Below are 46,737 nucleotides of genomic sequence, written 5' to 3'. Positions count from 1 at the left end.
CGCGTCGTGGCGGGCCTGGCGGGAGCCGCGAGGAACGAGCGGCGGATGGTAGACGCGGCACCACCACCCACCCCGCCACCCAAGGCGACCAGACCGCCGTCGGGCACGACCACGGCTCTACCTCACCCAACCACGGCTCTACCTCGCGCTACCAGGGCTCTACCTCGGGCGACCACGGGTCTACCTCGCGCTGCCGGAGCTCTCGCTCACGGGACCAGGGTCCTCTCTCGGGGTGGTGGCTCGGCGCCAGTGCTGGATCTTGTCGACGTCGCGCACGACGACGTCGAGGCGAGCGAGCTCGCGGCGCAGGTCGGCGGCGTCGGACGTCTTGTCGGCCTGGAGCATCGCCGCGCGGGCGCGCAGGACGGCGTCGGCGCTCGGCGGGAGCTCGGGGTCGCCGGGGACCCAGCGCCGGAACTCCTGTGCCCACGGGTCGCCGTCGTGCCACGGCCAGCCGTGCGCACGGAACGCGGCGGCGAGACGGGCCGTCGCGAGCTCCGTGCGGACGTGAAGCAGCTCGACGACCGGTGTCTCGTGATCCTCCCGGTTGCCGGTGCCGGTGCCGTCGCCGGCACCGCGGGGCGAGAGCCGTACCGCGGTGGACGCGCGACGGTCGGTGGCGCTCGGCGCCCGACGGCCGAGCGCGACGAGGTCCTTGCGGTCGACGAGCACGGCGGTGACGCGGTCCCGGTCGAGCGTGACGCGCTCGTCGCGCAGGGCCACGGTCGCGTGCTCGGCGTCGAGCGTCAGGACCGCGATGTCGCGCACCGCGTGCGCGGCGAACACGAGCCCGGCACCGACCCCGAGGACGAGGCAGATCGCGACGCCGAGGGTCCCCCGCTCGCCGAGGAGCTCGTCGATGACGCGCGCGAGACCCTGGAACGGCGCCCACGGCAGCCCCGCCATCCATCCGGCGAGGTGGAGCGCCCCGTACGCGAGCAGCGCCCCGAGGACCGGCGACCCGCCCCACAGGAGCCGGCGGTCGAGCGCCGTGGGTCCGACGACCGTCGGCACGTCCGGCGACGCCGTCCGGTCCGGGGACGGGATCGGGGCGGGCGTCGGGGTCGGGGGCGGGGACGGCGTCGGGGCGGAGTCGGTGAGCTCTGCGGGGGTGGGGTCGGGCGCGGGGCGGGGGACGGCGTCGGGCACCCGCCGATCCTCACGTGCGCTGGCCGCACGCGACGTCGCCCGGGAGGATGATCGCGAGCCGGGCACGTCGGCCGCGCGGGGTATGCCCCGTAGAATCGAGGACGGTGTGCCGGGAAGTCTGGTCGGCCACGGTGTCGCGTCCGCGGGCCGTGCGACGCGACAGCGACCCCGGGAGCACGATGACCCACGCCACCCCGCCCTCCGGCACCCGCCCCACCGACCGCCCGTCGACCCGCGTGCGCTTCCGCCGGTGGGTGAGCCGGGAGACGACGGGCGGCGCGCTGCTCATCGGCGCGGCGCTGCTCGCGCTGCTGTGGGCGAACTCCCCGTGGCGGGACGCGTACACGACCCTCTCGGAGACGGTCGTCGGGCCGGCCTCGATCGGCTCCCTGCCCCTGCACCTCGACCTGAGCCTCGAGACCTGGGCGGCCGACGGGCTGCTCGCGATCTTCTTCTTCGTCGTGGGCGTCGAGCTCAAGCAGGAGTTCGTGGCGGGCAGCCTGCGGAGCCCGCGCCAGGCCGGGGTCCCGATGCTGGCCGCGGTCGGCGGCATGGCGGTGCCGGCGGTGATCTTCACGGCGGTCGTGCTGCTCGCGGGCGACCGCGGCGCGCTGCACGGCTGGGCGATCCCGACGGCGACGGACATCGCGTTCGCGCTCGGCGTGCTCGCCGTCTTCGGGCGCGGTCTGCCCACGGCGATCCGCACCTTCCTCCTGACGCTCGCGGTCGTGGACGACCTGCTCGCGATCGTCGTCATCGCGGTCTTCTACACGGCCGACCTGCGCATCGAGTTCCTCGGTCTCGCGCTCGTCGCGGTCGCGCTGTTCGCCGTGCTGGTCCGGGCGCGGCGCACGCGCTGGTGGCTCCTCGTTCCCGTCGCGGTGGTCGCGTGGGTGCTGGTCCACGAGTCCGGCGTGCACGCGACGATCGCGGGCGTCCTGCTCGGCTTCACCGTCCCGGCGCTCGTGGTGCACGGCGAGACCGAGTCGCGCACGCACCGGTTCGAGCACGCCCTGCGCCCGTTCTCCCAGGGGATCGCCCTGCCCGTGTTCGCGTTCTTCGCCGCGGGCGTGACGTTCGTCGGCGGCGGGGGCGACGTCCTCGGCCAGCCGGTCGTCCTCGCGATCGTGCTCGGCCTCGTGCTGGGCAAACTCGTGGGCGTGCTCGGGGTGACGGCGCTCGTCACGCGGTTCACCCCGCTGCGCCTGGCGCCCGGCATCGGGGTGCGCGACCTGCTGCCCGTCGGCCTGCTGGGCGGGATCGGGTTCACGGTGTCGCTCCTCATCGCGGAGCTGTCGTTCCCGGACTCGACGCACACCGACGCGGCGAAGATCGCCGTCCTCGCGGCGTCGACGATCGCCGCCGCCCTCGCGGCGGTCGCGCTGCGCTGGGACGCCCGGCGCGCTCGCACGAACGACATGAACCTCGACGACCTCCCGGACGACGTCGTCGACCACATCGGCGACGAGAAGGACCGCCTCGAGCACTGACGCGACCCGCCCGCCGACCGCGGGTCCCGGTTCTCCCGCGGGCCGCCGGAACCCGGGGTCGTGGGCGACGTCTGCGGCCCAGCTCGCCCGTGACCCCGGGTTCGGCACCTGAAGGGTCCCGCTCAGCAGGTCGTCGCGACCTCGCGGCGGCACGGTGCCTCCCCGCGCAGAAGAGTGCGTCTCGTCGTCCATGGTGGGCTCCTTCGTCGGCGCCGTAGCCGGATCGTGACCGGCGCGGGTTGACACCGCGTCGGTCGTGGATCCATGATTCCCGCAACCTGAATCGCCTCTCATGTTTGAGCGGCGCTCCCCCAGGACCACCCAACGAAGGGCGAAGTCATGCGGACGAAGAAGTCCCAGCGGCCGGCACTCGCCGTCGCCGCGCTCGCGGCCGCGAGCCTCGTGCTCGCCGCGTGCGCGCCGACCGACGCGACCGGCGGCGACACGACCGGAAGCGAGAGCAGCGCGAGCGCCGACCCCGTCGACGTCGGCATCATCTACTCCAAGACCGGGCCGCTCGCGGCCTACGGCGAGGCCTACTACGAGGGCTTCCAGGCGGGCCTCGACTACGCGACCGACGGCTCGGGCGAGGTCGACGGCCGGCCCGTCAACGTGACGTTCCACGACGACGGCGGCGACCCGGACAAGGCGGTCGGCCAGGCCAAGGACCTCATCGGCAAGGGCTACCAGATCCTCGGCGGCACGGTCGTGTCCGGCGTGGCGCTCAAGCTCGCCGAGCAGGCCGAGCAGAACAAGGTCCTCTACATCTCCGGCCCCGCCGCGGTCGACGCGCTCACGGGCATCAACGACTACACGTTCCGCTCGGGGCGCCAGTCGCTCCAGGACGTCGCGACGGCGGGGACGTTCGTCGACCCCGGCGGCGCGAAGGTCGTCGTGTTCGCGCAGGACAACGCGTTCGGCCAGGGCAACCTCGCCGCGGTCGAGGCGGTCCTCGGCGCGCAGGGCGCCGAGGTGACGAGCGTGCTCGTGCCCGAGGACGCGACGGAGTTCACGCCGTTCGCGCACCAGATCGTCGACGCCGCGCCCGACCTCGTGTTCGTCGCGTGGGCCGGGGCGACGTCGGGCGCGATGTGGCAGGGCCTCGACCAGCAGGGCGTGCTCGACTCGACGACGGTCGTCACCGGCCTCGGCGACGTCGCCACCTACGGCGCGTACGGCGCCGCGGCGAGCAAGGTCGACTTCCTCAACCACTACTTCCCCGGCGCGGCGGGCACCGAGGTCGAGGCCGCGATGCTCGCGTCGGTCGAGGCGGCCGGCAAGCAGGCGGACCTCTTCACGCCCGACGGCTTCGTCGCGGCCCAGATGATCGTCCACGCGATCGAGGAGGGCGGCGACGACGTCGACGCGATGGTCGACGCGCTCGAGGGCTGGAGCTTCGACGGCCCCAAGGGCACGACGACGGTCCGCGCGACCGACCACGCGCTGATCCAGCCGATGTACCAGGTCAAGCTCGTGGCCGACGGCGACGCCTGGGTCCCCGAGCTCGTCACCGAGGTGCCGGGCGACGACGTCGCGCCGGCCGAGGCGGGCTGACGTGGGCGAGCCGCACGCCCTCCCCGCGCTCGAGGTCCGCGGCCTGGGCCTCCAGATCGGCGGCGCGCGCATCCTCCAGGGCGTGAGCCTCGCCGTCGGGCAGGGCGAGATGCTCGGGGTGATCGGGCCGAACGGCGCGGGCAAGACGACGCTCTTCAACCTGGTGTCGGGGATCCATCGCCCGACGAGCGGGTCGGTGCTCCTCGAGGGCACGGACGTGACCACCACCTCGGTGGCGGCGCGCGCCCGCGCCGGGCTGGGCCGCACGTTCCAGACGTCGAGCCTGTTCCCGCGCCTGAGCGTCCGGGAGAACGTGCGGCTCGCCGCGCAGGGGCGCCTCGGCGGCGCGCTGTCCGTGCTGCGCTTCCCGCGTCGCGGCGACGCCGCGACGCGGGAGGCGGACCGGCACCTGGAGACCGTGGGGCTCGTGCGCCGCGCCGAGGTCGCCGCGGGCGACCTGTCGCACGGCGACAAGCGCAAGCTCGAGATCGCGGTGCTCCTCGCGACCGAGCCGCGCGTCGTGCTGCTCGACGAGCCCATGGCGGGCGTGTCGTCGGCCGACGTGCCGGGACTCGTCGAGGTCATCCGCGACCTGCACGCGACGGGCTGCACGGTGCTCATGGTCGAGCACCACATGGACGTCGTCCTGGGGCTCGTGGACCGCGTCGCCGTCATGCACCACGGCGAGCTGCTCGCGTGCGACACCCCCGACGCCGTCATGGCGGACCCGACGGTGCAGAGCGCCTACCTCGGCGTCACGGCAGGAGAGGCAGCATGAGCGCCGGCAGGAACCTCACGGACCGGACCGGAGCGACGGCCGACGTGCCCGTCCTCGAGGCGCGCGGGCTGTCCGCGCGCATCGCGGGCCAGCAGGTCGTCGAGGACGTGACGTTCTCCGTCCCGGCCACGGGCGTCACCGCCGTGCTGGGCCGCAACGGCGTCGGCAAGACGTCGACCCTCAAGGCCGTGCTCGGCCTCATCGAGCGCCGGGGCGAGGTGCGGCTCGCGGGCGAGCGGGTCGACGGCGAGCGCACGGACCGGATCGTGCGCCGCGGCGTCGGGTACGTGCCCGAGGACCGCGAGGTGTTCGCCGGGCTCACGGTCGCGGAGAACCTGCGGCTCGCGGAGCGCGACGCGCACCCGCGGCGCGAGCTCGTCGCGGAGCTCTTCCCGGACCTCGTCCAGCGCGCCGCCCAGCGCGCGGGCACCCTCTCGGGCGGTCAGCAGCAGATGGTGTCGCTCGCGCGCGCCCTGCTCAACGCCAACCGCCTGCTCCTCGTCGACGAGCCCACCAAGGGCCTCGCGCCCCGGATCGTCGGCGAGGTGTCGGACGCGCTCGCCGAGGCGGCCCGCACGGTCCCGATCCTGCTCGTCGAGCAGAACCTCGAGGTCATCGAGCGGCTCGCCGAGCGCGTCGTCGTGATCGACGCGGGCCGCGTCGTGCACACGGGCCCGGCGCGCGAGCTCCTCGACGACCCCGACCGCGTCCAGCAGCTCCTCGGCGTGCACGCCGAGGTCGACCACCACGAGAACGAAGGGGCTGCGGCCCGATGAGCACGATCGTCCTCCTCCTCGTCACGGGGCTCGGCCTCGGGGCGCTGTACTTCCTCGTCGCGTCGGGCCTGTCGCTCATCTACGGGCTCATGGGCGTCCTCAACTTCGCGCACGGGTCGTTCCTCACGCTCGGCGCGTTCGGCGGCTGGTTCGTCGCGCGCTCGCTCGGCGCGGACTCGTGGGGCGTCTTCGCGCTCTCGCTGCTCGCCGGGGCCGTCGTCGGGGCGGGGGCCGCGGCGCTCACCGAGCTCCTGCTCATCCGCCCGCTCTACGAGCGGCACATCGAGCAGGTGCTCGTCACGGTCGGGCTCTCGCTCGCCTCCGTCGCGCTGTTCGAGGGCATGTGGGGCTCGGACCCCGAATTCATCTCCGGTCCCGCGTGGCTCAAGGGCACGACCGACCTCGCGGGCGCGCCGATCCCCAACGACCGCTTCGTCGCGATCGGCGCCGCGGTTCTCGTGCTCGGCGCGATCGTGCTCTTCCTCCAGCGCACGCGTTACGGCCTCATCATCCGCGCGGGCGTCGAGAACCGGTCCATGGTCACGGCGCTCGGCATCGACGTGCGCAAGGCGTTCACGCTCGTGTTCGCCCTCGGCGGCGCCGCCGCGGGCCTCGGCGGGGTCCTCGCCTCGCAGTACTTCGGCTACGTCTCGCCGCACCTCGGCGGGTCGCTGCTCATCTTCGCGTTCATCGTCACGGTCATCGGCGGGCTCGGCTCGCTGACCGGCGCCGCGGTCGCCTCCGTGCTCGTCGCGGTCCTCCAGCAGTTCGCGAACTACTACCTCGGCTACGGCGACCTCATCGTCGTGCTGCTGCTCGCGCTCGTGCTCCTCGTCCGTCCCACCGGCCTCCTCGGGAGGGCAGCCGCATGACCACCCAGACCGCTCCTGGCAGCCGGCCCGACGGCGGCACGCGCGCGGCCGCCGACCCCACCTCCGCTCCCGCCGGGTCCGTGCCGGGCGCCCCGCACCCTGGCGACGCTGCGCGCCCGGCGCGCCGGACGCCGTCGGGCACCGTGGTCCGCACGCTCGCGGGTGTCGCGCTCGTCGCGCTGCTCGCGTGCCTGCCCCTGCTCGCCATCCACGTGCCCGGCGTGCTGCCTGGTCCGACCTACACGCCCGGCGCGCTGCAGATGATGGCGCTGTGCTGGCTCATCGGTGCGCTCGCCCTGAGCTACCACCTGCTGTTCGGCGTCGCCGGCCTGCTGAGCTTCGGCCACGCGCTGTACTTCGCGGCCGGCGTGTACGGGCTCGCGATCGTGCTCGACACGACCGAGATCCCGCTCCTGCCCGCCGCGGCGCTCGTGCTCGTCGGCGGGATCCTCCTCGCGCACGTCGTCGGCGCGATCTCGCTGCGCGTCACGGGCATCTCGTTCGCCATGGTCACGCTCGCGTTCGCCCAGGCGGGCAACGTGCTCGTGCGTCGCAACCCCGGCGGCGCCACGGGCGGCGAGGAGGGCCTCGCGCTCGCGACCGGCAACGTCCCCGACGCGTTCGTGGGCGTCCTCAACACGCGCAACCTCTACTGGCTCGCGCTCGCCGTGCTCGTCGTGGTCTACCTCGTCGTGCTGTGGGTCGAGCGGTCGCGCGCGGGCCACGTCGCGGCGGCGACGCGCGAGAACGAGATGCGCGTGCGCGTCATCGGCGGGCGCCCCTACCTCGTCAAGCTCCTCGTGTTCGTCCTCGCGGCGACGCTCGCGACCGTCGTCGGCATGGCGTACCTCCTGCTCCAGTCCGGCGCCGTGCCGCGCGCGACGTCGGCCGACTTCACGCTCACGCTGCTCGTCATGGTCGTGCTCGGCGGCGTGGGCTCACGGTGGGGCGCGATCGTCGGCGGCGTGCTCTACACGGTCCTCGACCAGCGGCTCGGGACGCTCGCGAGCTCCGCGGCCGTCGCGGACCTCCCGGCCGTGCTGCGCGTGCCGCTCAGCGAGCCGCTGTTCCTCCTCGGGACCCTCTTCATCCTCGTCGTGATGTTCCTGCCCGGCGGCATCGCCGGCGCCGCGTCGCGCCTCGCCGCGCGCCGCCGCCCGCGGGAGGATCGGGAGGAGGCCCGCGAGCGCCTGGAGGAGGTGGCATGACGACGCAGCACCAGGACGCCCAGGACGGCCTGCACACCCTCGGCCGCTGGACGCGCGACCGCGCGCTCGCGACGCCGGACCGCGTCGCGGTCGACGACCGCGGCGTGACCCTGCGCTACCGCGACCTGCACGAGCGCGCGAGCGCCCTGGCGACGGCGTTCCGCGAGGCGGGCTACGGCGTCGGCGACCGCGTGGCCACGGTGACCGGCAACAGCGCCGACCAGGTCGTGCTGTTCTTCGCGTGCGCGCAGGCCGGGCTGATCCTCGCGCCGCTGTCGTGGCGGCTGTCGCCGGGCGAGCTCGCCGCCCAGATCGAGCAGGCCGACCCGGCGCTCGTGCTCGTGGAGCAGGAGTTCTCCGCGCTCGCCGACGCGGCGTTCGACCGGCTGGACCGGCTCGTCCTCCCCCCGCGGCGCACCGAGCTCGGCCGCAGCGGCGTCGAGGCGCGGGTCCCCGCGCCGTCGCGCCGCCCGTGCCTGGCCGACGGCGCGCGGGACGCGGACGGCGCGGGCCGGGCCGCGGGGGCGCCCGCTCCCGAGCGCCGCGTCGTGCGCGACGACGACCCGCTCCTGCTCGTGTTCACGTCCGGCACGCAGGGCACGCCCAAGGGCGCCCTGCTCACGCACGCGAACTGCTTCTGGACCAACCTCTCGCTCTCGCGCACGGTCGAGCTGACGAGCCACGACGTCGTGCTGAGCGTGCTGCCGCAGTTCCACGCGGGCGGCTGGAACATCCAGCCGCTGCTCGCGTGGTGGACCGGCGCGACGGTCGTCCTGGAGCGCACGTTCGAGCCGGAGCGCGTGCTCCAGCTCGTCGCCGAGCGCCGCGTCACGACGATGATGGGCGTCCCGACGAACTACCTGCTCCTCGCGGAGCACCCCGGCTTCGCGGACGCCGACCTGTCGTCGCTGCGCCACGCCGTCGTGGGCGGCGCGCCCATGCCGGAGCCGCTGCTGCGCACGTGGCACCGGCGCGGCGTCGCGCTCTCGCAGGGGTACGGGCTCACCGAGGCCGGGCCCAACGTGCTGTGCCTGCCCGACGACCAGGCGCGCGAGCGCCTCGGGTCGGCCGGGACGCCGTATCCCCACGTCGAGGTCGCCGTCGCGGACCCGGTGACCGGGCGCCACCTCGACGGGCCCGCGGCGGGCGAGCTGCTGGTCCGCGGGCCCGGGGTGTTCGCCGGGTACTTCCGCGACGAGGCCGCGACGGCCGCCGTCCTGCACAACGGCTGGCTGCGCACCGGGGACCTCGTCGAGCGCGACGCCGACGGGTACTACCGCGTGGTCGACCGGTTCAAGGACGTCTTCATCGTCGGGGGCGAGAACGTCACGCCGTCCGAGGTGGAGGCCGTGCTCCGGCGGCACCCCGGCGTCGCGGACGTCGCGGTCGTGGGCGTGCCCGACGTCCGGTGGGGTGAGGTCGGCGCGGCGTTCGTCGTCCCGCGCCCGGGCCACCCCACCGACGCCGAGGAGCTGGAGGCGTTCTGCCGCCGCGAGCTCGCGCACTTCAAGGTCCCGCGTCGCTTCGACCTCGTCCCGTCCCTGCCCCGCACGTCGTTGCACAAGGTGTCGCGCCGCTCGCTCGCCGAGCGCGTGACCGTCCCGGAGGACTCATGAGCACCCAGCCCCGCACCGCCCGCGGCAACCGCACGCGGGCCAAGATCCTCGCCGCGGCCGAGCAGGTGTTCGCCCAGGTCGGGTACCACGACGCGTCGATCGTCAAGATCACCGAGTCCGCGGGCGTCGGGCAGGGCACGTTCTACCTGTACTTCGAGTCGAAGATCGACGTGTTCGACGAGCTCGTCGACGACCTCAACCGCCGCGTCCGGCACGCGATGATCGAGGCGAGCTCGCAGGCGGACACCCGCCTCGCCGCCGAGCGCGCCGGCTTCGAGGCCTTCTTCCGCTTCACCGCCGAGCACCCGGCGCTCTACCGGATCGTGCGGCAAGCCGAGTTCGTCTCGCCCGGCGCGCTGCGTCGGCACTACTCGCGCATCGTCGAGGGCTACATGACGGGCCTCGACAAGGCGCGCGCGAACGGCGAGGTGGGCCACGACGTCGACCCGGAGGTCGCCGCGTGGGCGCTGATGGGGATCGGGGAGATCGTCGGCATGCGCTGGGTCCTGTGGGGCGGGCGCTGGGACGAGAGCGCGGAGCCGCCGTCGTACGACACCGCGGCCGCCGAGGTCCCGCCGCACGTCTTCGAGCAGACCATGCAGTTCATCGAGCGCGCGCTCGCCGTACCGCGACCCGCCGCCGAGGCCGGAGCCACGGCCCGGTCCGGATCCACGACCGAAGGAGACGCGCAGTGATCGTCCCCGCCACCGTCCCTGCCGCGTCGACCCCCGTGGCCCCCACGCTCGCCGGGCGTCGTGCGCTCGTCACGGGCGGCGCGAGCGGCATCGGCGCGGCGTGCGCGCGCGAGCTCGCCGCGCGCGGCGCGCACGTGACCGTCGCCGACGTCGACCCCGACGGCGCGCAGCGCCTCGCGGACGAGCTCGGCGGCGAGGCGTGGGTCGTCGACCTCGCCGACACGCGCGCGCTCGACGACCTCTCGCTCGACGTCGACGTCCTCGTCAACAACGCGGGCGTCCAGCGCGTGAGCCCCATCGAGGAGTTCCGCCCCGACGACTTCCGCCTGCTGCACGCGATCATGCTCGAGGCGCCGTTCCTGCTGGTCCGGGCCGCGCTCCCGGGGATGTACGCGCGCGGGTTCGGGCGCGTCGTCAACGTGTCGTCGGTGCACGGCCTCGTGGCGTCGCCGTTCAAGTCGGCGTACGTGTCCGCGAAGCACGGTCTGGAGGGCCTGTCCAAGGTGACGGCCCTCGAGGGCGGCCCGCACGGGGTGACGAGCGTGTGCGTCAACCCCGGCTACGTGCGCACGCCGCTCGTGGAGAAGCAGATCGCGGACCAGGCGCGCATGCACGGCGTCCCCGAGTCCGAGGTGCTCGCGACCGTGCTCCTCGCCGAGTCCGCGGTGAAGCGGCTCGTCGAGCCGGAGGAGGTCGCGTCGCTCGTCGGCTGGCTCACCGGACCCGACGCGTCGATGGTCTCGGGCGCGTCGTGGACGATCGACGGCGGCTGGAGCGCCCGGTGACCGCGGGCACGACGGCGACCCCCGCGTCCGCACGGCACGACGTCACCGCCGCGACCCACACCTACGCGACGCTCGACGTCCCCGTCGCGGGCGGGCGGCTGCGCGTCGGCGTGTGGGACCCGGTCGGCCCGCACGCACCCGAGCCCGGCGCCCCGCCCGACGGCGGCGCGCGCCCCGCGCGCGACGCCGTCCCGACCGTCCTCGCCGTGCACGGCATCACGGCGTCGCACCGCGCGTGGCCGGCCGTCGTCGCGGCACTGCCGGGCGTGCGCGTCGTCGCGCCCGACCTGCGGGGGCGCGGGCGCAGCAACGGCCTGCCCGGCCCGTACGGCATGGGCGCGCACGCGGACGACCTCGCGACGGTCCTCGACGCGCTGGAGATCGACCGCGTCGTCGCGCTCGGCCACTCCATGGGCGCGTTCGTGTCCGTCGTGCTCGCGCACCGCCACCCCGGCCGCGTCTCCCGGCTCGTGCTCGTCGACGGCGGGATCCCGCTCCCACCGCCCGCGGGCCTGCCCCCGGACGCCGACCACGACGAGGTCCTGCGCGCGCTGCTCGGGCCGGCCGTCGAGCGGCTCGAGCGGACCTTCGCCGACCGCGAGGAGTACCGCGGCTTCTGGCGCGCGCACCCCGCCTTCGCGAGCGCGTGGGACGAGCCGTGGGCCGACGTCGTCGCGGGGTACGTCGACTACGACCTCGTCGGCGAGGCGCCCGCGCTGCGTCCGGCATCGTCGGGCGCGGCGGTCTCCGCCGACTCGCTCGAGCTCTACGAGGGCGGGCCGCTCGCCGAGGCGCTCGCGGGCGACCACCCGCTCGACGTGCCCCTCGTGCTGCTGCGCGCGCCCCGCGGCCTGCTCGACGAGCCCGAGGCCCTCTACTCCCCCGAGCACCTCGCCGCGTGGCGCGCGCGGCTGCCGGGGCTGCGCACCCGCGACGTAGCGGGTATCAATCACTACACGATCATCATGAGCCCGCCCGGCGTCGAGGCCGTCGCGGGCGAGACCCTGCAGGCCCTGGCCGCCGTCACGAGCGACGGACCCGGACCGGCGAGTGACGAGGAGGTCACGGCATGAGCCCCACGATCGCGTCCCCACGAGGGACCGGGCTGGACAAGGTGGTCGCGTCCGCGGCCGAGGCCGTCGCGGACGTGCCCGACGGCGCGTCGCTCGCGGTCGGCGGGTTCGGCCTGTGCGGCAACCCGATCGCGCTCATCGAGGCGCTGCTCGCGCAGGGCACGCGCGATCTGTGGGTCGTGAGCAACAACTGCGGCGTCGACGACTGGGGCCTGGGCGTCCTGCTCGGCTCGGGCCGCATCCGGAAGATGACGAGCTCGTACGTCGGGGAGAACAAGGAGTTCGAGCGGCAGTTCCTCTCGGGTGAGCTCGAGCTCGAGCTCACCCCGCAGGGCACGCTCGCCGAGAAGCTGCGCGCGGGCGGCGCGGGCATCGCGGGGTTCTGGACGCGTACGGGCGTCGGCACGCAGGTCGCCGAGGGCGGCCTCCCCCAGCGGTACGACGGCGCGGGCGGGGTCGCGCAGGCCAGCGCGCCCAAGGAGGTGCGCGCGTTCGGCGTCGGGCCGCGCGGCCGCGACGGGTCGTTCCCCGACGAGGCCGAGTTCGTCCTGGAAGACGCGATCACCACGGACTTCGCGCTCGTGCACGCCCTGCGCGGCGACCGGCACGGCAACCTCGTGTTCCACCGGTCGGCCCGCAACTTCTCCCCCCTCGCCGCGATGGCGGGCCGCGTGTGCGTCGCGCAGGTCGAGGAGCTCGTCGAGCCCGGTGAGATCGACCCCGACGCCGTCCACCTGCCCGGCGTGTTCGTGCACCGCGTCGTCGAGGTGGGGCCCGACGTGCCCAAGCGGATCGAGCGCCGCACCGTGCGCCCGGCCGCAGAGACCGACCAGCCCGCGCGCACGACGTCGGGCACCGCGACCAGCGTGAAGGAGGGCTGACGCATGGCGCTCACCCGCGACGAGATGGCCGCGCGCGCCGCGCGCGAGCTCCAGGACGGCTGGTACGTCAACCTCGGCATCGGCCTGCCGACGCTCGTGCCCAACTACGTGCCCGAGGACAAGCACCTCGTGCTGCAGTCGGAGAACGGGATCCTCGGCGTCGGGCCATACCCGAGCGAGGACGCCGTCGACCCCGACCTCATCAACGCCGGCAAGGAGACCGTCACCGTCCTGCCGGGCGCCGCGTTCTTCGACTCCGCGCTGAGCTTCGGCATGATCCGCGGCGGCAAGATCGACGCCGCGATCCTCGGCGGCATGCAGGTCTCCGCGACGGGCGACCTCGCCAACTGGATGATCCCCGGCAAGATGGTCAAGGGCCCCGGCGGCGCGATGGACCTCGTGCACGGGGCCGCGCGCGTGATCGTGCTCATGGAGCACGTGGCGCGCGACGGGTCGCCCAAGATCCTGCGCTCGTGCTCGCTGCCCCTCACGGGGCGCGCGGTCGTGCACCGGATCATCACCGACCTCGCGGTGATCGACGTGACGCCCGACGGGCTCGTGCTGCGCGAGACCGCTCCGGGCGTGAGCGTCGACGACGTGCGCGCCGCGACCGAGCCCGACCTCGTCGTCGCGCTCGACGACGCCCCGCTCGACGTCGCCGACGCCGGCCCGGGACCGTCCACGCAGGCCGCGGGGACGCCGTCGTGACGCGCGACGTGCTGCGCCGCGACGTCCCGACCCCGCGCGGGCGCGAGCACGTGCGCGAGGTGCTGGCCGACGGCGACGTGCGGGCCACGGTCCTGCTCGTGCACGGCAACTGCTCGTCGTCGGCGTTCTTCGACCCGCTGCTGCGCGCGCTGCCCGCCGACGTGCGCGGCGTCGCCGTCGACCTGCGCGGGTACGGCGACGCCGAGGTCCGGCCCGTCGACGCGACGCGCGGCGTGCGGGACTTCGCCGACGACGTCGCCGCCGTCGTCGACGCGCTCGACCTCGCGCACCCGCTCGTCGCGGTCGCGCACTCCGCGGGGGCGGGGGTCGTGCTCCAGCTCGCGACGGACCGGCCCGACCTCTTCGACGCGGTCCTCCTCGAGGCGCCCATGTCGCCGTACGGGTTCGGCGGCACGCGCGACGTCGACGGCACGCCGCTCTCCCCCGACTTCGCCGGGTCCGGCGGGGGCACCGCGAACCCCGCGTTCGTCGCGGCGCTCGCGGCGGGCGACCGTAGCGAGGACGCGGGGTCGCCCCGTGACGTGCTGCGCCGGTTCTACGTCGCCGACCCGGCCTCGCTCGGCGAGCCGCTCGGCACGCTGGAGGAGCTCCTGCTCGACTCCGTGCTCTCGACGCGCACGGGCGACGACAACTACCCGGGCGACCGGACGGCGTCGGGCACGTGGCCCGGCGTCGCGCCGGGGACGCGCGGCATGAACAACGCGATCAGCGCGAAGTACTGCGACCTGTCGGGCTTCGCGACGTCCGGCGCGACGGCGCCCGTGCTGTGGGTGCGGGGCGACGCCGACGCGATCGTCTCGGACACGTCGCTGTTCGACCTCGCGCAGCTCGGCGCGATCGGCGCCGTCCCCGGCTGGCCCGGGGCCGAGACGCACCCGCCGCAGCCGATGGTCGCCCAGACGCGGGCCGTCCTCGACGCCTACGCGGCCGCCGGCGGGCGGTACCGTGAAGAGGTGCGGCCCGGCGTCGGGCACAGCCCCCACCTCGAGGAGCCGGACGTGTTCCTCGGGCTCCTGCTCGGGCTGGTCGACACTGCCGTTGCCGACGTCGACGCCGCCGCCGCACGAGCGGGCGCCACACCCCCGGCGCCCGCGCAGACACCGCCGTCCGCACCCCTGGAGGTCCAGCCGTGAGCACCACCACCCCGCACCCCCCCGACGACGTCGTGGTCGTCGCCGCCGCCCGCACCCCGCAGGGGCGGCTCAAGGGCTCGCTCTCCGCGCTGACCGCGGTCGAGCTCGGCGCCGTCGCCGCGCGCGCCGCGATCGAGCGCTCGGGACTCGGCGCGGACGCCGTCGACGCCGTGGTGTTCGGCCAGGTGCTCCAGGCCGGGGCCGGACAGAACCCCGCGCGCCAGACCGCCGCAGGCGCCGGCGTGGGCTGGGACGTGCCCGCCGTGACGGTGAACAAGGTGTGCCTCTCGGGGCTCACCGCCGTCATCGACGGCACGCGGATGATCCGCTCCGGCGAGGCCGAGGTCGTGCTCGTCGGCGGCCAGGAGTCCATGACCAACGCGCCGCACCTGCTCCCCGGGTCGCGCGCCGGGTTCGCGTTCGGCGACGCGACGCTCGTCGACGCCGTCGCGCGCGACGGGCTCACCGACGCGTTCGACCGCGCCTCCATGGGCGTCTCGACCGAGCGCACCAACGTCGGCGACGTGTTCGTCTCGCGCGAGGAGCAGGACGCCGTCGCGGCGGCCTCGCACCAGCGCGCCGCCGCCGCGGCGAAGGACGGCCTGTTCGACGCCGAGCTCGCCCCCGTAAGCGTCCCGCAGCGCCGGGGCGAGCCCGTCGAGGTGCGCGACGACGAGGGCGTGCGCCCCGACACGACCGTCGAGGGCCTCGCGCGCCTGCGCCCCGCGTTCGACCCCGAGGGCACCATCACCGCGGGCAACGCGTCGCAGATCTCCGACGGCGCCGCCGCGCTCGTGCTGACCACCCGCGCCCGGGCCGAGTCCGCTGGCGCGCCCGTGCTCGCGACCGTGCGCGCCTGGGGTCAGGTCGCCGGCCCCGACACGTCGCTGCACTCCCAGCCGGCGCGCGCGATCCGGCAGGCCCTCGACCGGGCCGGGTGGACGGTCGACGACCTCGACCTCGTCGAGATCAACGAGGCGTTCGCGATCGTCGTCGCGGTCTCCACGCGCGTGCTCGGCGTCTCGCCGGACGTCGTCAACGTGCACGGTGGTGGCATCTCGCTCGGCCACCCCATCGGCGCCTCCGGCGCCCGCCTCGCCGTCCACGCGGCGCACGAGCTCGCGCGACGCGGCGGCGGGCGCGTCGCCGTCGGGCTGTGCGGCGGGGGCGGCCAGGGAGAGGCGCTGCTGCTGGAGGCCTGACCACCCGCGTCCCCGACGTCGTCAGCGCCCCACCGTCCAGGACCGGTGGGAGGCCGACGCCCCCGACGGTTCGAGGGGACGAGCGCGGGTGGCTCGCCTACGCTCGCGATGTGCAGCCCACCGTGACGGAGACCCGTACCCCCGAGCCCGTCGACGAGGAGCCCGCCCGGCACGGGGTGTGGGGGCGGTGGCTGCGGCGGTTCTCGGCGACCGGGCTGGTGCTCGCGCTGCTCTGGTTCTGTCTGTCGTTCACGCCGTCGCTCATCCCGCGGGCCTGGTACTACCAGGCCGTGATCTCGGGCGTGAGCGCGGTCGGCGGGTACGGCGTGGGCGCGTTCGTCGAGTGGTTCGCGGTCAAGGTCGGGCTGCGCATCCGGTGGACGGCACGCGCGAGCCGCGTCGCATGGTGGGTGCTCGCCGGGGCGACCGTCGTGCTCGTGCCGCTCTCGCTGGTCCTCGGCGCCCGCCGCCAGATCGAGCTGCGGCACCTGTTCGGCATGTCCGAGGACGTCCCCGGGCGCGAGGTCGTGACGCTCCTCGTCGCGCTCGTCGTCGCGCTGCTCGTGCTCCAGGCCGGGCGCGGGCTGCGCCGCGTCGCGCGGTGGGTGGCCCGGCTCGTCGGCCGGGTCGTGCCCGCCCCGGTCGCGCGGTTCGTGAGCGGCGTGGCGGTCGCGGTCGTCGTGGTGCTCGTCTTCAACGGCGTCGTCTGGTCGGGCGCGATGAGCGCGCTCAACTCGATCTACGCGGCCGCGAACGCCGACGTCGACCCGCGCCTGTCGCCCCCGGCCCAGCCCGAGCGGTCCGGGTCGGCGGCGTCCCCCGAGACCTGGGACTCGCTGGGCGCGGAGGGCCGCAAGTTCGTCGTGTCCGGGCCGACGCTCGACGAGCTGACCGCGTTCGCCCAGGCGGGCGACGTCGTCGACCCCGCGGACGTGCGCGAGCCGATCCACGCGTACGCGGGCCTCGACCTCGACGGCGACCTCGACGCCACGGCGGCGCGCGTCGTCGACGAGCTCGACCGCACCGACGCGTGGGACCGGTCCGTCCTCGTCGTCGCGACGACCACCGGGACGGGCTGGGTGGACCCGGGCATGGTCGAGGCGCTCGAGCTCATGCACGGCGGCGACACCGCGATCGCGAGCATGCAGTACTCGTACCTGCCGAGCTGGATCAGCTTCGTCGGCGACCGCACGACCCCGCCCGCGGCCGGCAAGGCGCTGTTCGAGGCGGTGTACGCGCGGTGGTCGGAGCTCCCCGAGGACGACCGCCCGCGCCTGCTGGCGTTCGGCATCTCGCTCGGGTCGTTCGGCATGCAGGGCGCGTTCAGCGGCGTGCAGGACGTCGAGGCGCGCTCCGACGGCGCGATGTTCACCGGGACGCCCGGCTTCACGCCGATGTGGCGCGAGCTCACCGACGCGCGCGACCCCGGGTCGCTCGAGTACGCACCCGTGCTCGACGACGGCCGCCAGGTCCGGTGGGGCGATCCGGTCGCGACCGGCGTCGCGGACCTCTGGGGCCCCGGCCCGCGCTGGGACGAGCCGCGCGTCGTCTACCTCCAGCACGCGTCCGACGGCGTGACCTGGTGGGGACCGGAGACGCTGTGGTCCGAGCCCGACTGGCTGCGCGAGCCGCGCGGCCCCGACGTGCTGGGCGACGTGCGGTGGTACCCGTTCGTCACGTTCTGGCAGCTCACGGGCGACCTGTTCGTCGCCGCGGCCTCGGACATCCCGCCCGGCCACGGCCACGTCTACCACCTCGAGTACGCCGACGGGTTCGCCGCCCTGCACGCCCCCGAGGGCTGGTCGGCCGCCGACACGGCGCGGCTCAAGGCCGCGATGGACGCGCCGACGCAGGGCGGCTCGATCGGCTGAGGACGGTGAGCGCCACGGCGACCAGGACGCCGGCCCCGCTCACGGCCGCGGCGACCCAGAACGACGCGGCGAACGGTCCGGCGGGGTCGCCGTCCGCTGTCGCGCCCGCGAGCAGCGCCGCGACGACCGGTGCGGCCGCCGCCGAGCCGACCGTGCGGATCACGCTGTTGAGTCCGGTCGCGGCGCCGATCTCCTCCGGCGGCGACCACGTCACGACGAGCTGTGCGCAGATCGCGTAGCCGATCCCGTTGCCGAGCCCCAGGACGGAGAACGCGACCACGACCGCCCACGGCACCGTCGGCCACAGCGCGAGCCCGACAGACCCCACGAGCATGACCACCACCGCGACGCCCGACGTGGCGGCCGCGCCCACGCGCGCCACGAGGAGGGGCGTGCACCGGCCACCGAGGAAGACCAGGACGGCGCTCGGGAGCATCGCGAGCCCCGACGCGGTGACGTCCAGCCCGTGCCCGTAGCCGGTGGCCGTGGGCGCCTGCATGAGCACCGGGAGCGCGACGTAGCAGACGTACGGCACGAACCCGACGGCCACGGTGAGGACGCTGACGAGCGCGAGCGGCCCGTGGCGGAACGTGCGCACGTCCACGAGCGGCGCCTCGGTGCGCCGCTCGACGAGCACGAGCGCGACGAGGAGGATCACCCCGACCGCGCCGACGCCGAGCGTACGGGGTGACGACCATCCCCACGCGCCCCCCTGCGACACCGCGAGCAGGACCCCGACGAGCCCGCCGGCGAGCAGCACGATGCCCGGCCAGTCCGTGCGGCGCCGCTGGGACCGCGCGCTCACCGCCGGGACCCACAGGAGCACCAGCACGGCCGCGCCCACGATCAGGACGGCCGCGAGGACGAACATCCACCGCCACGAGAGCGCCTCGACGATCACGCCGCCGAGCACGAGCGCCGCGCCCGCGCCGAGCCCGATCATCCCCGAGATCCAGCCGAAGGCCGCCGCGACGCGGGGCGGCGGCAGCAGGTTCCGCGCGAGCGCGAGCGCCAGCGGGAACGTCGCCGTGCTCACGCCCTGCACCACCCGTGCGCCGAGGAGCACCCCGAGGCTCGGTGCGGCCGAGGCGACGAGCGTCGCGCCGGCGAAGACGGCGAGCGTCGCGAGGAGCACGCGCCGGTGGCCGAACCGGTCCCCGAGGTTGCCGACCACCGGGGCGAGCACGGCGCCGGCGAGGAGGAAGGCGGTGAGGATCCACCCCGTCCCCTGCGGACCGGCGCCGAGCTCGCGCCCGAGCGTGGGGAGCGCGGGCACCACGAGCGTCTGCATGAGCGAGAACGCGAGCACGACGACGCTGAGCGCGGCGGTCACGAGGGCCGGGTGCGACGCCGCGCCGTCCGTGTCGACGGCCGGCGCGGGAGGGGCGTCGGCGGGCTCGGGAAGGATCGGCGCGTCCTGGGTCGGTGCGTCGGAGATCGGTGCATCGAGGGTCGGCGTGTCGGAGGTCGTGGTGCGGCGGGAGGGCACGGGTTCTCGCTCTCGAGCGGGCTGGCTTAACGGAACGGAGATTCCGTTCCGACTCGCGATGGTACCTCCTCGCGGCTACGGTGACGCCATGCCCGACTCGCCCGTCCCGAACCCGCTCCCCGGCCGCCAGCGCGAGGCCCGGGCCAACGACACGGCGATCCTCGCCGCGGCGCGCGAGGTCTTCGCGCTCCAGGGCCACGGGGCGCCGATCTCGGAGGTCGCGCAGCGCGCGGGCGTGGGCGTGGGCTCGGTCTACCGGCGCTATCCCACCAAGGAGGCGCTCGTCGAGGCACTCCACGTCGCGGCGGTCGAGGAGGTCGCGAACCTCGCCGCGACGGTGGCCGACGCACGGCAGGAGTCCGGCTCGGACGACGCGCGCGACGACGGCGCCGTCGCGACCTTCCTGGCACGGCACATCACGAGCGCCGCCGGGCCCCTGCTCCGCCCCCCAGGCGCCCAGAGCCCCATCCCGCCCGAGCTCGCGGCGGCGTCGGACCGGCTCCGCGCCGGACTGGAGCGCCTCGTCGCCCTCGACCGCGCGGAGCGCCGCGTCCCCGAGGGCTTCACCCCGGCCGACGTCATGCAGCTCGTGGTCCATCTGCGGCCGCCGCTCCCGCTCCCCCGCGCGGAGTCGGACGCGCTGCACCTGCGCTACCTCGGGCTCGTGACGCGCGGCCTGCGCGAGCAGGCCGCGGCGGGCGCCCGGCTCGCGGACGGGCCGGGCTGGGACGAGTGGGTCGGCGCCTGGCACGACTGACGGGCGGCCCCACCCGCTCCCCCTCGGCCCCTACCCGGCCGGAGCGTGGCGATCCAGGAAGGCGTACACCTCCGTGGTGTCGACGCCGGGGAACGCGCCGGTCGGCATCGCGGCGAGCATCGACGCGTGCGGGCGGGCGCTCGGCCACGACTGCCCGGCCCAGCGGTCGGAGAGCGCGTCGGGCGGGCGGCGGCAGCACGCGCCGTCGGGGCACCGGGAGACGAGGCGCTCGGTCGTGTCGCGACCGAGGAACCACTTCACGTGCGCGAACGGGACGCCGACGCTCACCGAGAACTCGCCGTCCGCCGATGCCTGGACCCGCGACGTGCACCAGTACGTGCCGCTCGGGGTGTCCGTGTACTGGCTGAACGGGCTGAGCCGGTCCTCGACCGCGAACACCGTGCGCGCGGTCCAGCTCCGGCAGACGTACTGCCCCTCGACGGCGCCGAGCGGGTCGGCGGGGAAACGCACGCCGTCGTTCTCGTACGCCTTGTGGATGACACCCGACTCGTGGACCTTCATGAAGTGCACCGGGATGCCGAGGTGCTTCGTCGCGAGGTTCGTGAACCGGTGCGCGGCCGTCTCGTACGACACCGCGAACGCGTCCCGCAGGTCCTCGATCGAGATCTCGCGCGCGTCCTTCGCGGCGCGCAGCGCCTTGACCGCGTGCCGCTCCGGCAGCAGGAGCGCCGCCGCGAGGTAGTTGGCCTCGACGCGCTGGCGCAGGAACTCGCGGTAGTCGCGCGGCTCCGCGTGGCCGAGCACGTGCGGCGCGAGCGCCTGGAGGAGCGCCGACGTCGCGTTGGACCGCCCGCGCATCCCGTTGCTCGGCAGGTAGACGCGGCGGTGGCGCAGGTCGAGCACCGAGCGCGTCGAGTGCGGCAGGTCGCCCACGTAGTGCAGCGTGAACCCGAGGTGGGCCGCGATGTCCGCCGCGACCCGCTGGGGCAGCGGGCCGCCCGCGTGCCCGACGCCGTCGAGCAGCTCGGCCGCCGCGTCCTCGAGCTCCGGGAAGTAGTTGTCCTGCGCGCGCATGGTCGCGCGGAGCTCCGCGTTGGCGCGGCGCGCCTCCTCGGGCGTCGCGGCGCGCTCGGTGTGCAGGCGCTGGAGCTCGCGCTCCAGCGCCACGATCGTCTCGAGCGCGTCCGTCGGCAGCGACTTGCCGACCCGGACCGGGCGCAGGCCGAGCGCGTCGAAGAGCGGACCGCGCTGCGCGCGCTCCAGCTCGATCTCCAGGGCGTCCCGGCGCGACGGCGCCTCGGGCGACAGCAGATCGTCGAGGCTCGCGCCGAGCGCCCGCGCGACGGCCTGGAGCAGGGCGAACTTGGGCTCGCGCTTGCCGTTCTCCAGGAGCGACACCTGGGACGGCGCGCGGCCGATCGCCGCGCCGAGCTCGTCGAGCGTCATGCCGCGCGCGGTGCGCAGGTGCCGGATCCGGCGGCCGATCGTCAGGGCGTCGGGCTCGCTCTCGAGCGGGATTTCCGCATGTTCCGCGATTCCGGCCGGTCGCGTCGTCGGGATAGCCATGACTGAGAGTGACACGCGCCACTCCTTCCGCGCAAGAGAAGAAGGGCGATTCTTTCGCTCGATCTGGCTTGAGACGGGGTTGTCAGCGGGAGGAAGGTCGAAGCACGGACCTCGCCGAGGTCCACCGACCGGCCCGTCCGGTCCGCGCAGCGCGGACCGGCGCACCACCAGGAGGCACCCGTGAACAGGCCCACCATCGTCAGCCGCCGCTCCCCGTCCGAGTACGCGGGCGGCGCCCGTCCGCTCGGCGCCGTCGCGACGACGGCGGACGTCGCGGGCCGCACCCCGGACCGTACCGGCTCCCGGCCCGGCGACCAGACCCAGACCGCGGCCGAGATCGCCGAGCAGTGGGCGACCGACCCCCGCTGGGCCGGCCTCCAGCGCGACTACACCGCCGACGACGTGGTCGCGCTCCGCGGCTCGGTGCGCGAGGAGCACACGCTGGCCCGTCGCGGCGCCGAGAAGCTGTGGGACCTCGTCCACACCGAGGAGTGGGTCGCCGCGCTCGGCGCGTTCACCGGCAACCAGGCCGTGCAGCAGGTGCGCGCGGGCCTCCAGGCCATCTACCTGTCCGGGTGGCAGGTCGCCGCCGACGCCAACCTGTCCGGCCAGACGTACCCCGACCAGTCGCTCTACCCCGCCAACTCCGTGCCCGCCGTCGTGCGCCGCATCAACAACGCGCTCCTGCGCGCGGACCAGATCGAGACGGCGGAGTCCGGTGCGCCGAGCCGCGACTGGCTCGCCCCGGTCGTGGCCGACGCCGAGGCCGGGTTCGGCGGCCCGCTCAACGCGTACGAGCTCATGCACTCGATGATCGCCGCGGGCGCCGCGGGCGTGCACTGGGAGGACCAGCTCGCGTCGGAGAAGAAGTGCGGCCACCTCGGCGGCAAGGTGCTGGTCCCCACGAGCCAGCACATCCGCACGCTCAACGCCGCGCGCCTCGCGGCCGACGTCGCGGGCGTGCCGTCGGTCATCATCGCCCGCACCGACTCGCTCGCCGCGGACCTGCTCACGTCCGACGTCGACGAGCGCGACCGCCCGTTCCTCACGGGCGAGCGCACGTCCGAGGGCTTCTACCGGGTGCGCCCGGGGCTCGACGCGGTCGTCGCGCGGGGCCTCGCGTACGCGCCGTACTCCGACCTCATCTGGGTCGAGACCGGCGAGCCCGACCTCGAGCTCGCGCGCACGTTCGCCGAGACGATCCACGCGCAGCACCCGGACAAGAAGCTCGCCTACAACTGCTCGCCGTCGTTCAACTGGAAGAAGCACCTCGACGACGCGCAGATCGCGAGCTTCCAGAAGGAGCTCGCCGCCATGGGCTACGCGTTCCAGTTCATCACGCTGGCCGGCTTCCACGCCGTCTCGCACTCCATGTTCGAGCTCGCGCGCGGCTACAACGAGCGCGCGATGTCCGCCTACGTCGAGCTCCAGGAGGCCGAGTTCGCCTCCGAGGCCGACGGCTACACCGCCACCCGCCACCAGCGGGAGGTCGGCACCGGCTACTTCGACCGGGTCGCCACGGCTCTCAACCCCGACGCCGCCACCCTCGCGCTCGCCGGGTCCACCGAGACCGCCCAGTTCCACTAACCCTTTCTCGCGAGGTAGAGGCCCGGTCCCGCGAGGTAGAGGCCTGGTCATGCCCAGGCCTCTACCTCGCAGGACCAGGGCTCTACCTCGGCCTACCAGAGCTCTACCTCGCGACATCGACCTTCGGAGCACGCCATGAGCACCCTCACCACGACCACCTCTCCCCCGGCCTCCGGTCCGTCCGGGACCGGGCCCGACGGCGGCCCGCACGCCGAGCGCCCGGGCGCGCCGACGCCGTCGGGGGCCTTCCGCGTCACCGGCACGCTGCGCGTCACCGGGACGCTGGGCGAGCGCTACCGCGAGATCCTCACGCCCGAGGCGCTCGACTTCCTCACGCTGCTGCACGACCGGTTCGTGGCCCGCCGCCACGAGCTCCTCATGGACCGCCAGCAGCGCCGTCAGGACGTCGCGGACGGGATCGACCCCGACTTCCGCGCCGCGACGCGGCCCGTGCGCGACGACCCGTCGTGGCGCGTCGCGGGCTCCGACGGCGCGCCGGGGCTCGAGGACCGACGCGTCGAGATCACCGGCCCGACCGACCCCAAGATGACGATCAACGCGCTCAACTCGGGCGCGAAGGTGTGGCTCGCCGACGCCGAGGACGCCTCCAGCCCCACGTGGCGCAACGTCGTCGAGGGCCAGCTCGCGCTGCACGACGCGATCCGCGGGACGCTGACGCACACGACCGGCGCGGGCGACCACCGCAAGGAGTACCGCCTGCGCTCGACGACGCTCACCGACCTCCCGACGATCGTGTTCCGCCCGCGCGGGTGGCACCTCATCGAGAAGCACATGCGGTACGTCGACCGGGCCGGGGTCAGCGTGTCGGCGTCGGCGTCGCTCGTGGACTTCGGGCTCTACGCGTTCCACAACGCCCGCGAGCTCGTCGAGCGCGGCCGCGGACCGTACTTCTACCTGCCCAAGCTCGAGGGCTACCGCGAGGCGCGGCTGTGGAACGACGTGTTCGTGCTCGCCCAGGAGTACCTGGGGCTGCCGCAGGGCACGATCCGCGCCACGGTGCTCATCGAGACCCTGCCCGCGGCGTTCGAGATGGAGGAGATCCTCCACGAGCTGCGCGAGCACTGCGCGGGGCTCAACGCCGGCCGGTGGGACTACCTGTTCTCCGTCATCAAGGCGTTCCGCACGCGCGGCGACTCCTACGTGCTGCCCGACCGCGCGCAGGTCACCATGACCGCCCCGTTCATGCGGGCGTACACCGAGCTGCTCGTCGCGACGTGCCACAAGCGCGGCGCGCACGCGATCGGCGGCATGAGCGCGTTCATCCCCGACCGACGCAGGCCCGACGTCACCGAGCGCGCGTTCGAGCAGGTGCGCGCCGACAAGCGCCGCGAGGCGACGGACGGGTTCGACGGCACGTGGGTCGCGCACCCCGACCTCATCGAGGTCGCGCGCGCCGAGTTCGACGCCGTGCTGGGCGACCGGCCGCACCAGGTGTCCCGCCTGCGGGACGACGTCGAGGTGGGTCAGCACGAGCTGCTCGACATCGGCTCGGCACGACGCGCCGGGGCGACGGTGACCGCCGCGGGCCTGCGGTCCAACGTGTCCGTCGGGGTGCGCTACCTCGAGTCGTGGCTGCGGGGCGTCGGCGCCGCCGCGATCGACCACCTCATGGAGGACGCCGCGACGGCCGAGATCTCGCGGTCGCAGGTGTGGCAGTGGATCGCGTCGGGCACGCGCACGGAGAACGGCGTGCCGATCACGCGCGACCGCGTCGAGGCGCTCCTCGCCGAGATCGTCGACGACCTGCCGCGCACCCCGGGCAACCGCATCGACGACGCGGCGAACGTCTTCCGCGCCGTCGCGCTGGCCGAGGACTTCCCGACGTTCCTCACCATCGGTGCGTACTCGCAGTTCCTGGTGGGCTCGGACTCCGACCAGCCGTAACGGCCCGCCGAACACGACCTTGGTGTCGTTATCCGCGCGATAACGACACCAAGGTCGTTCTCGCGGGCGAGCGACGTCGTGCTCGACACCTGCACCCGGGCGGGCGTGGTGGCGCGGGGACGTCGCCGTGTGGGAACATCCGGCCACGCACGGCGACACCCCGTCGTCCGGGCGCTCGCACGCACGAGCCCGGAGCACCATGAGCAACCCCTTCGCGCCGCCGAGCCAGTCCACTGTCGGCCCGGCCGGCCCGCCCCCCGCGGCTCCCGGATCACCACCGGCCCCGGCCCCGGCCCCGGCCCCGGGGCACGCGACCGCTCCGCCCGCTGCGGCGCCGGCACCTCCGCAGGCCCCGCCCGGGTACGGGCCCGTCCCGATCGGCCACGCCCCCGTCCCGCCGGGGTCCACGCCACCGGCGCCGGTCCCGCCAGGAGCTGCCCCGCCCGGCAGGGGCCCGACGTACCCCGTCGCCGGGCTCCCCGCCCCGCCCCCGGCGGCCGCGCGCCGCGGGCTGTCGCGCACCGCCGTCGGGCTGATCGTCGGCGCGGCGTGCCTCGCCGTGGGCGGAGGGGTCGGCTTCGCGGCGGGTGTGGCGAGCGACGCGGGCGGGCAGATCGCCGCGTGGTACACCGCGCCGACCGACGAGTGGTCGGACGAGGACTGGTCGGACGAGGACTGGCCCGAGGGCGAGTGGGAGGGCTCCGGCACGCCCGACGACCCGTGGTTCTTCGACGGCTACACCATCGGCGGGGAGGAGTGGGAGGTCCTGCTCGACCCACCGTACGAGGCGACCGCCGAGGTCCTCGCGCACAGCGACGTCAACGCCGCGCCGCCGGAGGGCACGGAGTACTGGATCGTGCCGGTCACCGCGACCTACTTCGGCCCGAGCTCCCAGGTCACCGCGTCGGGCGCGGTCGACCTCGGCTTCGTCGGCGACGACGGCGTCGTCGCCGACGGCCAGTGCGGCGCGGTGCCCGACCCGCTCGTCGGCACGGGCATCATCGGCACCGACGACACCGTGTCGGGCAACGTCTGCCTCGCGGTCCCGGCGGGCGCCGCCGGGCTGTGGACGCTCTCGCTCGAGGGCTACGAGCCCTGGTACCTCACGGCGGACGACCCGCTCGCGAGCTGACCGCCACCGGGGCGCGGGCGCCGCGGCGTTGCTGTGGTCGCCCTGACTCTGCCGTGCCAGAGTCTCCCCATGGCGCACCCGTGGGAGACCCGATGAGCCCGCGGCCGGTGCGGGCCGTCCGCGCCTGGTGGGACGGCGTCCGGCCCGCCCCGGGGACGTTCTGGCGCTCGGCCGGGGCCGGCGTGCCGGGCGCCGTCGGCGGCGTCCCCGACGGCATGGCGACCGCGACGCTCGTCGGCGTCAACCCGATCCACGGCTTGTACGCGACGGCGATCGGCCGCATCGCGGGCGGTCTCACCGTCGACTCGCGGCTCATGATCGTCACGACGACGAGCGCCGCCGCCCTCGCCGCCGGCTCGGCGCTCGCGGGGGTCGCCGGCGAGGACCGGCTCGCGGCGCTCATCCTCCTCACGACGCTCGCCGGGGCGGTCATGATCGTCGCGGGGCTCGTGGGCCTCGGTCGTCTCACCGGCTTCGTGTCGCACTCCGTGATGACGGGGTTCCTCACCGGCGTCTCCGTCAACATCCTGCTCGGCCAGCTCGACGACCTCACCGGGGCGGACCCGACCGCGTCGCTCGCGGTCGGCCAGGCGTACCAGGTGCTCCGGTCTCCCGGGACGTGGGACCTGCCGACGCTCGTCGTGGGTCTGGGGTCGGTCGTCCTGCTCCTCGTCCTCGGCCGGACGCGGGTCGCCCCGTACGCCGCGGTCGTGGCGCTGGTGGTCTCCGCCGTCGCGGTGTGGGCCCTCGGGGCGACGTCCGTCCAGCTCGTCGGGGACGCGGGCGAGATCCCTGCCGGCCTGCCGTCCCTCGCGCTGCCCGACCTGGGGCTCGTGTCGGTCGACGTCGCCGTGGGGGCGCTCGCGGTGGCGGCGATCGTGCTCGTCCAGGGCGCGGGGGTCGCGGAGTCCGTCCCGAACCCCGGCGGGCGTCGCGCCGACCCGAACCGCAACTTCGTCGGTCAGGGCGTCGCCAACCTCGCGGTGGGGTTCTTCCGCGGGATCCCGGTCGGCGGGTCGGTCGGCCAGACGGCGATCAGCACCGCCGCGGGCGCGCGCGACCGCTGGGCGGGGATCATGTCGGGCGTCTGGGTGCTCGTCGTCCTCGTCGCGCTGTCCGGGCCGGTCGGGGCCGTCCCGTCGGCGACGCTCGCGGCGCTGCTCGCCGTCGCGTCGGTCGGGTCGATCCGGCTCTCGGCCATGGCCACCGCGTGGCGGACGGGCAGCCAGTCCCAGGTCGCGATGTCGACGACGTTCCTCGCCACCCTCCTCCTGCCGGTCGCGGCCGCGGTGGGGATCGGCGCCGCGCTCTCGATCCTCCTCCAGGCGAACCGGGAGTCGCAGGACCTGCGGATCGTCCGCCTCATCCCCCTGGAGGACGGGCGCTACCGCGAGGAGCCCGCGCCGCGGCGGCTCGACGACGCGACGGTCACCGTGCTCGACGTCTACGGGAGCCTGTTCTACGCCGGTGCCCGCTCGCTCGAGGCCGCGCTCCCGGAGCCCGCGCACGCCCACGACACCGTCGTCGTGCTGCGCCTGCGCGGACGGGCGAGCCTCGGCGCGACCGCGTTCACCGTGCTCGCGCACTACGCCGACCGGCTCGGCGAGCGCGGCGGGCGGCTGTACGTGAGCGGGGTGGACCCGGACCTGGCGGAGAAGTTCGAGCACGTCATCGACGTGCGCCTGCACGAGCGGATCGCGGTGTACCCGGCACGACCCGTGCTCGGCGAGTCGACCGCGGACGCGATGGCGCACGCCGAGGCGTGGCTCGTGCGCGGCGTCGAGACGGCGCAGATCCCGGTGGTGCGGACGGACGGTCCCGTGAAGCGCCTGTGGTCGCGCGTGCGGTCGATGCTGCACCGCGGGTGACCGCGGCGTCGACGACCGGAGGGCGTCCGACGACGGACCGCTCGCGTCAGCCCGCCGCGGCACCCCGCGCGTCGAACCGGTCGCGGTGGTCACGGATCGTGGTCGTGTTCTCCAGCGCCCACTCGACGAGCGCGAGCACGGGCGGCAGGAGGGTCGCGCCGAGGTCGGTCAGCGCGTAGTCGACGCGCGGCGGCACGACGGCGTGCACCGTGCGGCTCACCAGCCCGTCGCGCTCGAGCTGGCGCAGGTTGAGCGTGAGCATGCGCTGCGAGATCCCGTCGATGCCGTGCAGGAGCTCGGTGAACCGCTGCGGCCCGCCCGAGAGCATGCCCAGGATGAGGACGCTCCACTTGTCCCCGACCCGGTCGAGCACCGAACGCACCTCGCTCGTGGCCTCGGCCGCCGCGCACCCGCCGTCCGCCGGGATGCCGTGCCGCTCCGCGAGCTCGCGCACCACGGGCACGTGGGTGCTCGGCGTCGTGGTCATGGGGGGTCTCCGTCTCCAGGGCGTGCGGCTCCGTGTGCCTCTCGCACACGGGTGTGCCTTTTGTAGCGCCACCCATGGTTACCCATCATGTGCCCAGGCACAAAGAGTGACCGGCCGCCCTGGGCCGTCGCCGCCTCCCCTCGAAGGACTCGCGCATGAACGTCGCCCTGTGGATCGCCTCCGGTCTCCTCGCCCTCGCCTTCCTCGGCGCCGGCCTCATGAAGGCCCTGCGCCCGATCCCCGTCCTCCAGGAGCAGATGCGGTGGGTGACGCCGGAGCGCACCGCGGGCGTGCGCACAATCGGCTGGCTCGAGGTCGCGGGCGCCGTCGGCGTGATCCTGCCCTGGGCGCTCGGCGTCGCGCCGGTCCTCACGCCGGTCGCGGCGGTCGGGCTCGCGCTCACGCAGGTCGGCGCGATCCCGCTGCACGTGCGCCTCGGCGAGGCCAAGGCCGTGCCGGCGAACGTCGTGCTGCTCGCCCTGTCGGTGTTCGTCGCCGTGGGACGGTTCGCCGCGCTCTGAGCGCCGTGCCGCCCCTGGGCGGCGCCTGCTCCACGCGGGACTCGCGCACGAGCGTGCCCCCGCCGCGCGAGGGGCACGCTCAACCCAGCGCGTGCACGAAGTCGACCCGCTGGGCCGCGAACCACGCCTCGTCCTCGCGGATGGCGTCCCCGACGCCGTCGTCCCACATGCGCTGCCAGCCGCCGCCCCGCGTCTGCGCCGCCTGCCGCATCGCGTACCAGCTCCGCGCGAAACGCTGCGCCAGCACGTCGAGCAGCGCGAGCCGCTCCGACCGGTCCAGCCCGTACGCCTCGGTGAGGATGCGCGCGCGCCGCGGCGCGTCGAGGCCCCGCAGGGCCTCCGGCCGCCTCTCGGGCGCGCTCACCGGCGCCCAGTAGCGCAGGGTCGTCGCCACGTCGAGCAGGCGCGTGGTCGGCGCGGCGAGGTCGAAGTCGACCACGCCGACGAGCCGGTGCGGACCCTGCGGGTCCTCGCCCGCCGGGACGAACAGCGCGTTCTCCACCGTGAGGTCGTTGTGCCCGACGACGTCCGGCACGTCGAACACGTCCGGCACCTCCGGGAACTGCACCCGCGCGGGCCACGCGACGCCGTCGGGCAGGACGACGTCGCGCGACACCGCGTGCAGGTCGCGCTGCCACTCGCCGAGCTGGACGAGCACGTCCTCGTCGGCCGCCCAGGCGTGCGGCGGGCGACCGCCCATCTCGCCCGGCAGGAACGTCACGACCTCCCGGCCGTCGTCGTCGACACCGAGGAACCGCGGCGCGCGCTCGAAGCCCGCGCGCTCCAGGTGCAGCAGGTACGCCTCGACGGCAGGGCTGTGCGGGCCGCGCGGACGGCGGACCGTGTCGCCGCGCCGGACGATCCCGTCCGACACGTCACCGCCCAGCAGCGGGACCTCGACGTCGTCCGCGTCGTCGCGGTACGGGAGCAGATCGGTCATACCCGACACCCTCGCACGCGCGGCGGGCCCGTGACCAGGCCCGCCGCGCCGTCGCTCTAGGCGACCGCGTCGAACGGGTACCGCCGACGCAGGACGAGCCGCTGCACGAGCGTCCACGTCACCGTCACGAGCAGGTACACCCCCGCGGCGAGCGGGACGAAGCACGCGATCACCGCGGTCATGAACTGCAGAGCACCGAGCGCGTTCTGCAGGGCGGGTCCCGCCGGGGCGCCAGGGGTTCCCGACGCGCCGGGGCCGGTCGGCGTCCGGGGCACGGCGAGGCGCCCGCCGGGCAGGCCGGCCCGACGCGTCAGCTCCCCGACGAGCGCGATCAGGAGCACGACCGTGCCGGCGACAGCGAGGGTCGGGAGTCCCGCCGCACCCGCGCCGAGCGAGCCGACGAGGCTCGAACCGAGGGGTGCGCCCCACAGCGTGTGGCCCAGCAGCGCGTTGCCGTGCCCGGCGATCTGCGCATGGAGGAACAGCGCATAGACCACGCCGACCACCGGTGCTTGGGCGAGCATCGGCAGGCAGCCCGCGAACGGCGTCGTGCCCTCCGCGGCGTAGAGGTCGAGCGTCGCGCGCTGCAGCTTCTGCGGGTCGTGGCGGTGGCGGCGCTGGAGCTCCGCGAGCCGGGGCGCGAGACGCGCACGGTCACGCTCCGCCTTGGCCTGCGACACGCCCACGGGGACGAGCACGGCGCGGACGGCGAGCGTCAGGAGCACGACGGCCCCGGCGGCGGCCGCTCCTCCGGCGACGGGTTCCAGCAGGTGGGACAGGCCCATCAGGGCGCGGTAGGCCGCGTCGAGCACGGTGGAGACGAGCGGGAGGTCGAGCAGGTTCATGGTGGTGTCCTCGGTCGAACGTGCGGGGTACGCGTTCGCCGATCACCCTGCGCCGGCAGGCAGGAGCACGCCCACGGCGTCGTGCGCGCGGGGTACGGGTGCGGGAGGCCTCGGCCGGGTGATCAGCCGAGGAGACGGCCGGGCGCCCGTGGCCGGGCGCGGCCGGGTGCGTCCGGGTCGCTCTGGGTGACGACCGGCCCGACGTCGACCGTGTCGCGGAGCCGGCCCGCCGGGCGCGCTGCCACGCCGAGCGCGAGCGGGGCGCCCCAGCGTGCGGTCACCACGGCCACGGCCGCGACGAGGGCGGTGGCACCGAGGAGGAAGAGCGTGGCCGTGAGGGTCGACGTGCCGAGCAGGAGCGCGAGCGCCGACGCGACGTCGCGCGCGACGACGAGAAGGTCGTTCATCGCGCCCCTCCTCTCCGGTCCTGGGCGGCCGTGGCCCAGCCTAGGACACGTGGAGCGCCGACCACTCGTCGTCGGTGAGGAGACGCGACCGGATGATGAACCGCACGCCCTCCGGCGCCTCCACGCTGAACCCCGCGCCGCGGCCGGGCACGACGTCGATCGTCAGGTGGGTGTGCTTCCAGTACTCGAACTGCGCACGGCTCATCCACACGGGCACCGTGAACGCGCACGCGCCGCCGGGCTCGCCCGGTCCGCCGTCGTCCGGGACGACGGCGAGGTCGCCGAGGTGCACGTCGGCGTCGCCGAGCAGGAAGTCGCCCTGCGGGTAGCACATGGGCGACGACCCGTCGCAGCACCCGCCGGACTGGTGGAACATGAGCTCGCCGTGGACCGGCCGCAGCCGCGCGAGCAGCGCCGCGGCGTCGTCGGTGAGCGCGACCCGCCCCGCGGGCGAGCGGTCCGAGTGAGGCGAGGGGACGTCGTCGGGCACGAGGACCTCCTGGGCACGGGACGAGAACGAGAATGCGCGCCGCCGAGAACGGGGTTGCTGTCTTTCCGGACATCAGAGCGACAGCAACCCCGTGTTCGGCGGGGTAGGGAGCGAGGGCTAGAAGAAGCCGAGCTTCTGGGCCGAGTAGGAGACCAGGAGGTTCTTCGTCTGCTGGTAGTGGTCGAGCATCATCTTGTGGTTCTCGCGCCCGACGCCGGAGCCCTTGTACCCGCCGAACGCGGCGGCCGCCGGGTACGCGTGGTAGCAGTTGGTCCACACGCGCCCGGCCTCGATGGTGCGGCCCGCGCGGTAGGCGGTGTTGCCCGACCGCGACCAGACGCCGGCCCCGAGCCCGTACAGGGTGTCGTTGGCGATCGTCATGGCGTCGTCGAAGTCGGAGAAGTCGGTCACGGCGACGACGGGCCCGAAGATCTCCTCCTGGAAGATCCGCATCGAGTTCTTGCCCTCGAAGATCGTGGGCGTCACGTAGTACCCGCCCGCGAGGTCGCCGCCCAGCTCGGCGCGCGTCCCGCCCGTGAGGACCTTCGCGCCCTCCGCCTTGCCGATCTCGATGTACGACAGGATCTTCTCGAGCTGGTCGTTCGACGCCTGCGCGCCGATCATCGTCTCGGTGTCGAGCGGGTTGCCCTGCCGCACCGCCTGCGTGCGCTCGATCGCGTCGCCGAGGAACGTGTCGTAGATCGACGACTGGATGAGGGCGCGCGACGGGCACGTGCACACCTCGCCCTGGTTGAGGGCGAACATCGTGAACCCCTCGAGGGCCTTGTCGTAGAAGTCGTCCCGCGCGTCGGCGACGTCGGAGAAGAAGATGTTCGGCGACTTGCCGCCGAGCTCGAGCGTGACCGGGATGATGTTCTGGCTCGCGTATTGCATGATCAGGCGGCCGGTCGTCGTCTCGCCCGTGAACGCGATCTTGCGGATGCGCGGGCTGGACGCGAGCGGCTTGCCGGCCTCGACGCCGAACCCGTTGACGACGTTCACCACCCCGGGCGGCAGCAGGTCCCCGACGATGTCCATGAGGAAGAGGATCGACGCGGGCGTCTGCTCGGCGGGCTTGAGCACGACGCAGTTGCCCGCCGCGAGCGCCGGGGCGAGCTTCCACACGGCCATGAGGATCGGGAAGTTCCACGGGATGATCTGGCCGACGACGCCGAGCGGCTCGTGGAAGTGGTACGCGATGGTGTCCTCGTCGATCTCGGAGATCGACCCCTCCTGCGCGCGGATCGCGCCGGCGAAGTAGCGGAAGTGGTCGATCGCGAGCGGGATGTCGGCGGCGAGCGTCTCGCGGACGGGCTTGCCGTTCTCCCACGACTCGGCGACGGCGATCCGCTCGAGGTTCTCCTCCATGCGGTCGGCGATCTTGTTGAGGATGTTGGCGCGCTCGGTCGCGCTCGTGCGGCCCCACGACCGGGCGGCGCCGTGCGCGGCGTCGAGCGCGCGCTCGACGTCGTCGGCGGTGCCGCGCGCGACCTCGGTGAAGGTCCGGCCCGTCACGGGGCTCGGGTTCTCGAAGTACTGCCCGCCGGCCGGCGCGACGTACTCGCCGCCGATCCAGTGGTCGTACCGGGCCTTGTACTCGGCGATCGCCCCGTCCGTGCCGGGGGCTGCGTAGACCGTCATCGTCTGCCTCCTCGCAGTGCTGGCTCGCCGCGCCCCCAGGGAGGCCGGGCGGGAGATGCCCGACGGCGGTGCGCGGCACGGCGCCTCGTCGCGCCGTGGCACGACGCTAGGCGCCCGAGGGTTGCACGACCGTTGCAGCGCTGCGGGCGGTCAGCCCAGGTCGTCGTCGAGGAGGTCGAGGTGGGCGCGCGCGCGGACCCAGCGCGGGCTCCCGGGGTCGGCGAGGCCCTGGAGGAGGGTCCACGCCGCGTGGTCCTCGGCGCCGTCGTCGGTGCGGGTCCAGGCGTCGAGGACGTCGGCGTCGCGCGCGGAGACGGCGGCCGTGCGGAGCTCGGCCGCGAGCTCGGCACGCAGCCGCTCGACGGCGGGCGCGCCGGAGCGCGGGAGGAGCGGCGCGCGATAGGCGGCGATCGCTCCCCGGACGTCGCCGACGGCGAGCAGGTCGCGCACGTCGTCCGCGTCCGTGCGCAGCGGGCGCGCGAGCCGGTACGGGCGGGACCCGGCGAGGAGCGGGCCGGCGACGCGGCGCAGGCGCGAGACCTCGGCGCGCACCGTGACGTCGGAGAGGTGGCCCGGGTGCAGGAGCACGGCGAGCTCGTCCGCGGACAGGCCGCGCGGGTGCACCGCGAGCAGCGCGAGGATCTCGGCGTGCCGCAGGGAGAGGCGGTGCCCGAGGCCGTCCGGGGCGCGGAGGACGGGCGACGACCCGAGCACGAGCAGCTCGGGCGCGCCGTCGTGCGGTGGTGCGGAGACGGCCCCGGCGCCGTCGGTCGTCGGCGCCGCCGCGCGCTGGGCCAGCTCACGCTCGAGGCTCAGCACCGTGGCGCGCACGAGCGAGAGCACGACGCCCGAGGCGGCCGACTGCCGGCCCGTGACGTCGAGGACGCCGAGGACGCGGCCGGTCCCGGGCTCGTGGATGGGGACCGCCGTGCAGCTGAACGCCTGGACGGGGCGCGAGAAGTGCTCGGCGCCGAGGACCTGCACGGCGCGGCGTGCGGCGAGCGCGGTGCCGGGCGCGTTCGTCCCGACGCGCTCCTCGCGCCACACCGACCCCTCGACGAACCCGACGCGCTCGACGGCGTCCCGCAGGGAGCGGCTGCCCTCGACCCACAGGAGCCGGCCCGCGTCGTCGGACACCGCGACGGCCAGGCCGTCGTCGGCCGCGGCGTCGACGACGAGCTCGCGCACCACCGGCATGACGGACGCCAGCGGGTGGGCGTCGCGGTAGGCGACGAGGTCGCCGTGGGCGAGCCCGGAGCCGGTGCGCGGACCCTCGGGGTCGACGCCGCTGTGCACGGACCGGCGCCACGAGTCGGCCACCACGGGGTGGATGCCGGGCGGGAGCACGCCGTCGACGAGGAAGGAGCGGTAGGCGGCACGGACCGAGCGGGCGTCGCGGCGCGCGCCGGGGCGGCGCGGGTGCGCGTCCGAGCGCAGCGGCGGTGCGAGAGTGCGCGGCACGGGACCTCCCACGTCGTCGTGCGGTGCTCGGGCCCAGTGTAGGGCGCGCCCGGCGGCCCGCTACCGCGCGGCCGGGGCGGGCGCCCCGCCGCCCGCGGTCGCGGCGGCCGCGACGCGGCGCAGCCCGGCGAGGACGACGCTCGTCGCCGCGGTGGGCGGGGCACCCCGGCGCACGGCGGCGTAGACCGGTCGCGTCCGGGGCACCCGCAGCGGGCGCGCGACGACGTCGTAGCGCGGGTCGACGGCGAGGCCCGGCAGCAGTGCGACGGACAGGCCCGCCTCGACGTGGGCGAGCAGCAGCTCGTAGCTGGGGAGCAGTGCGGCGACGCGCGGCTCGAACCCGGCGTCGCGGCAGGCGCTCTCGACGAGGGTCGAGAGGTACCGGCCGGGCAGGTCCGCGGCCCAGCGCGCGTCGGCGAGGTCGGCGAGGTCGACCGGGCCCTCCCCCACCACCGTCCCCGCCGGGGCGTCCGCCGACGCGTCGGTCGGCGTGACGAGGACGACCGGGTCCTCGAGCAGCGGGACGGTCGCGACGTCGGGACCCGCGAGCCGCGCGCCGTCGAGCAGGTCGGCGGTCACCGCGACGTCGACGTCCGCGCGGCGCAGGGCCGGACCGCTCTCGCGCGGGTCGAGCTCGACGACCTCGACCTGGACCCGGGGGTGCTCGGCGGCCAGCCGTCGCGCGAGCGGGATCACGAGGGCGCGCACGGCGCTCGAGAACGCCGCGACCCGGACGACCCCGGCGGGCTGCCCGTCGGGGTGGGCGAGCTCCGCCTCCGCGAGCGCCATCTGGTCGAGGATCACGCGTGCGTGCCGGGCGAGGGTGCGGCCGGCGGGCGTGAGGCGCACGCGCCGCCCGGTCCGCTCGACGAGGCGCGCCCCGGTCTCCGCCTCGAGCGCCGCGAGCTGCGCGGAGACCGCGGACGGGCTGAGGTGCAGGGACGCGCCGACCGCGCGCACGGTCCCGAGGCTCTCGAGCCGGGCGAGGATCTGCAGCCGGGCGGCGTTGAGCACGCGGTCCTCCGTCCCGGTCTGCTCCCGTTGTGCGTCTTCTCCGCACAGACTGTACGAGAAGTCGTGCTGTACGTGCACAGGGCGACGTCCCTACGCTCGGGACATGGCTGCCGTCCCGTCCCCCGCCGTCGCCTCGTCGACCCCCTCGGTCCCGTCCCTGACCCCGTCCGCGGCGCTCGACGCCGCGACGTTCTGGGCCGACGCCGACCGGCACCTCGTGCGGTACGGAGGGCCCTTCACGCCGGAGATCGTGGAGAGCGCGTCGGGCAGCTTCGTCACGACGGCCGACGGCCGCCGGGTCCTCGACTTCACGTCGGGCCAGATGAGCGCGATCCTCGGGCACAGCCACCCGGCGATCGTCGAGACGGTGCGGAACCAGGTCGGGACGCTCGACCACCTCTTCTCCGGGATGCTCTCGCGCCCGGTCGTCGACCTCGCCCGCCGGCTGGCGGCCACGCTGCCCGACCCGCTCGAGAAGGTCCTGCTCCTCACGACCGGCGCCGAGTCCAACGAGGCGGCGATCCGCATGGCGAAGCTCGTCACGGGCCGGCACGAGGTCGTCTCGCTCGCCGGGTCGTGGCACGGCATGACGCACGCCGCCGCCGCGGCGACGTACAGCGCGGGGCGCCGCGGGTACGGCCCGACGGCGCCCGGCAACCTCGTCATCCCCGTGCCCAACGCGTACCGCCCCGACCACGTCACCCCCGACGGCGGCCACGACTGGCGCCGCCAGCTCGACCTCGCGTTCGACCTCGTGGACGTGCAGTCCACGGGCAGCCTCGCGGCGTGCATCGTCGAGCCGATCCTCAGCTCGGGCGGGATCGTCGAGCTGCCGCCGGGCTACCTGGCGGCGCTGCGCGAGAAGTGCCACGAGCGCGGGATGCTGCTCGTCCTCGACGAGGCGCAGACCGCGCTGTGCCGGACCGGCTCCTGGTACGCCTTCGAGGGCCGCGACGGCGAGGAGCCGGTGGTGCCGGACATCCTCACGGTCTCGAAGACGCTCGGCGCGGGTCTGCCGCTCGCGGCCGTCGTCACGAGCGCCGAGATCGAGGAGCGCGCGCACGAGCGCGGCTTCCTGTTCTTCACGACGCACGTCTCCGACCCCCTGGTCGCGGCGGTCGGGAACACCGTCCTCGACGTGCTCGAGACGGGGCAGATGGACGCCCGCGTGCGCGTGCTCGGCGACCGCCTGCGCGCCGGGCTGCTCGACCTCCAGGAGCGCCACGCCACGGTCGGCGACGTGCGCGGGCGGGGCCTGCTCCAGGGCATCGAGCTCGTGCTCGACCGCGAGACGAAGGAGGGCGCCGACGCGCTCGGCGCCCTCGTCACCCGGCGGGCGCTGGACCTCGGGCTCCACATGAACGTCGTGCAGCTCCGGGGCATGGGCGGCGTGTTCCGCATCGCGCCGCCGCTCACGGTGAGCGAGGAGGAGCTCGACCTCGGGCTCGACCTCCTCGACCGCGCGCTCGGCGAGGCGGAGCGCGAGCTGCTCGGCTGAGCCGCTCCCGGGTCACCACCCGGCGCGCGAGCGTCGGGCCCCGACGGCCACCACGCCCTCGCGCACGACGACCGGCGCGCCCAGCCCGGGGACGGCGAGCGACGCGCGGACGCCGTCGAGGACGCGGCCGTCGTCTCCGCCCGGCGTCTCGTAGACCAGCCAGAGCGCGCCGCCCGGGACGAGCAGGGCCGCGAGCGCGCTCGCCTCCGTGCACGCCGCGCGGGTCCAGAAGACGTTGACGTTCACCGCGAGGACGACGTCGAACGGGCCACCGACGGTGTCGGCGAGGTCAGGGTCCGTGACGTCCCCCTGCCGCACGACGAGCCGGCCGCGGTCGACCGCGGCGCGGTTGCGGGCCGTCGTGCGAGCGACGGCCGTCGCGGACCGGTCGACCGCGACGTAGCGCACACCGGGGTGGCGCGCGAGGACCAGCTCGGCGGCCGCGCCGGGCCCCGGCCCGATCTCGAGCACGACCTCGTCGCCGCGCAGGTCGAGCAGCGCGACGGCACGCTGGACCCGGTCCGGGACGACGCCGACCACGGGTCCAGTCTGACGGGGTGCGAGCCCGTCGGCAGCCTGCGTTTACACCGTCTCAGCATGCGCGACGGGCCTTCCGTGATGCGGACAGCCGACCTAGCCTGACGATCGGACGGACCACCACCTCGGACACCCCAGCTCCCGCCGCACGGAGGACACCATGCCCGCACCGCTCGACACCACCGAGAAGATCACCCAGTACGCCCACCCCGACCGCCTCGTGAGCACGGACTGGCTCGCCGAGCACCTCGGTCAGCCGGGCATCGTCGTCGTCGAGTCCGACGAGGACGTGCTGCTCTACGAGACCGGTCACATCCCCGGTGCGGTGAAGATCGACTGGCACACCGACCTCAACGACCCCGACACGCGCGACTACATCGACGGCAAGGGCTTCGCCCAGCTCCTCGGCGGCAAGGGCATCGGTCGTGACACGACGATCGTCGTCTACGGCGACAAGAACAACTGGTGGGCCGCGTACGCCGCGTGGGTCTTCACGCTGTTCGGCCACGAGGACGTGCGCCTGCTCGACGGCGGCCGCGGCAAGTGGATCGCGGAGGGCCGCGAGGTCACGACCGACGTCCCCGCGCCGGAGGCCGTCGAGTACCCGGTCGTCGAGCGCGACGACGTGACGATCCGCGCGTTCAAGGAGGACGTCCTCGCGCACATCGGCAACGGCCCGCTCGTCGACATCCGCTCCCCGCAGGAGTACACGGGCGAGCGCCTGCACATCCCGGACTACCCGGAGGAGGGCGTGCTGCGCGGCGGTCACATCCCGACGGCGCGCAACGTCCCGTGGGCGACCGCGGTCGCCGAGGACGGCACGTACAAGTCGCGCGAGCAGCTCGAGGCGATCTACCAGGAGGGTGGCCTCGGCCTCGCGACGGACGACGAGGTCGTCACGTACTGCCGCATCGGCGAGCGCTCGAGCCACACCTGGTTCGCGCTGACCTACCTGCTCGGGTTCGACAAGGTCCGCAACTACGACGGCTCGTGGACCGAGTGGGGCAACGCCGTGCGCGTCCCGATCGTCAAGGGCGAGGAGGCCGGCGAGGCCCCCGCGTCGCTCAACTGACGCACCGCTCGCACCTCACGCCCGGCGTGCCCGACGGCGCGCGGCCGGCCCCTCGTGGGCCCGCCGCGCGCCGTCGGCGTCTGCCGCCGGGCATACGGCGAGCGCGTCGGGCGTTCCGCACGGTGGGACCAGGTCCCGGCCGCACGCCCCCGATGCAAGGATCGACACCATGAGCTCCTCGTCCGACGCCTCGTCCCTGCCCGCGGCCCTCGCGGAGATCCGCGAGGACTTCCTCGCGCTGCCGGAGCGCGAGCGCCTCCAGCTCCTGCTCGAGTTCGCGAACGAGCTGCCCGACCTCCCGGAGCGCTACGCGAGCGCGCCCGGTCTGCTCGAGCGCATCGAGGAGTGCCAGTCCCCCGTGCGCGCGTTCGCGGAGGTCGACGGCGACGGCGTCGTGCACTTCTTCGCGACCGCGCCCGCCGAGGCGCCGACGACGCGCGGGTTCGCGTCGATCCTCGCGCAGGGGCTGTCGGGCCTGACGGTGCAGGAGGTGCTCGACGTGCCGGACGACTTCCCCATGTCGATCGGCCTCACGCGGGCCGTGAGCCCGCTGCGCATCGGCGGCATGAACGGCATGCTCACGCGCGCCAAGCGCCAGGTGCGCGAGCAGGTCGCCGCGCGCCCCTGATCCGGGGTCCCGCCGGCACCGGCGGTCAGTCGCGGAGCGCGAGGCGCCGCGCGAGGACGGCGCAGACGACGAGCTGGAGCTGGTGGAACACGATCACCGGGACGGCGACGACGCCGGCCACGGCGACCGGGAACAGCACGCTGGCCATCGGCAGGCCCGTGGCGAGCGACTTCTTGGACCCGCACATGAGGAGCGCGACCCGGTCCTCGGTCGAGAGCCGCAGGGCCGCCCCACCCCACCAGGTGAGCGCGAGCATCGCCGCGAGGACGAGCGCGCTCACGACGAGCAGCGCGACGATCGACCAGCCGGACACGCTCGACCACACACCCGCCGAGGACGCGGCGGCGACGGCGCCGAACACGACGACGAGGATCGTGCCGCGGTCGACGCCGAGCGTGAGCCAGCGCCGCGCGCGGACCCAGTCCCCGACCCACGGCTGCAGGAGCTGCCCGACGACGAACGGCAGCAGGAGCTGGAGCAGCACCGTGCGCAGGCCGCCGAGCCCGCCCGTGGGACCGTCGGCTCCCCCGGCAGCGCCGCCGGGACCGCTCATGAGCCAGAGCACGAGCAGCGGCGTGACGATCATCCCGGCGACGTTCGAGACGGTCGCCCCGCAGATCGCCCCGGCGACGTTGCCGCGCGCGACCGACGTGAACGCGACGGACGACTGCACGGTCGAGGGCAGCAGGGACAGGTAGAGCACGCCCGCGGCGAGCGGCGCCCCGACGAGCGGCTCGATCGCCCACGCCGTGACGAGCCCGAGCACCGGGAAGACGACGTACGTCGCCGCGAGGATCCCGCCCTGGAGGCGCCAGTTCCGCAGTCCCGCCCACACCTCGCGCGTGGACAGGCGCATGCCGTAGACGAGGAAGAGGACCGTGACCGCGACGTCCGCGACGACGTCGACCACGCGCTGCGCGCCCGGCCCCACCGGCACGACGAGCCCGAGCACGAGCACGACGAGCAGCGTGACGACGAACGGGTCGACCCACCTGCTCAGGACTGCACGCACGGGGACCGAGCCTAGCCCGGGTCAGAACAGGGTGTAGCCGCCGTCGACCGTCACGACCGCGCCGGTCATGAAGCTCGAGGCCGCGCTCGCGAGGAACACGACGGGCGGGCCGATCTCCTCGGGCTCGGCCCAGCGCCGCATGGCGGCGGGCGCGACGCAGTCGTCGTAGTACTCGGGCTGGTCGACGGGCGACGCCTCGGTGCGCACGTACCCGGGCGCGACGGCGTTGACGCGGATGCCGTGCGGCGCCCACTCGGCGGCGAGGCCCTTGGTGAGCTGGTGCACCGCCGCCTTGGACGCGAGGTAGGCGGGCTGCCAGCGCGGCCGGTTGACGATCGACGCCGACATCGAGCCGACGTTGACGATCGTGCCCGGACGCCCGTCGGCGACCAGGGCGCGGGCCACCGCGCGCGAGCAGTACCAGACGCCGTCGAGGTTCGTCGCGACCGTGCGGTGCCACACGTCGTCGTCGATCTCGAGCGCCGGCCCGCCGATCGAGATCCCCGCGTTGTTGACGAGCAGGTCGACCGTCCCGAGGTCCGCGGCCGCGCGCCCGACGACGTCGTCGACCTGCGCGCGCTCCGTCACGTCGAGCGCGTACCCGCGCGCGTCGATCCCGTCCGCCCGCAGCGCGGCGGCCGCGTCCTGCGCGGCCCGCGTCGTGGTCGCGGTGAGCGCGACCCGCGCCCCGGCCTCGCCGAGCGCGCGGGCGACGGCGCGCCCGATCCCCCGGCTCCCGCCGGTGAGCAGGGCCGTGCGGCCGACGAGCGAGAACGAGTCGAGGACGGTCACGCGGGACAGTCGACCACGGGGCGCGTCAGAAGTCGAAGAGGTCCTCGAGCCACGACTCCTTCTTCTTCCGCTTGCGGTAGCGGGGGTCGTAGCCGTCGCGCCCGTCGTAGCGGCGGTCCCGGTCGTCGCGGTAGCGGTCGTCGCGGTAGCGGTCGTCGCCGTACTGGTCGTTCCGGTAGCGGTCGCGGTCGTCATACCGGCGGTCGTCGCGGCGCTCGCCGTAGCCGGGCGTGCCGTAGTCCGCGGCGGGCGCCGGCGGGTACGACGTCGGGGCGGGGGCGGCCGGGGACCCGACCGGGGCCGCAGCGGCCGGGCCCGCGGCCTCGGCGGCGATCTCGCTCTCCAGCGAGCGGTCGATGATCTTGTCGAGCTCCCCGCGGTCGAGCCACACGCCGCGGCACGTCGGGCAGTAGTCGATCTCCACGCCCTTGCGCTCCGTCATGACGAGCACGGTCTGGTCGGTGGGGCACAGCATGAGGTCCTCCGCTCGGGTGGGCGTCGTCCGTCCGACTCGCGGCACGGGTGCTGGCAGTCCAACGCGCCACGTACCCGGAGGGTTCCCGCGGCCGGGGTGCGCGCGGACCGCCCGGGCTGCCGCGGCGGCGCCGCGCCTCAGCCCTCGTCCGCCGCGAGCTGCTCGCGCAGCTCCTCGACGAGGTGCCGCTCGTCGTCGAGGGCCGCGAGCGCGTCCGCGAGCAGGGGCAGCGCCTCGGCGCCCGCGAGGAACCGGGCCGCACCGGCGTCGTCGTGCAGCCGCAGCGCGAGCTCGGCGCGCAGGACGAGCGCGCGGAACCGGAGGGGCTCCGAGACGGTGCGGGCACGGACGCCCTCGGCGTCGAACGCGCGGTCGAGCACCCGGGCGGCCCCGGCGGCGTCCCCCGCGCCCCGCAGGATCCCCGCGTGCTCGACGGCTCGGGCCAGGTCGGGAGCGGGATCGACGCGCCGTCGAGGCAGGTTCGGCGCGAACGACTCGCGTCCCGACACGTCCACCTCCCGAGCTGCCCCCACGACCGCTCGACCACCCTAACCCCGGCCCGCGCGCGCTGCCCGAGATGCCCCGAACGCGGAGAACGGGCGACCTGGCGCCCCACGCCGGAGACCGGGGACGCGGCACGGGGCATCGACCGACCGGCCGACGCCCGTGCCGCGCTCTCGCGACCCCGGTCAGCGCTGGACGCGCGCGCTGCCGCCCGAGGCCAGCTTGCGCACCTCGGCGAGCGACGCCGTCGACGTGTCGCCCGGCGTCGTCATGGCGAGGGCGCCGTGCGCGGCGCCGTACTCGACCGCCTCGTGGATCGAGCCGAGCTCCATGAGCCCGTACGCGAGGCCCGACGCGAACGAGTCGCCGCCGCCCACGCGGTCGAGGATCTCCAGGCCGGGGCGGTGCGTCGCCTCGGCGAAGCCCTGGACGCGCGACCACGCGACGGCGCCCCAGTCGTTGACGGTCGCGGTCCTCACGCCGCGCAGCGTCGTCGCGACGACCTGGAAGTTGGGGTACTCCTCGGCAGCCCGCGCGATCATCGCGCGGAAGGCTCCGGTGTCGAGGTCGGTGAGGTTCTCGTCGAGGCCCTCCACCTCGAAGCCCAGCGAGGCCGTGAAGTCCTCCTCGTTGCCGATCATCACGTCGACGTAGCGGGCCAGGCGGCGGTTGACCTCCTGCGCGCGCTCGACGCCGCCGATGCCCGTCCAGAGCGAGGGGCGGTAGTTCAGGTCGTAGGACACGATCGTGCCGTGCCGACGCGCGGCGGCCATGGCCGCCTCCGCGACGTCCGCGGACGACTCGGACAGCGCGGCGAAGATGCCGCCCGTGTGGAACCAGCGGACCCCGCGACCGAACACGTCGTCCCAGTCGACGTCGTCGGGCCGGAGCTGGGCGATCGCCGTGTTGCCACGGTCGGAGACGCCGACCGCGCCGCGCACGCCGAAACCGCGCTCGGTGAAGTTGAGCCCGTTCCGCACGGTGCGGCCGATGCCGTCGTACTCGCGCCACTGCACCCAGCGCGTGTCGAGCCCGCCGGTGAGCATGAGGTCCTCGACGAGGCGGCCGACCTCGTTGTCCGCGAGCGCGGTGACGACGGCGCCGCGCAGGCCGAAGGCACGGCGCAGCCCGCGCGCGACGTTGTACTCGCCGCCACCCTCCCACGCGTCGAAGCTGCGGGCGGTCTTGATGCGGCGCTCGCCCGGGTCGAGGCGGAGCATGACCTCGCCGAGGGCGACGACGTCGTAGGCGCACTCGTCCGCGGGTCGGAGAGCGAGCGGGGGCTGGTTCCGGGTCGTGTCGGGCACGGGTCAGGCTCCTTCGGCGGGGTGGGGGGCCGTCGCGGCGAGCTCGACGGCCTCGCGCGTGCGGCGGGTGATCTCGGCGGTGTCCCCCGCGCGCACGAGCGCGGCGTCGACCATCCAGGAGCCGCCGGCCGCGAGCACCGACGGCAGCGCGAGGTAGTCGAGCAGGTTGGCGGCGCTCACACCGCCGGTCGGGACGAAGCGCAGGCCCGGGAAGGGCGCGGAGAACGCCTTGACGGCCGCGGGGCCGCCGACCACGTTCGCCGGGAAGAGCTTCACGGCGTCGAGGCCGAGGTCGAGCGCGGCGATGACGTCCGACGGCGTCGCGACCCCGGGCAGGACCGGCACCCCGAGCTCCTGCGCACGACGCACGACGGCGGCCGAGAGCCCGGGCGAGACGAGGAACCGCGCCCCGGCCTCGACGGCCTCGTCGACCTGGGCCGCGTTGACCACGGTCCCCGCGCCGACGAGCACGTCCGGCACCTCGCGCGCGACCGCCTCGATCGCGGCGCGCGCGCCGGCGGTGCGGAAGGTGACCTCCGCGACCGGCAGCCCGCCGTCGCGCAGCGCGGTCGCGACGAGCACGCCCTGCGCCGCGTCGTCGACGACGACGACCGGCACGACGCGGGCACGCGCGATCGTCTCGATGGGTCCGTGGGATGACATCCTCGCTCCGTTTCGCTATGGTGAACGCCTGTTGTTCACTACGGAACGCACTCTAGGCGAAGGAGCCACGACGATGGAAGCCGGGAGCACGGCGTCCCCCCTGCCGGAGGGCAGCGAGCACGCGGCGGGCGGGCACGCCGCGAGCCCGCTCGGGAGCGTCGACAAGGCGCTGACCGCGCTCGAGGCGCTCGCCGCGGCCGGCCCCGGCGGGGTGGCCCTCGGCGACCTCGCACGCTCGCTCGGGCTGCACAAGGCCTCGCTGCACCGCACGCTCGCGGCGCTGCGCCACCGGGGCTACGCCGAGCAGGACGCCACGACGGGCGACTACCGGCTGGGCCCCGCGGCGACCGCGCTCGCGACGGTGTACCTCGGCGAGGAGAACCTGCCCGCGCTCCTGCACCCGGTGCTCGTCGCGGTCTGCCGGGCGACGGACGAGCTCGTGCACCTCGGCGCCCTCGCCGGGACCGAGATCGTCTACCTCGACAAGGTCGAGCCCGCGCGCGCCGTGCGCGTCTGGTCGGCCGTCGGCCGACGTCGCCCCGCGGCCACCACGGCCCTGGGGCGCGCGCTGCTGGCCCACCGCGTCCTGGACGACGCCGCCCTCGCCTGGTACGCGGCGGCCGCCCCCGACGAGCACCCCGTCACCGCGGCCGCGCTCCGCGCGACGTGCGACGCGACCCGTGCGAGCGGGTTCGCGACCGAGACGGAGGAGAACGAGCCGGGCATCAGCTGCGTCGCCCTGCCCGTGCTGCGCGACGGCCAGTCCGTCGCCGCGGTGAGCGTCACCGCGCCCGCCGAGCGGCTCGGGGCGCGCCGGCGCCGGGAGATCGAGGCGGTCCTGCGCGAGGTCGTCCCGCCGCTGCTGCCGCCGACGCTCACCGTGCCGGAGGCCGTGCTCGGTCGGCCCGGTCGACCCGGAGGTCCCGTCGCGGGGGGACCGCGTCGACCGGCGACGCCCGCAGGGCTGTGAGAGAGTTCAACCGCAGCACGACGGAATGACGGAAGGGCCCGCGATGACCGTCCTCGTGGCGTACAACGACTCCCCGCAGGGCGAGACCGCGTTCCGGGCGGCCGTCGCCGAGGCGGTCCACCGCTCGACCGCCCTCGCGGTCCTCGTCCTCACCCCGCAGGACGCCGACGCGGGGGTCCCCGCGACCCTCGCGCACCTGCTCGACACGCTTCCCGCCGAGGTCGCCCGCCCCGAGATCTCCTACCGCTCGGAGCACCTCGACCCCGCCGAGGCGATCATCGACGCGGCCGAGCGCACCGGCCCCGACCTCGTCGTCGTGGGCGCGCGCAAGCGGTCGCCGGTCGGCAAGTTCCTCCTCGGCAGCACCACGCAGCGCGTGCTCCTCGACTCGCCCGTCCCGGTGCTCGTCGTCAAGGCGTCGCACTGACGCCCTCCTGACGGGTGCCGCGACGTGGCCTCCCGGCACCCCGGACGGCCACGTCGCGACCTCTCAGTCCTGCTCGACGGCGGCGCGCAGCCCGTCGACCAGCGGGGTCGTCGAGCGGCCCAGCAGGCGCGCGAGCTCCCCCGACGTCTCGGCGAGCAGCCCGTCGCGGATGTTGCCGTCCAGCGCGACGACGAACCCGGCGGTGCCCTCGTCCAGTCCAGCCCCCAGCAGGAGCGCCCGGTGCTCGTCGGGGCTCACGCGCCGGTAGGTGACGGGGCGCCCGAGCACCTCGGCGGCTGCGGCGGCGAGGTCGTCGAACGTCCACGCGACGTCGCCGCTCAGCTCGTAGACGGCCCCCGCGTGCGCGGAGGCGTCCGCCTGCGCGGCGAGGGCGACGACCGCCGCGGCCTCGGCGTAGTCCGCACGGGTCGCGCTCGCGACCCGACCGTCGCCGACGCTCGACACGATCTCGCCGGACTCGCGGGCGCCCACGACGTCGCCGACGTAGTTCTCCGTGTACCAGTTGTTCCGCAGGATCGTGGTCGCCAGGCCCGAGGCGGCCAGGATCTCCTCCGTGGCCTTGTGCTCGGGCGCGAGGACGAGCGCGGAGGTCGTCGCGTGCGGGGCGCTGGTGTAGATCACGCGGGAGACGCCGGCCGCGACGGCCGCCTCGACGACGTTGCGGTGCTGCGGGACCCGCTGCCCCACCTCGGAACCCGACACCAGCACGAGCACGTCGACGCCCGCGAGCGCCGCGGCGAGCGTCTCCGGGCGCGCGTAGTCGGCCTCGCGTACCTGGACACCACGGTCGGCGAGGTCGGCGACCTTGGTGGTGGTCCGCGCGGCGGCGACCACCTGGGACGGGTCCGCGCCGTGGGCGAGGAGGGACTCGACGACGAGGCGGCCGAGGTGGCCGCTGGCTCCGGTGACGGCGATGGACATGCGAGGGCTCCTTCGGTGCGTGGGCAC

The 46,737-nt window shown here is 75.0% G+C and carries 45 protein-coding genes; 26 read left to right on the top strand and 19 right to left on the bottom strand.

The genetic code is table 11. The features are described from left to right. Nucleotides 1-180 precede the first annotated feature (180 nt). Entirely contained in the window at nt 181-1,149 is a 969-nt protein-coding gene (locus ACTJIY_RS12075; protein WP_440675093.1) for a YqeB family protein, read from the bottom strand. Nucleotides 1,150-1,328: 179 nt separating this feature from the next. Here ACTJIY_RS12075 and nhaA point away from each other — a divergent pair, with 179 nt between their 5' ends. The 15 genes from nhaA (at nt 1,329) to ACTJIY_RS12000 (ending at nt 17,812) form a co-directional block, all read left to right on the top strand. Further along, nucleotides 1,329-2,639: a Na+/H+ antiporter NhaA gene (nhaA, locus tag ACTJIY_RS12070; protein ID WP_440675092.1), complete on the top strand. Its 1,311-nt coding sequence runs from the start codon at nt 1,329-1,331 to the stop codon at nt 2,637-2,639. 339 nt (nt 2,640-2,978) lie between these two features. Further along, nucleotides 2,979-4,193, top strand: coding sequence for a substrate-binding domain-containing protein (locus ACTJIY_RS12065; protein ID WP_440675091.1), 1,215 nt, complete (start codon nt 2,979-2,981; stop codon nt 4,191-4,193). A 1-nt stretch (nt 4,194) separates the two neighbouring features. Continuing rightward, entirely contained in the window at nt 4,195-4,971 is a 777-nt protein-coding gene (locus ACTJIY_RS12060; protein WP_440675090.1) for an ABC transporter ATP-binding protein, read from the top strand. Further along, nucleotides 4,968-5,747, top strand: coding sequence for an ABC transporter ATP-binding protein (locus ACTJIY_RS12055; protein ID WP_440675089.1), 780 nt, complete (start codon nt 4,968-4,970; stop codon nt 5,745-5,747). Before ACTJIY_RS12060 ends, ACTJIY_RS12055 begins: the two co-directional genes overlap by 4 nt. Further along, the gene (locus ACTJIY_RS12050; protein WP_253051023.1) at nt 5,744-6,619 is read left to right on the top strand and encodes a branched-chain amino acid ABC transporter permease; all 876 of its coding nucleotides are present in this window, start codon (nt 5,744-5,746) and stop codon (nt 6,617-6,619) included. The genes ACTJIY_RS12055 and ACTJIY_RS12050 overlap by 4 nt, the downstream gene beginning before the upstream one ends. Then, nucleotides 6,616-7,827 carry a branched-chain amino acid ABC transporter permease gene (locus tag ACTJIY_RS12045; RefSeq protein ID WP_440675088.1) on the top strand — a complete coding sequence of 404 codons (1,212 nt, stop codon included), beginning with the start codon at nt 6,616-6,618 and terminating at the stop codon, nt 7,825-7,827. Before ACTJIY_RS12050 ends, ACTJIY_RS12045 begins: the two co-directional genes overlap by 4 nt. Continuing rightward, nucleotides 7,824-9,443, top strand: a complete 1,620-nt coding sequence (locus ACTJIY_RS12040; protein WP_440675087.1) for a class I adenylate-forming enzyme family protein — start codon at nt 7,824-7,826, stop codon at nt 9,441-9,443. The genes ACTJIY_RS12045 and ACTJIY_RS12040 overlap by 4 nt, the downstream gene beginning before the upstream one ends. Then, nucleotides 9,440-10,138: a TetR/AcrR family transcriptional regulator gene (locus tag ACTJIY_RS12035; protein ID WP_353707952.1), complete on the top strand. Its 699-nt coding sequence runs from the start codon at nt 9,440-9,442 to the stop codon at nt 10,136-10,138. Before ACTJIY_RS12040 ends, ACTJIY_RS12035 begins: the two co-directional genes overlap by 4 nt. A gap of 35 nt (nt 10,139-10,173) precedes the next feature. Next, nucleotides 10,174-10,923: a 3-hydroxybutyrate dehydrogenase gene (locus tag ACTJIY_RS12030; protein WP_353709590.1), complete on the top strand. Its 750-nt coding sequence runs from the start codon at nt 10,174-10,176 to the stop codon at nt 10,921-10,923. Continuing rightward, a complete protein-coding gene (locus ACTJIY_RS12025) occupies nt 10,920-11,996 on the top strand; it encodes an alpha/beta fold hydrolase (RefSeq protein WP_440675086.1) in 1,077 nt (358 codons plus the stop codon). Before ACTJIY_RS12030 ends, ACTJIY_RS12025 begins: the two co-directional genes overlap by 4 nt. Beyond that, a complete protein-coding gene (locus tag ACTJIY_RS12020; protein WP_440675085.1) occupies nt 11,993-12,877 on the top strand; it encodes a CoA transferase subunit A in 885 nt (294 codons plus the stop codon). Before ACTJIY_RS12025 ends, ACTJIY_RS12020 begins: the two co-directional genes overlap by 4 nt. A gap of 3 nt (nt 12,878-12,880) precedes the next feature. Next, nucleotides 12,881-13,585, top strand: coding sequence for a CoA transferase subunit B (locus ACTJIY_RS12015; RefSeq protein WP_440675084.1), 705 nt, complete (start codon nt 12,881-12,883; stop codon nt 13,583-13,585). After that, the gene (locus ACTJIY_RS12010) at nt 13,582-14,739 is read left to right on the top strand and encodes an alpha/beta hydrolase (RefSeq protein ID WP_440675083.1); all 1,158 of its coding nucleotides are present in this window, start codon (nt 13,582-13,584) and stop codon (nt 14,737-14,739) included. The genes ACTJIY_RS12015 and ACTJIY_RS12010 overlap by 4 nt, the downstream gene beginning before the upstream one ends. Then, nucleotides 14,736-15,941 carry an acetyl-CoA C-acetyltransferase gene (locus tag ACTJIY_RS12005; RefSeq protein WP_440675082.1) on the top strand — a complete coding sequence of 402 codons (1,206 nt, stop codon included), beginning with the start codon at nt 14,736-14,738 and terminating at the stop codon, nt 15,939-15,941. Before ACTJIY_RS12010 ends, ACTJIY_RS12005 begins: the two co-directional genes overlap by 4 nt. 110 nt (nt 15,942-16,051) lie before the next feature. Then, complete coding sequence (locus ACTJIY_RS12000) at nt 16,052-17,812, top strand: alpha/beta hydrolase (RefSeq protein ID WP_440675081.1); 1,761 nt, start codon at nt 16,052-16,054, stop codon at nt 17,810-17,812. On the opposite strand, the gene ACTJIY_RS11995 is transcribed toward ACTJIY_RS12000, so the two are convergent. Next, nucleotides 17,766-19,301 (bottom strand): MFS transporter, encoded by a 1,536-nt coding sequence (locus tag ACTJIY_RS11995; RefSeq protein WP_440675080.1) that lies wholly within the window; start codon nt 19,299-19,301, stop codon nt 17,766-17,768. The two genes, ACTJIY_RS12000 and ACTJIY_RS11995, sit on opposite strands and share 47 nt — an antisense overlap. A gap of 88 nt (nt 19,302-19,389) precedes the next feature. On the opposite strand from ACTJIY_RS11995, the gene ACTJIY_RS11990 reads away from it, so the two are divergent. Beyond that, nucleotides 19,390-20,058, top strand: a complete 669-nt coding sequence (locus ACTJIY_RS11990) for a TetR/AcrR family transcriptional regulator (protein ID WP_353707944.1) — start codon at nt 19,390-19,392, stop codon at nt 20,056-20,058. Nucleotides 20,059-20,088: 30 nt separating this feature from the next. Here ACTJIY_RS11990 and ACTJIY_RS11985 read toward each other — a convergent pair whose 3' ends face one another. Continuing rightward, nucleotides 20,089-21,585: a helix-turn-helix domain-containing protein gene (locus tag ACTJIY_RS11985; RefSeq protein WP_439159148.1), complete on the bottom strand. Its 1,497-nt coding sequence runs from the start codon at nt 21,583-21,585 to the stop codon at nt 20,089-20,091. 180 nt (nt 21,586-21,765) lie between these two features. Here ACTJIY_RS11985 and aceA point away from each other — a divergent pair, with 180 nt between their 5' ends. The 4 genes from aceA to ACTJIY_RS11965 all read left to right on the top strand — a co-directional run bounded on the left by aceA (nt 21,766) and on the right by ACTJIY_RS11965 (nt 28,077). Then, nucleotides 21,766-23,172: an isocitrate lyase gene (aceA, locus tag ACTJIY_RS11980; protein WP_440675079.1), complete on the top strand. Its 1,407-nt coding sequence runs from the start codon at nt 21,766-21,768 to the stop codon at nt 23,170-23,172. A 135-nt stretch (nt 23,173-23,307) separates the two neighbouring features. Further along, nucleotides 23,308-25,077: a malate synthase A gene (gene aceB, locus ACTJIY_RS11975; protein WP_440675078.1), complete on the top strand. Its 1,770-nt coding sequence runs from the start codon at nt 23,308-23,310 to the stop codon at nt 25,075-25,077. A gap of 199 nt (nt 25,078-25,276) precedes the next feature. Then, on the top strand, nt 25,277-26,209 hold the full coding sequence (locus ACTJIY_RS11970; RefSeq protein ID WP_440675077.1) for a hypothetical protein: 933 nt from the start codon (nt 25,277-25,279) through the stop codon (nt 26,207-26,209). A 92-nt stretch (nt 26,210-26,301) separates the two neighbouring features. Further along, complete coding sequence (locus tag ACTJIY_RS11965) at nt 26,302-28,077, top strand: SulP family inorganic anion transporter (RefSeq protein WP_440675076.1); 1,776 nt, start codon at nt 26,302-26,304, stop codon at nt 28,075-28,077. 46 nt (nt 28,078-28,123) lie between these two features. Here the strand turns inward: ACTJIY_RS11965 and ACTJIY_RS11960 are convergent, their stop codons facing one another. After that, on the bottom strand, nt 28,124-28,564 hold the full coding sequence (locus ACTJIY_RS11960) for a winged helix-turn-helix transcriptional regulator (protein WP_253051002.1): 441 nt from the start codon (nt 28,562-28,564) through the stop codon (nt 28,124-28,126). A 155-nt stretch (nt 28,565-28,719) separates the two neighbouring features. Between ACTJIY_RS11960 and ACTJIY_RS11955 the strand changes: the two genes are divergently transcribed. Next, nucleotides 28,720-29,085, top strand: a complete 366-nt coding sequence (locus ACTJIY_RS11955; RefSeq protein WP_440675075.1) for a DoxX family protein — start codon at nt 28,720-28,722, stop codon at nt 29,083-29,085. Nucleotides 29,086-29,164: 79 nt separating this feature from the next. Here the strand turns inward: ACTJIY_RS11955 and ACTJIY_RS11950 are convergent, their stop codons facing one another. From ACTJIY_RS11950 to ACTJIY_RS11920, 7 genes are all read right to left on the bottom strand, one after another. Then, nucleotides 29,165-30,025, bottom strand: coding sequence for a phosphotransferase (locus tag ACTJIY_RS11950; RefSeq protein WP_440675074.1), 861 nt, complete (start codon nt 30,023-30,025; stop codon nt 29,165-29,167). 56 nt (nt 30,026-30,081) lie between these two features. Beyond that, nucleotides 30,082-30,870: a YidC/Oxa1 family membrane protein insertase gene (locus ACTJIY_RS11945; RefSeq protein WP_440675073.1), complete on the bottom strand. Its 789-nt coding sequence runs from the start codon at nt 30,868-30,870 to the stop codon at nt 30,082-30,084. Between the two features lie 122 nt (nt 30,871-30,992). Further along, nucleotides 30,993-31,277, bottom strand: a complete 285-nt coding sequence (locus ACTJIY_RS11940) for a DUF6412 domain-containing protein (protein WP_253050995.1) — start codon at nt 31,275-31,277, stop codon at nt 30,993-30,995. A 40-nt stretch (nt 31,278-31,317) separates the two neighbouring features. Beyond that, a complete protein-coding gene (locus ACTJIY_RS11935) occupies nt 31,318-31,767 on the bottom strand; it encodes a DUF779 domain-containing protein (protein ID WP_253050993.1) in 450 nt (149 codons plus the stop codon). Nucleotides 31,768-31,884: 117 nt separating this feature from the next. Then, complete coding sequence (gene exaC, locus ACTJIY_RS11930; protein WP_440675072.1) at nt 31,885-33,408, bottom strand: acetaldehyde dehydrogenase ExaC; 1,524 nt, start codon at nt 33,406-33,408, stop codon at nt 31,885-31,887. Nucleotides 33,409-33,558: 150 nt separating this feature from the next. Further along, on the bottom strand, nt 33,559-34,869 hold the full coding sequence (locus ACTJIY_RS11925) for a transcriptional regulator (protein WP_440675071.1): 1,311 nt from the start codon (nt 34,867-34,869) through the stop codon (nt 33,559-33,561). 60 nt (nt 34,870-34,929) lie between these two features. Continuing rightward, complete coding sequence (locus ACTJIY_RS11920) at nt 34,930-35,883, bottom strand: LysR family transcriptional regulator (RefSeq protein ID WP_440675070.1); 954 nt, start codon at nt 35,881-35,883, stop codon at nt 34,930-34,932. Nucleotides 35,884-35,986: 103 nt separating this feature from the next. Between ACTJIY_RS11920 and ACTJIY_RS11915 the strand changes: the two genes are divergently transcribed. Further along, nucleotides 35,987-37,381 carry an aspartate aminotransferase family protein gene (locus tag ACTJIY_RS11915; RefSeq protein ID WP_440675069.1) on the top strand — a complete coding sequence of 465 codons (1,395 nt, stop codon included), beginning with the start codon at nt 35,987-35,989 and terminating at the stop codon, nt 37,379-37,381. 12 nt (nt 37,382-37,393) lie between these two features. Here the strand turns inward: ACTJIY_RS11915 and ACTJIY_RS11910 are convergent, their stop codons facing one another. Then, on the bottom strand, nt 37,394-37,921 hold the full coding sequence (locus ACTJIY_RS11910; RefSeq protein ID WP_440675068.1) for an SAM-dependent methyltransferase: 528 nt from the start codon (nt 37,919-37,921) through the stop codon (nt 37,394-37,396). 157 nt (nt 37,922-38,078) lie between these two features. Here ACTJIY_RS11910 and ACTJIY_RS11905 point away from each other — a divergent pair, with 157 nt between their 5' ends. Both ACTJIY_RS11905 and ACTJIY_RS11900 read left to right on the top strand, forming a co-directional pair. Continuing rightward, nucleotides 38,079-38,990, top strand: a complete 912-nt coding sequence (locus tag ACTJIY_RS11905) for a sulfurtransferase (RefSeq protein WP_141391225.1) — start codon at nt 38,079-38,081, stop codon at nt 38,988-38,990. A 169-nt stretch (nt 38,991-39,159) separates the two neighbouring features. Further along, a complete protein-coding gene (locus ACTJIY_RS11900; RefSeq protein ID WP_389276634.1) occupies nt 39,160-39,618 on the top strand; it encodes a SufE family protein in 459 nt (152 codons plus the stop codon). Between the two features lie 25 nt (nt 39,619-39,643). Here the strand turns inward: ACTJIY_RS11900 and ACTJIY_RS11895 are convergent, their stop codons facing one another. The 6 genes from ACTJIY_RS11895 to eda form a co-directional block, all read right to left on the bottom strand. Further along, nucleotides 39,644-40,630 carry a bile acid:sodium symporter family protein gene (locus ACTJIY_RS11895; protein ID WP_253050985.1) on the bottom strand — a complete coding sequence of 329 codons (987 nt, stop codon included), beginning with the start codon at nt 40,628-40,630 and terminating at the stop codon, nt 39,644-39,646. Between the two features lie 21 nt (nt 40,631-40,651). Continuing rightward, entirely contained in the window at nt 40,652-41,422 is a 771-nt protein-coding gene (locus tag ACTJIY_RS11890; protein ID WP_440675067.1) for an SDR family NAD(P)-dependent oxidoreductase, read from the bottom strand. Nucleotides 41,423-41,447: 25 nt separating this feature from the next. Further along, complete coding sequence (locus ACTJIY_RS11885) at nt 41,448-41,897, bottom strand: zf-TFIIB domain-containing protein (RefSeq protein WP_440675066.1); 450 nt, start codon at nt 41,895-41,897, stop codon at nt 41,448-41,450. A gap of 137 nt (nt 41,898-42,034) precedes the next feature. Then, nucleotides 42,035-42,406: a hypothetical protein gene (locus ACTJIY_RS11880; protein ID WP_440675065.1), complete on the bottom strand. Its 372-nt coding sequence runs from the start codon at nt 42,404-42,406 to the stop codon at nt 42,035-42,037. 180 nt (nt 42,407-42,586) lie between these two features. Next, a complete protein-coding gene (locus tag ACTJIY_RS11875; protein ID WP_440675064.1) occupies nt 42,587-43,708 on the bottom strand; it encodes a PfkB family carbohydrate kinase in 1,122 nt (373 codons plus the stop codon). 3 nt (nt 43,709-43,711) lie between these two features. Next, nucleotides 43,712-44,371 carry a bifunctional 4-hydroxy-2-oxoglutarate aldolase/2-dehydro-3-deoxy-phosphogluconate aldolase gene (gene eda, locus ACTJIY_RS11870; RefSeq protein ID WP_253050980.1) on the bottom strand — a complete coding sequence of 220 codons (660 nt, stop codon included), beginning with the start codon at nt 44,369-44,371 and terminating at the stop codon, nt 43,712-43,714. A gap of 73 nt (nt 44,372-44,444) precedes the next feature. Here eda and ACTJIY_RS11865 point away from each other — a divergent pair, with 73 nt between their 5' ends. Further along, entirely contained in the window at nt 44,445-45,341 is an 897-nt protein-coding gene (locus ACTJIY_RS11865; RefSeq protein WP_440675063.1) for an IclR family transcriptional regulator, read from the top strand. A 43-nt stretch (nt 45,342-45,384) separates the two neighbouring features. Continuing rightward, nucleotides 45,385-45,768 (top strand): universal stress protein, encoded by a 384-nt coding sequence (locus ACTJIY_RS11860; protein WP_253050978.1) that lies wholly within the window; start codon nt 45,385-45,387, stop codon nt 45,766-45,768. A gap of 63 nt (nt 45,769-45,831) precedes the next feature. Here ACTJIY_RS11860 and ACTJIY_RS11855 read toward each other — a convergent pair whose 3' ends face one another. Further along, on the bottom strand, nt 45,832-46,710 hold the full coding sequence (locus ACTJIY_RS11855) for an NAD(P)H-binding protein (protein ID WP_439158978.1): 879 nt from the start codon (nt 46,708-46,710) through the stop codon (nt 45,832-45,834). Between the last annotated feature and the right edge of the window lie 27 nt (nt 46,711-46,737).

This window comes from Cellulosimicrobium sp. 22598, from assembly GCF_052044445.1.
GTDB classification, from domain to species: Bacteria; Actinomycetota; Actinomycetes; order Actinomycetales; family Cellulomonadaceae; genus Cellulosimicrobium; species Cellulosimicrobium cellulans_G.
Note: the sequence above shows the minus strand (reverse complement) of the source record. Positions and strands in the feature narration are given on the sequence as shown.

Coding starts and splice junctions, on each gene's coding strand:
- nhaA (WP_440675092.1), top strand. CDS start 1,329: ATGACCCACGCCACCCCGCCCTCCGGCACCCGCCCCACCGACCGCCCG.
- ACTJIY_RS12065 (WP_440675091.1), top strand. CDS start 2,979: ATGCGGACGAAGAAGTCCCAGCGGCCGGCACTCGCCGTCGCCGCGCTC.
- ACTJIY_RS12055 (WP_440675089.1), top strand. CDS start 4,968: ATGAGCGCCGGCAGGAACCTCACGGACCGGACCGGAGCGACGGCCGAC.
- ACTJIY_RS12050 (WP_253051023.1), top strand. CDS start 5,744: ATGAGCACGATCGTCCTCCTCCTCGTCACGGGGCTCGGCCTCGGGGCG.
- ACTJIY_RS12045 (WP_440675088.1), top strand. CDS start 6,616: ATGACCACCCAGACCGCTCCTGGCAGCCGGCCCGACGGCGGCACGCGC.
- ACTJIY_RS12040 (WP_440675087.1), top strand. CDS start 7,824: ATGACGACGCAGCACCAGGACGCCCAGGACGGCCTGCACACCCTCGGC.
- ACTJIY_RS12035 (WP_353707952.1), top strand. CDS start 9,440: ATGAGCACCCAGCCCCGCACCGCCCGCGGCAACCGCACGCGGGCCAAG.
- ACTJIY_RS12020 (WP_440675085.1), top strand. CDS start 11,993: ATGAGCCCCACGATCGCGTCCCCACGAGGGACCGGGCTGGACAAGGTG.
- ACTJIY_RS12015 (WP_440675084.1), top strand. CDS start 12,881: ATGGCGCTCACCCGCGACGAGATGGCCGCGCGCGCCGCGCGCGAGCTC.
- ACTJIY_RS11990 (WP_353707944.1), top strand. CDS start 19,390: ATGCCCGACTCGCCCGTCCCGAACCCGCTCCCCGGCCGCCAGCGCGAG.
- ACTJIY_RS11985 (WP_439159148.1), bottom strand. CDS start 21,585: ATGGCTATCCCGACGACGCGACCGGCCGGAATCGCGGAACATGCGGAA.
- aceB (WP_440675078.1), top strand. CDS start 23,308: ATGAGCACCCTCACCACGACCACCTCTCCCCCGGCCTCCGGTCCGTCC.
- ACTJIY_RS11970 (WP_440675077.1), top strand. CDS start 25,277: ATGAGCAACCCCTTCGCGCCGCCGAGCCAGTCCACTGTCGGCCCGGCC.
- ACTJIY_RS11965 (WP_440675076.1), top strand. CDS start 26,302: ATGAGCCCGCGGCCGGTGCGGGCCGTCCGCGCCTGGTGGGACGGCGTC.
- ACTJIY_RS11960 (WP_253051002.1), bottom strand. CDS start 28,564: ATGACCACGACGCCGAGCACCCACGTGCCCGTGGTGCGCGAGCTCGCG.
- ACTJIY_RS11955 (WP_440675075.1), top strand. CDS start 28,720: ATGAACGTCGCCCTGTGGATCGCCTCCGGTCTCCTCGCCCTCGCCTTC.
- ACTJIY_RS11950 (WP_440675074.1), bottom strand. CDS start 30,025: ATGACCGATCTGCTCCCGTACCGCGACGACGCGGACGACGTCGAGGTC.
- ACTJIY_RS11945 (WP_440675073.1), bottom strand. CDS start 30,870: ATGAACCTGCTCGACCTCCCGCTCGTCTCCACCGTGCTCGACGCGGCC.
- ACTJIY_RS11940 (WP_253050995.1), bottom strand. CDS start 31,277: ATGAACGACCTTCTCGTCGTCGCGCGCGACGTCGCGTCGGCGCTCGCG.
- exaC (WP_440675072.1), bottom strand. CDS start 33,408: ATGACGGTCTACGCAGCCCCCGGCACGGACGGGGCGATCGCCGAGTAC.
- ACTJIY_RS11915 (WP_440675069.1), top strand. CDS start 35,987: ATGGCTGCCGTCCCGTCCCCCGCCGTCGCCTCGTCGACCCCCTCGGTC.
- ACTJIY_RS11905 (WP_141391225.1), top strand. CDS start 38,079: ATGCCCGCACCGCTCGACACCACCGAGAAGATCACCCAGTACGCCCAC.
- ACTJIY_RS11900 (WP_389276634.1), top strand. CDS start 39,160: ATGAGCTCCTCGTCCGACGCCTCGTCCCTGCCCGCGGCCCTCGCGGAG.
- ACTJIY_RS11885 (WP_440675066.1), bottom strand. CDS start 41,897: ATGCTGTGCCCCACCGACCAGACCGTGCTCGTCATGACGGAGCGCAAG.
- eda (WP_253050980.1), bottom strand. CDS start 44,371: ATGTCATCCCACGGACCCATCGAGACGATCGCGCGTGCCCGCGTCGTG.
- ACTJIY_RS11865 (WP_440675063.1), top strand. CDS start 44,445: ATGGAAGCCGGGAGCACGGCGTCCCCCCTGCCGGAGGGCAGCGAGCAC.
- ACTJIY_RS11860 (WP_253050978.1), top strand. CDS start 45,385: ATGACCGTCCTCGTGGCGTACAACGACTCCCCGCAGGGCGAGACCGCG.
- ACTJIY_RS11855 (WP_439158978.1), bottom strand. CDS start 46,710: ATGTCCATCGCCGTCACCGGAGCCAGCGGCCACCTCGGCCGCCTCGTC.